Below are 57,671 nucleotides of genomic sequence, written 5' to 3' on the forward strand. Positions count from 1 at the left end.
TCATTTCAGTCCAATTACGTACAGCTAGAGTTTATGGCGCGCAACATTCCCTTTATCGTTGTGGGCGGTATCAAGTTCATTGAAAGACGTCATATCAAAGATGTATTGGCCTTTGTCAAAATACTCTATAACCCAAATGACACGATTGCTTGGCATCGTATTTTAACCTTGTTTAAAGGGGTGGGTGCAGTGACGGCGACGCGCTTAACCCAAGCCATTACTGCTGACAATAATGCGTTTGAATCTTTACTGGCCCATTGAGGGACATAGGGTCCCTCAATGGGCCATTCACGGCCTTCCGTGACCGCTTGTGCGGCAGAGGGCACGCGGTTTACAGCGCGAGGCCGGCGCCCGCGGTGAAGTCGGGGGTGCGCTTCTCGCGGTGCGACGCGAGTCCCTCCAGTACGTCGGGGCCGCCGAAGCCGAAGAACTCCAGGCCGAGCGAGGACTCGAAGATCGGCGCGGCGGTGCGGTACCAGTGGTTGAGGGAGCGCTTGGTCCAGCCGAGGGCGCTGGCCGAGCCCACGGCGAGCGACGTGGCCACGCGCAGCGCCTCCTGGTGCAGGTCCTCGTCGTCGACGCACCGGGACACCAGGCCGATCCGCTCGGCCTCCTCGCCGGTGAGCACCTCGCAGGTGAGCAGGTAGTACTTCGCCTTGGCCATGCCGCACAGCAGAGGCCAGCAGAGCGCCGCGTGGTCGCCGGCGGCGACGCCCAGCCGGGTGTGGCCGTCGACGATCTTCGCCCGGCGGCCGACGATGGAGATGTCGGCCATCATGCCGACCGCCAGCCCGGCGCCGACCGCGGGTCCGTGCATGGCCGAGATGACCGGCTTCGAGCAGTTCAGCACGCCGTACACCATGTCTCGCGCCTCCCGCATCACCCGGGCGCGGACCGCGTAGTCGCGGCTCATGTCCTCGATCGAGTCGAAGGTCCCGCCCGCCGAGAACGCCTTGCCCGCGCCCTGGACGAGCACGGCCCGCGTTTCCGGGTCGCGGTCGATCACCGGCCAGACGTCGGCGAGCTCGGTGTGCATCCGGGGCGAGACGGCGTTCAGGTTGGGCGCGTCCAGCACGAGCCGCAGCACACCGGGAACGGGGCGCTCGAAGGTGAGGGATGGGAACTCGTCGTAGCGATCGCTCATCGGGTCTCCTCGTTGCAGGGGAACGCATTGACTCAGGCCAGTCCGGTAAGACTATAATTATATAACTGATTGTGCGAGATGCGGAGAGGTGCCGGATGACGGAGACCGCCTTGGTCGGCATCCTGAGTGACGAACAGCTCCAGCTGCGCCAGGTGTTGCGGACGTTTCTCGACCGGCACAGCGCGGAACCCGACGTGCGTCGCCTGATGGCGACCGACGAGGGCTACGACGCGCGGGTGTGGCGCCGGCTGGGTGGGGAGCTCGGCCTGCCGGGGCTGGCGATCCCCGAGGAGTACGGCGGATCGGGCTTCGGCTACGCCGAGCTGGGGCTCGTCTTCGAGGAGACGGGCCGGGCCCTGCTGTGCGCGCCGTACTTCGGCACCGTCGCGCTGGCCGCCGAGGTGCTCCTGCGCGCCGGGGACGAGGCCGCGGCCAAGGACCTGTTGCCGGGGATCGCGGCGGGCGAGACCGTCGCGGCGCTGGCCCTCACCGAGCCGGGCGGGCGCTGGGACGAAGCCGGGATCACTGTCCGGGCCGAACGGGTCGCGGGCCGGTGGCTGTTGAGCGGCGTCAAGACCTACGTCCTGGACGGCCACATCGCGCACCTGCTGCTGGTCGTGGCGCGCACGGACACCGGGATCGGGCTGTTCGCCGTCGACCCGGCCGGCGAGCCCGGTCTGCGGCGGACCCCGTTGCGCACCGTCGACCAGACCCGCAAGCAGGCCCGCCTCGACTTCTCCGGCGTCCCGGCCAGGCTGATCGGCGACGCCGGGACCGCGTGGCCCGCGATCGCCCGTGCCCTGTCCACGGCCGCCGTCCTGCTCGCCGCCGAACAGCTGGGCGGCGCGTCCCGCGCACTGGAACTCGCGGTGGACTACGCGAAGATCCGCGAACAGTACGGCCGGGCGATCGGCTCCTTCCAGGCGGTCAAACACCGGCTGGCCGACATGCTGACCGACGTCGAGTGCGCCCGTTCCGCGGTGCAGGACGGTCTGCGCGCCCTGGCCGCCGACGCCGAAGACCTGCCGGTCGCCGCTTCCGTGGCGAAGGCGTGCTGCTCGGAGGTGTTCACCCGGGTCACCGCCGGGGCCATCCAGGTGCACGGCGGCATCGGGTTCACCTGGGAACACTCCGTCCAGCTGTACTTCAAGCGCGCCAAGGCGTCCGAGCTGCTGCTGGGTTCTCCGGCCGAGCACCGCGCCCGGCTCGCGGAACGGCTGGGCCTGTGACCGTTCGTCGAGAGGGGTCCCTGGTGGACTTGGACTTCGGGCCCGGCGTCACGGACTTCCGCACGGAGGTCCGGGACTGGCTGGCCGAGCATCTGGTCGGCGAGTTCGCCGCGCACCGCGGGATCGGCGGACCGGCGGACTCGGAGGCGTGGGAGGTCCGGGTGGCGTGGGACCGCGAGCTGGCGGCCGGCGGCTGGCTCGGGCTCAGCTGGCCGGTGGAGTACGGCGGGCGCGGGCTGACCCTGCTGGAGGAGATCGTCTTCAACTACGAATACGCCCGTTCCGGCGCGCCCTACCGGGCCACCACCAGCGGCCTCGACCTGTTCGGGCCGATGTTGCTGGCCATGGGCACGCCGGCGCAGAAGCAGCGGTTCCTGCCGCCCATCCTGCGCGTCGAACAGCTGTGGGGACAGGGGTTCAGCGAGCCGGGCGCGGGCTCCGACCTCGCTTCGCTGCGGTGCCGGGCCGAGCTGGACGGTGACCAGTGGGTGATCAACGGCCAGAAGGTGTGGACGACGATGGCCCACACCGCGGACTGGTTGTACGTCCTGGTGCGCACCGATCCGGACGCGAAGCGGCACCGGGGTCTGAGCATGCTGCTGGTGCCGCGTCACCAGCCGGGTGTCGACGTGCGGATCATCCGGAACCTGGCTGGGCAGGGTGAGTTCGCCGAGGTCTTTTTCAACGACGCGCGCACCGCCGCCGACCTGGTGGTCGGCGAGGTCGGCCAGGGCTGGCGGACCGCGATGGGCACCCTGGGCATCGAGCGCGGCGTCACCCTGCTGCCCCAGCAGCTGTCTTTCGAGCGCGAAGTGGAGAACCTCGTCCAGGCCGCCCGGGAAGCGGGGGACGCCGTGCCGGCGTCGACGCGCGACCGGATCGTCGAGGCGTGGATGTCGGTGCGTGTCATGCGCACGACCAACCTCCGTACCCTCGGCGAGGTCCTGGCCGGGCGCGCACCCGGACCACAGGCCGGGATCGCCAAGCTGTTCGCCTCGACCGCGCACCAGCGGATGGGGCACCTCGCCGCCGAGGTCGCCGGCCCCGCCGGGCAGCTCGTGGGCGAGGACTACGCCCTCGACGTCCGCCAGCGCACGTTCCTGCTGTCCCTTGCCGAGACGATCTACGGCGGCTCGAGCGAGATCCAGCGAAACATCATCGGCGAACAGCTGCTGGGCCTGCCGAAGGAACCACGACCATGACCGTGCGGCGCCGGTCGGTCACGGGTGGTCGTCACTATCCCTTATTCAGCTAAATAGGTTAGCCTTTTCCGCAGTGTCACGTCCAAGGAGTGATCACGGTGCACCCTGCCCGCCGCCTCACCGTCGCCGACGTCGTCCGCGAGCACCGCAGATCGTTCCCGGACGCGGTCGCGTTCGTGGACGGCGACGTCCGGCTCAGCTGGACCGAGTTCGACGAACGCACCAACCGGCTGGCCAACGCGCTGGCCGCCGGCGGCGTCGGCGCCGGTGACCGGGTGCTCTGGCTGGGCCAGAACTCCGTGCGGATCTGGGAGCTGCTCGGCGCCGCGGCCAAGCTCGGCGCGATGGTCTGCCCCGGCTACTGGCGCTGGGCCGCGCCCGAGATGGCCTTCGCGGTGCGGGACTTCGACCCGAAGGTCGTGGTCTGGCAGCACGAGGAGATCGGCGAGACGGTGGCCAAGGCGCGGGCGGAGCTGGGAGAGCCGGCCGGCGTGCGCTGGCTGCGCCACGACGGCCCGGCCGGCGAGGACGGCTACGAAGCCTTCCTCGCCGAGGGCGCCCCGGAGGATCCCGCGCTCGACGTGGACCCCGACACGGCGTTGCTGGTCATCTACACCGCGGCGATGTCCGGCACGCAGTGCGGTTCGATGCTGTCCCACCGCAACCTCCTGGCGATGGGCGCCACCGGTGCCTGGCTCGGCGACATCGACCACACCACGGCGTTCCTGAGCGCCGGCCCGATGTTCCACATCGGCAACTACCAGTTCTGGGGCGTGCCGGCGTTCCTCCAGGGCGGGAAGAACGTGATCGTCCGGCGGGTGGTCGCCGAGGAGGTGCTGCCGCTGCTGGCCGGGGAACGGTGCACGCACGGGTACCTGATGCCGCCGACGATCGTGGAGCTGGTGGAGCTGAACGCCGCCGCCGGGTACGACCTGTCCGCGTTCCGCGCGAGCGTGGCGCCCCACCTGTGGCAGGGCACCGTGCAGGTGGACGCCAGCCGCTTCACCGCCCATGGCGGCGGCGAAGGCCGGGGCTACGGCCAGACCGAGGTCACCGGGTTCGCGGTCACCGGCGGGTTCGGCGGGTCCGGTCTCGGCAACGCGGGCCGTCCGGGCCCGTTCGTGGCGGTGCGGATCGTGGCCGAGGACGGCACGGAGTGCGCGCCGGGTGTCGCGGGCGAGATCTGCGTCCGCGGCGACCTGGTGCACGTCGGCTACTGGAACCGTCCCGAGGTCAACGAGCACCGCTTCCGCGGTGGCTGGTGGCACACGACCGACCTGGGCCGGCGGGAGCCGGACGGCACGATCAGCTTCCTCGGCACCACCACACGGATGCTCAAGTCGGCCGCCGAGAACATCTTCCCCGCCGAGGTGGAGAACTGCATCGAGGGCCATCCGGCGGTCCGGGAGGCGGCCGTGATCGGCGTGCCGAACGAGCGCTGGGCCCAGGACGTCAAGGCGGTCGTCGTGCTCCACGACGGCGCTGATGTCACAGCCGGCGACATCATCGGGCACTGCCGGGAGCGCATCGCGTCGTACAAGAAGCCCAAGACCGTCGAGTTCGTCGACGCGCTGCCGCGCACCGCAGCGTACGCCAAGGACTACGCGGCGCTCGACACCCGGTTCGGCGGTGGTGGCTACCCCGGCGGGGAGACACTCGGAGCCGGGCGGTGACGGCGTCCCGGCAACCGGTCGTCGTCGGCGTCCACGCCACCGAGCAGGCGTTGTCGCTGCCGCACCGGGACGCGATGGACCTGGCTCTCGAAGCGGTCACCGGCGCGATCGCCGACGCGGGACTGGCGCCGTCCGATGTGGACGGGGCGCAGGTCGACTGGCCGGGCCCGGGTGGCGTGCCGGGCGAGGGCAGCTCGTGGGCGCGGCTGCTCGGCGACCTGCGCTGGACCAGCGACGCCATGCTGGACAACGCGGGCTCTCGCGGACTGCTCAAAGCCGCCGCCGCGGTGTCGGCCGGGCTGGCCGACACGGTCGTCGTCGGCGGCTGCCAGCTGGTCTCCCGGGGCACCGGACCGGTCGGCGCGGGCGTGCCCGTCGAGTTCGCCGACGTCTGGGGCAGCTACGTGGTGGCCCAGTTCGCGCTGGTCGCGGCCCGGCACATGCACCAGTTCGGCACCACGCCGGCCCAGCTCGCCGAGGTCGCGGCCACGATCCGGAACAACGGCTCGACGAACCCCGAGGCGATGATGTACGGGCGTGGCCCCTACACCGTCGAAGACGTCCTGGCCTCCCGGTTGGTCGCGACGCCGTTCCACCTCCTGGACTGCTGCATCGTCGGAGAGGGGGGTGGCGCGTTCGTGGTGACCACCGCCGAGCGGGCCCGCGACCTGCCGCGCACGCCTGTCGCGATCCTGGGCGGCGGGATGGAGTACCACCAAGCCGCGTACGCGAATCCCGCGCTGTATCGCGAGGTGGGCATGATCGGCCGGGACGCCGCGGCCCGCGCGTTCGGCACGGCCGGGGTCGGACCGGCCGAGGTGGACGTCTTCTCGCTGTACGACCCGAACTCCTTCGAGGTCATCCGGCAGCTGGAGGCACTGGGCGTGTGCGAAGAAGGAGAAGGCGGCCCACTGGTGGAAAGCGGTGCGATCGCCGTCGACGGCAAGTACCCGGTGAATCCGGACGGCGGCTGCCTGTCCTACGCGTGGAACGGCACGCAGCAGATGACGCTGAAGGTCGTCGAGGCGGTGCGGCAGCTGCGCGGCAGCGCCGTGCACCAGGTCGCCGGCGCCGAAGTCGCCGTGGTGGGCAACGCCGGCTCCGGCGCGCAGCACTACGAGATGTCCGTACTGGGGAGGTTGTGATGAGCCGTCCGGTACCGCGGCCGACCGCGCTCAGCCGGCCCTTCTGGGACGCCGCCGCCGAAGGCAGGCTCGTCCTCCCGCACTGCGCGGCGTGCGGACTGACGTTCTTCGCACCCGAGCCGGCGTGCCCGGGCTGCCTTTCCCGCGACTGGGTCCACGTGCCGAGCCCGGGCACCGGCACGGTCTACTCCGTCACGGTCGTCCATCGCGCACCCGGGCCCGGCTTCGAAGTTCCCTTCGCGCTGGCGGTCGTCGACCTCGACGAAGGCGTGGCGATGCTGTCCCACGTGGTCGGCTGCCCGGTGGACGACGTCGTCATCGGCCTGCGGGTGCGAGTGGACTTCCGGCCGCTGACCGGCGACGTCACCTTGCCGTACTTCGTACCCGCGTAAGGGAGTGCCATGCAGGTCTTACACGGTCTCGACGGGATCTTCGCCGCCAAGGGCGAGCTGCTGGGCAGCAGCGAATGGGTCACCGTCGACCAGGAGCGGATCGACGCGTTCGCCGGCGCGACCGGTGACCGCCAGTGGATCCACGTCGACGCGGAACGCGCCGCGGCGGGTCCGTTCGGCGCGACGATCGCCCACGGCTACCTGACCCTGTCGCTGCTGCCGGTGTTCATGGTGGGTGTCTACCGCGTCGAAGGCGTCCGGATGGCGGTGAACTACGGGCTGAACAAGGTCCGCTTCATCACGCCGGTGCGGGTCGGCTCACGGTTGCGCGGCAGCACGGAGCTCCTCGACGTCCAAGCCCTGGACGACACGTCGGCCCAGCTGCTCTTCCGCACCACCGTGGAGATCGAGGGTGCCGACCGGCCCGCCTGCGTGGCCGAGACGGTCAGCCGGCAGTACTTCTAGGAAGGCGGTCGGCGTGGCGGAGCGAGCGGGCGGTCCGGTCCGGATCCCCAAGATGGCCGAGCTGGTCGCGTTCGAGTTGCGCCGCCGGATCGTGCGCGGCGAGCTGAGCGAGGGCGACGCGCTGCCGGCCGAGGCGGAGCTGATGGTGGAGTTCGCGGTGTCGCGGCCGACCCTGCGGGAAGCGTTCCGCGTGCTGGAGTCGGAGTCGCTGATCAGCATCCGCCGTGGCGCCCGGGGCGGGGCGCGGGTGCACGTCCCGGACGGGTCGGTCGCCGCGCGCTACGCCGGGCTCATCCTCGAGCACCGGTCGGCGACCCTGCAGGACGTCTACGCCGCCCGCACGGTCATCGAGGCGCCGTGCGCCGGCCTGCTCGCGAGCCGGCGCACCGGCGGCGACCTCGACCGGCTGTGCGCGGAACTCGCCGAGGCGGAAGCGCTGATCGGCGACCCGCCGGCGTTCATCCGCGCGCACCTTCGGTTCCACGCGCTGGTGGTGGAGCTGTCGGGGAACCAGACGCTGGTCCTGCTCAACGGCATGGTCCGGCACATCATCGACCGGGCGAACTGGTCGCACGTCGACCTCGACGCGGGCAGCGAAGAGAACGTCCGGGCCAACCTCAGCGGCTTCCGCGCGCACGCCCGGCTGGTCGAGCTGGTCGCCGCCGGCGACGCGGCGGAGGCCACCCGGGTGTGGCGGTCGCACTTGGCGCGGGCCCACGAGTACCTGCTCGGGAACAAGTCGATGAAGACGGTCCTCGACCTTCTGCGTTGATGCCTATATAGTGTAATGAGATAGATGATTATCGTTCACTGACGATTGGGGTCTGCCGTGGACTTCGACCTGACCGACGAGCAACGGATGTTGCGCGAGACCGCGCGCCAGTTCGTCGCGAAGGTCTGCCCCGCCGAGCGGGCCAAGAAGTGGGACGAGGAGTCCACCGCGCCGCCGGAGCTGTTCTCCGGCATGGCCGAGCTGGGCTGGTTCTCCCTGCCCTTCCCGCTCGACGAGGGCGGCGACGGCGGCGGCCCGGTGGAGCTGATCGTGCTCGCGGAGGAGCTCGGCCGCGCCAGCTTCGACGTGGCCATGTGCTACATCGGCGTCCTCATCCCGGGAATCACGGTGTTCCGCTGGGGCACCGAGCCGCAGCGGGACTTCATCCGGGACCGGGTGATGACCGGCAAGCACCGGCTGGCGGTCGGCCTGAGCGAGCCCGACAGCGGCTCGGACGCCGCCGCGCTGCGCACGACCGCCGAGGACCGCGGCGACCACTTCGTGGTTCGCGGCCAGAAGGCGTGGTGCACCGGTGCGGGCCTGCCGGACACCACGATCGCGACGTACGTGCGGACCGGACCGCGGGAGCCGAAGCACAGCGGGATCAGCCTGCTGCTGGTCGATCCGGAGAGCCCGGGCGTCGAGGTGCGCCGTACGCCGACGCTGGCCCGGCACATCCTGGGCACCAACGAGGTCTTCTTCAGCGACGTCGTGGTGCCCAAGGAAAACCTGGTCGGGCCGGCCGGCGAGGGCTGGAAGGTGATGCTCTCCAACATCGAGCTGGAGAAGGTCATCATCACCGGCGGCTACCTCGGCGCGGCACAGGCCACTTTGGACGAGATGCTGGAGTTCGCGCGCACCCGGCAGGCGTTCGGCCGCCCGGTCGGCACCTTCCAGGCCATCGCGCACGCGATCGCCGACCTGCAGACGGAGATCGACTCGGCCCGGCTGCTCGCCTACCGGGCGGCCTGGCTGCTGGCGCAGGGCAAGCCGTGCACGCGCGAGGGCTCGATGGCCAAGCTCAAGGGGTCGGAGACCTATGTCGCCGCCGCCCGGCTGGGCATGCAGGTCTGCGCCGGCCACGGCTTCTCCACCGAAAGCGTCATGAGCTTCCGCTACCGCGAGTCCATCGTGGCGACGATCTCCGGCGGCACGAGCCAGATCCAGCGCAACGGCATCGCCCGCAGCATGGGCCTGCGCACCTACTGACGGGTGGTCTGCCGCGATCCTTCGCCGTGCCGGACGGCCGAAGGCGCGTGCCCGAAGCGCCTGCGGAACTGGCTTCGGAACGCGCCCGCATCGGCGTAACCGACCAACGTGCCCACGCGTTCCACCGGGATCGACGAGCGGCTGAGCATGATCCGCGCGGCGTCCAAGCGCAGGCGGCGGAGCACGTCGCCCGGGCTTTCGCCGAGCACGGCCCGGCAGTGGCGGCGCAACGTCCGTTCGGTCGTGCCGAGTTCCGTCGCGATCGCCGCGATGGAGTGTGGTTCGGCGTAGCGTTCGCGGGCCAGCTGGAGGAACCGTTCCACCGTCGCGTCACCTGCCGGGTCATGGCTTCCCAGCTCCTCGTCCACCCAGTCACGCTGGTTGGGCGAGCCGATCCGGCGGACCAGCTCGCGGACGAGCTGCTGCTCGCCGTCGAGGTTGGCGGCCGTGATGAGGTTCCCGGACACCAGCATCGGCAGCCCGGGCAGCAGTGAGACCGCCGGATGGCGGGTTTCGACGAGCCGTGCGGTGTGCCCGTCGGCGACGGCTTCCCGCCCGTCCAGCAATCCTGCTTCGGCGAGCGCCAGCACCGACGCGCCGGCCGCCGCGATCAGGGCGCCACCCGTGTGCTGCCGGCTGAGCCAGGGGAGTACTTTCGCCCAGTCCGGCGCAGGCGCGTCGAAGTTGGGCAGGACAACGGCTTTCGCGATGGCGCTCCCACCGGCGCGGCCGTCGGCGGCCAACCTGATCCCGCCCGCCGCGCACACGCCGTCCCCGGTCGGCGTCAGCACCCGCACCCGCAGACCGGTCACCTCGGTGCTCGACGGGTAGAACGCGTGCCCGCCGTAGACCCGGTCGCGGTAGTGGTCCGCCAGCGCCATGGCGTCGGACACCATCCCGAGGCTGCCGAGCCGGACGCCGTCGAAGGCGACGATGAAGACCTGCTGCCGCATCCCTGCCGCCTCTCACCGGCCACAGTGGCCGGAACGTCCCCGGTATCGTCCGATCCGCCCATGGTTTCCGGGATCAGGGCGGGGAAAACTGCTCGCACGTCACGCGTCCGGAACCGAGGAGGCTTCCATGGACCAGGCCAGCCGCACGCTGCTCGAGCTGGGACAGGCGCCGGAGCTCTACCGGTACACCTCGGCGGAACTTTCGCCGCTGCGGCTCGAAGCGGCTGACGCCGTGGTCGCCGAGCGCCGGCAGCAGGTGCCGATCCTCGACCGCAGGGCCCGTGCGGCCGGGATCGACCGGATCTCCCGCACGAGCGATCTCGTGCCGCTGCTGTTCCCGCACTCGACCTACAAATCCTACCCCGCGACGTTCGTCGAAAAGAAGCGCTGGAAGGATCTCGCGCGCTGGCTGACGACACTGTCCTCCGAGGACGTCACCGCCGTCGGCTTCGACGGCGTCGCCGACGAGGACGACTGGGTCGACCGGCTGCGGGACAACGGGCACTTCGTGCTCGCCACCAGCGGCACCACCGGCAAGTGCTCGTTCCTGCGGCACAGCGCCGAAGACCGCGCCCGCAAGGTGGACGCTTTCGCGCGCCAGCTCGGCTGGCCGTTCGCCCGTGCGGACGGCTCCCGCAGCTACTTCTGGCTGGGCCCGCACGTCGGCGTCAACAGCGCCACGGACGCGGCGAACCTCGGCGCCCACCTGTGGTCCACACCGGACAACGCCTTCTTCCTCACCGACGAGCGGCTGCGCCTGACCGACATCAGCCGCCTGGCGGCCATGCGCCGCCGGATGGCCGACGGCCTGGCCACGCCCGGCGAGATCGCCGCCTTCGAACGACGGCAACGGGCTCGCACCGAGGCGATGTACCCGGACATCGACGCGTTCGTCGACCGGCTGCTGGACCGGCGGAACGAGAAACTCAGCATCTCCGGCACCTGGGCGCAGCACCTGCTGGTCCGTGACCGCGCGCGGGAGCGTGGCATCCCGGATGGCGCCTTCGACCCCGAGACGATCGTCAGCGCGGGAGGCGGGATCAAGAACGTCGCGCTGCCGGACGACTACCAGGACCAGGTCGCGCGGTTCTACGGCGCGGTGATCCGCACCGGCACCTACGGCATGACCGAGATGTTCCAGCTGATGAACCGGTGCGAGAAGCAGCGTTATCACATTCCGCCGGGACTGCTGCCGCTCGTGCTCGACCAGGCCGGCGAGAAGCTGCTGAACACCGAGGACGTCACGGGTCAGGTGGTCGAAGGCCGGTTCGCGTTCGTGGACTTCGCCATCACCGGCCGCTGGAGCGGCACGATCACCAGCGATCGGGTGCGGTTCGACACCGCCGAGCACTGCCTGTGCGGCCGGCCGGGGCCGACGATCCTGGACACCATCACCCGGTACGCGACCGGCGACGACACGATCGGCTGCGCCGGCACCATCGACGGCTACATCCGGGGAGCGCTGGCCTCATGACGACGACCACTTCCGAGACACCGAACCGGGTCTGGCACGTGGCTCGCGGCGTGCCGCTCGACGGCGCCGAACGGTCCTTCGGCAGCGGGGCGAGCCGGTTCGTCACGCCCGCACTCGACCTCGACGCGCTGGTCTGGCCGCGGAGCCAACCGGGGCCGGCGTTCGACACGCCCGTCGCCGAGATCATGGACCTGCTGGTGGAACTCGGTTCTTGGCTGGGCAGGGACCCGGACGGCCTGGTGGCCGGCGCGCTCGCGGCCGCCCGGCGCACGAACCCGTTGCCGGCCGGGGTGCTCACCGAGGCCTACGCCTCGCTCGGCAGGACGTTCGACCGGCGCACGATGGAGTTCATGATCGAGCAGGAGCTCGGCGGCGCCGACGTCCTCGACGGCTGGCGCACGATCACGGCGACGCCGTCCGGGCGCACCGTCCGGGTTCGCGCGTTCCCGGCCCGGGTGGTCCACGTGCTCGCGGGCAACGCGCCCGGCGTCGGCGCGGTTTCCCTGCTGCGGGCGGCTCTCACCAAGGGCGTCAACCTGTTCAAGCTGCCGTCCAACGACCTCTACTCGACCAGTCTGCTGCTGGCCGGGCTGCACGCCGTCGCGCCGGGCCACCCGACCACCCGCTCGTGCTCCGCCGCCTACTGGCGCGGCGGCGACGCCGAGGTCGAGTCGGTGCTGTTCCGGCCCCAGTTCTTCGACAAGCTGGTGGCGTGGGGCGGCGAGGCGTCGCTGCGCAGCGCCCGCGCCTACGTGGGGCCGGGATTCGAGCTGGTTTCGTTCGACCCCAAGACCTCCGTCTCGCTGATCGGGCGGGAGGCGTTCGCTTCCGCCGCGGCGGTGGCGGAAGCCGCGGAAGCCGCCGCGAAGGACATCATGCTGATGGACCAGCAGGCCTGCGCGGCCAGCAGGTTCCAGTACGTCGAAGGCAGCGCGGAGGACGCCGACCGGTTCGCCGCCGCCTTGCTCCCGCGGCTCGGGGTCGCCCGGCGGCTCGGGTCGGCGGTGGGGAACCCGGTGCCCGCCGAGATCCGCGCCGAGGTGGAGGCGCTGCGCGATCTGGCGCCCTACGCGCGGGTGTTCGGCGGCTACGAAGGGCACGGGCTGGTGGTGCGCACCGAGGAGCCGGTCGACTTCCACCCGGAGCACAAGGTGGCCAACGTGGTGCCGGTGGACAGCCTGGAGTCCGCGCTGGCCCGGATCAACGTCGCCACGCAGAGCGTCGGCGTGCACCCCGCGTCCCGCAAGGCGTCGCTGCGGGACGCGCTCGCCGCCGCGGGCGCCCAGCGCGTCGTGACGCTCGGGGACGTGCCGATCGTCGAGGCCGGGCTGCCGCACGACGGCTTCTACCCGCTGCAGCGGCTCGTCCGCTGGGTCTCCGACGAGGGATAGTGTAATTATCTACCTATTAATGCTAGGGTGAGCCCATGTCGCACGACCTCGAAGCGGACGGCACGCGGGAGTTTCTCGCCGAGGCCCGCGGATTCCTCGACGCGAACGCCGATCGCCGGCCGGAGCCCGCCGCCTTCCGGTGGGGCGACGGCGACGACCGGGTGGCCTACTTCAGCGCCGACCCGCCGGACGTCGAACGGGCCGCGGTGGATCGTGCGCGGGCGTGGCAGCGGACCCGGTACGAACACGGGTTCGGCTGGATCACCGGCCCGCCCGAATACGGCGGACGTGGCCTGACCGCCGTTCACGACATGCTCTACGACGCGGTCGAGGCGGACTACGCCGTGCCGGACACCGGCACGCTGAGCGTCGTCGGGCTGGGGATGGTCGGCCCGACCATCCTGGCCCACGCGCAGCAGCACCTGAAGGACCGGTGGCTGCCGGCGATGTACCGCGGCGACGCCATCGCGTGCCAGCTGTTCAGCGAGCCCGGTGCGGGGTCCGACCTCGCCAGCGTGCGTACCAGCGCGGTGCGCGACGGCGGGGACTGGGTGCTCAACGGGCAGAAGGTGTGGACTTCGGTCGCGCACCTGAGCCAGCTCGGCCTCGCGCTGACCCGGACCGATCCCGACGCGCCCAAACACCGTGGCATCACCGCCTTCCTGGTCCCGATGGACGCACCCGGCGTCGAAGTCCGGCCGCTGCGGCAGATGACCGGCGGCGCCGACTTCAACGAGGTCTTCCTCACCGACGTCCGGGTGCCCGACGACCACCGGCTCGGCGCGGTCGACGGCGGGTGGACGGTCGCGCTGACCACCCTGATGAACGAGCGGGCGACCGTCGGCAACGAAGGTGTCGGCGCGGTGAGCGCGGCTCTCTCGCCGGACCGGCTCGCCGCGCTGATGCGGGCGGCCGGCCGTGATAGCGACGGCGCGCTGAGAGCCAGGCTGGCGGATTTGCTCGTCGACTTGACGGTCACCGCGCAGCTCAACGCGCGCGCCACCCGCCGGATGCGGGCCGGTGTCGCCCCCGGACCGGAGATGTCGGTGTCCAAGCTGATGTACGCGCAGAACCTGACCAAGGCCGCGCACTTCGTGTCGGACGTGCTGGGGCCGCGAGTGGTCGCGGACACCGGCGAGTGGGGGACCTTCGCCTGGACCGAGCTGCTGCTGGCCACCCCGGCGCTGCGCATCCTCGGCGGCACCGAGGAAATCATGAAGAACATCCTCGCGGAGCGGGTGCTCGGCCTGCCGAAGGAACCGGGGATCGACACGCGCTCGCCGTTTCGCGCGTTGCGCCATTCGGAACCGGGAGCCAAGTCGTGACGATGAGTTCGCAGGAAGACCTCGACGAGCTGCGCGCGACGGTGCGGGACTTCCTCGAGGCGAAGGCGGGCGGCGACGAGCCGGGAGTGTGGGCCCAGCTGACCGGCGAACTGCGACTGGCCGGTCTCGCCATTCCCGAAGAGTACGGGGGTGACGGCTTCGGGTCGGTCGAGCTGGGCGTGGTGCTGGAAGAACTGGGCCGCGCCCTGGTGAGCGTGCCGTTCTTCTCCTCGGTCGTCCTGGCCGCCCATGCGCTGCTCGCCGCCGGTGACCCGCTCGCTTGCGCGCGGTACCTGCCCGGGATCGCCGGCGGCACGACGACGGCGACCCTGGCGGTGGCCGAGGCCGACGGCTCGTGGGACCCCCGCCGCGTCGCCACCGCCGCCGCGGAGACCGCGCCGGGCCGGTGGTCGCTGTCCGGCGTGAAGTGCTTCGTGATCGACGGGGCGACCGCCGACCTGCTGCTGGTCGTGGCCCGGACGCGGGCGGGCCTGTCGCTGTTCGCGGTGGACCCGACGGCGCCGGGAGTGTGTGCCGAACCCCTGCGTGCGCTGGACCTCACGCGGGCGCAGGCCCGGGTCACCTTCGAGGCCGCACCGGCGACCCTGGTCGGTGCGGACGGCGCAGGGGAGTGCGTGTTCGGTCCGGTGCTGGACGTCGCGGCCGTGTGCCTCGCGGCGGAACAGGCCGGCGGGGCGCGAAAGGTGCTGGAGACGAGCGCCGAGTACGCCAGGACCCGCCACCAGTTCGGCCGCTCGATCGGCTCGTTCCAGGCGGTCAAGCACAAGTGCGCCGACATGCTGGTGCAGGTCGAACTGGCCGAGGCGAGCGCCCGCGAAGCCGCCCGGCTGCACGACGAGGATCCCGCGAGCCTGCCGGCCGCCGCCGCGGCCGCGCACGCCTGCTGCTCCCGCGCCTACCTGTTCGCCGCCATGGAGAACATCCAGGTGCACGGCGGGATCGGCTTCACCTGGGAGCACCCGGCCCACCTGCACTTCCGCCGCGCCAAGTCCGCCCAGCTGCTGTTCGGCGGTCCCGCGGCGTACCACGAGCGGCTGCTCGCGGCGCTCGGCGTCTGAGCCGTGGAAACCCTGCTGACCGCACTGGACGCGGGTGTCCTCACGGTGACCCTCAACCGGCCGGGCCGGCTCAACGCGATCACGCCTGCCGTCGTTCGGGAACTGCTCGCCGTCCTGGACACCGCCGACGCCGACGACGAGGTGCGGGCGATCATCGTGACCGGAGCCGGCCGTGCCTTCTGCGCGGGCGCGGATCTCGGCGACGGAGGGGGAGCGTTCGACCACCGCGAGGCGGGGGCGGGGCACCGGGACCTCGGCGGCCTGGTCGCGCTGCGGCTCTACGCCAGCGCCAAGCCGGTGATCGCGGCCGTCAACGGCCCGGCGGTCGGGGCGGGCGCCGGGCTGACCCTGCCGATGGACATCCGGCTCGCCGCCACTACGGCACGGTTCGGTTTCGTGTACGCCCGCCGCGGCATCGTGCCGGAGTCGGCGGCCGCCTGGTTCCTGCCTCGGGCCGTCGGCATGCAATGCGCCATGGAGTGGGTGGCCACCGGCCGCGTGTTCGACGCCGCCGAGGCGCTCGCCGGCGGCCTGGTCCGGTCCGTGCACGAGCCGGACGAGCTGCTGCCCGCGGCCATCGGCCTCGCGCGCGAGATCGCCGGGAACACCGCGCCGGTCTCGGTCGCGCTGTCCCGTCAGATGATGTGGCGAATGCTCGGCGAAGGACACCCGATGGCCGCGCACCGGCTCGATTCGCGGCTGATGGGTGAGCTCGGCGGCGGTCCGGACGCCGCGGAGGGCATCGAATCGTTCCTGGCCAAGCGCCCGCCGGTGTTCCCCGGCCGGGTCAGCACCGGACTTCCGCCGGGCTGGCCGTGGTGGCGGGACGAGCCGTTCCGGCCGGCCGGGGCGTGAGGGAGTTCAGGACAGGATGTCGATGAGCTCCGGCACGTCGCCGCGGGTCATGTAGTTGCTGACCTGCTTGAGGTGCTTGCGCCAGAACTCCGTCGCCTGGTCGGCGTCCCGCGCCTGGATCAGGTCCAGCAGCTTCACGTGGGCCCGCTGGACCACCTTGGCCGAGGCGAACGCGGGAACGTCCTCCTGGACGGCCGCGTAGGCGCGGTGGTGGGCGTCGATGAGGTGGAAGAGCATCCCGGCGAGCACGTCGAGCGTGTCGTTGCCCGACAGCTTCACCAGCAGCTCGTGGAACTCCGCGTCGTGTTCGGCGTAGCCCACCGCGTTGCCGATGACTTCCTCGCCCCTGCCGACGAGCTCGGTCAGCGCCTGCAGGTCCGCCGCGGTGCGCTTGCTCGCGAGGGTGCGCACGGCGGCGGTTTCCAGGAGGCTGCGTGCTTCGTAGACGTCGGCGATCGACGCCTTGCGGTACTGCAGGAGCAGACCGGCGTAGCGGGCCGCGACCCGGTTGTCGGGCACCAGCACACGGGCCCCGCCGCGCGCGCCGCGCCGAATGCTGATCAGCTGCTCCGACTCGAGGATGCGGAACGCTTCCCGCAGCGTCGGCCGGGACACGCCGTACTGCTCCATCAGCGCCGTTTCCGACGGCAGCACCTCGTCCTTCGCGACCTCCCCGAGGACGATCTGGCGCCGCAGGTCCGCGGCGATCATCTCGCCCGCCTTCGGTACGCGGACGATGCTCGTTCTGGGCGCGGCCATCACGTCCCCCTTGAGTTGATTGAGTCAACTCATAATACCGGATGGCGCTCCGCGCGCACGGTGCCGGGCGGGCGCGCGTCCCCGGCCTCGTTGACAGCCTGAGACCCGCTCTCTATCGTCTATTCAGGTAGATGATTATTCTGATACCGGCGAGAGGTGGCGACGATGGCACCGGACGCGCAGCCGCGGCACTGGTTGATCACCGGGGTGTCCGGCGGGCTGGGCCGCGCGCTCGCCGAGGCGGTGCTCGACCGCGGCGGAGTCGTCGTGGGGACGCTGCGCGACGAGCGGCAGGCCGCCGCCTTCGAGCAACTCGCCCCGGGCCGGGCGTTCGCGGTGGAACTCGACACCACCGACGGGCCCGACGTGCTCGCCGACGGGGCGGCCCGCGCCGTGCGGCTGGCCGGGCACATCGACGTCCTCGTCAACAACGCGGGCTACGGGCTGGTCGGGGCCGTCGAGGAGGTCGGCGAAGAAGAACTGCGGCACCAGATGGACACCAACTTCTTCGGCCCGCTGCGCCTGATCCGCGCGTTGCTGCCGCACCTGCGTGCCCGGGGCCGCGGCCACCTGGTCAACATCAGTTCGATCGCGGGGTTCCGCGGACAGGCCGGTCTCGGGGTGTACAACGCGTCGAAGTTCGCCCTGGAAGGGCTGTCGGAGGCCCTGATGCACGAGCTGAAGCCGCTCGGCATCGCCGTCACCGTCGTCGAACCCGGTGGCTTCCGCACCAACTGGATGGGGAAGGGCCTGCGCCGGGCCGAGCGGCGGCTGGCCGAGTACGCGTCGGTCGACGACCTCGCCGGCACGATGCGACGGTTCGACGGGTCGCAGCCGGGAGACCCGGCGCGGGGTGCCGCCGCCATCATCACGGCCGTCGAGGCGGCCGACCCGCCGTTGCGGCTGCCCCTGGGGGCCGACGCGCACCGGGCGATCCGCGGCAAGCTCGCCGAGATCGGCCGCGAACTCGACGCCTGGGAGCACGTGAGCGTCGCCACCGCGTTCGAGGCTTCGGCGGCCAGATGAGGCCGGACGTCATGGTGACCCGTCGCTTCGCGGTACCCGCGGCCGGCCGGACGCTCGAGCTGGGCGGCCGGCCGTGGCTGATGGGCGTCGTCAACGCCTCGCCCGAGTCGTTCTCGGACGGCGCGCTGGTCGGCACCGCCGACGCGCAGGTCGCCCACGCGGCGCAGCTGCTGGCCGAAGGCGCGGACCTGATCGACGTCGGCGGCGAGTCCGCGGTCACCAACCGGCCGGCGATCGCCGTCCAGGAGGAGATCGACCGGGTGGTGCCGGTGATCGCCCGGATCACCCGGGAGCTCGGTGCCCTGGTTTCGGTCGACACCTACAAGCCCGAGGTCGCCGAAGCCGCCATCGCGGCCGGCGCGGTCCTGGTCAACGACGTCAGCGGGCTGCGCGATCCGGCGCTGGCCGACGTGTGCGCCCGCACGGGCGCCGCCCTCGTGCTGATGCACACCCGGGCCGCCCCCAAGCAGCGGTTGCAGGACCCCGGCCACTACCCGGATGTCGTCCAGGACGTCCTCGGCTTCCTCGCCGACCGCATGCGGGTCGCGATGGCCAGGGGAGTGGCCGCGGCGGCCCTGATCCTCGACCCCGGCCCGGACTTCGCCAAGACCCCAAGCCAGACTATCGACGTTCTCCGGCACCTGAACGAGCTCCACGCGCTCGGCAGGCCACTCCTGATGGCGGTGTCCCGCAAGGACTTCGTCGGCGCGCTCACCGGCCGGCGCCCGAGCGAACGGCTGGCGGGAACGCTGGCCGCCGTCGGCTACTGCACGGACGCCGGCGGGCACATCCTTCGCGTGCACGAAGTCGCCGCCGTGCGCGAGTACCTGACGGTGCGCGCGGCGCTGCTCGGCGAGCTCCCGGTGGACCCCGCTCTGACACTCGCTGAATCGCTGCGCCACGAGCCCCGGACCGCAGGCTGACCCGTTGTGCCGAGGAACACGGGTTCGCTCGTCATGAGTTTGCTCCGTCATCGCGGACGTCACCGGCCGTCCAGCCCACACGTTCGCGCAGTGCGCGGTCGGTGGCAGGGCAGTGCTTCCGGAGGATCGGATCGTCGGATTGCGCCGGCCGGGATCGTCAGCCGTTCACGGCTCGAAGGCCGCCCGGCTGCCCCGACTCCCTTGACGCCGCCTGCCGATCAGGGTCGTGACCCTCAACCTGGCACGTGAGCGGGACCCGGCTGCGCGCACCAGGTGCCGGCCGCGTCGAGGCACTCGGTGAAGGCCGTGGGGTGCCACACCTTCGTCGGTCGGTTGGCCGGCGCGGGATCGAGGTTCAATGTGGTGGCCTGCGTGACGAAGCCGACCGGCACGGGCAGCCCGTGCTTGCGCCGGGTCTGGTTCCAGCGGATGATCAGACGTTGGCTGGCCTCGGTGTCACCGAGGTCGGCCGCGATGAGGGCCGCGCACAGCGGGGCGGCGAAGGTGTGCTTGAAGTCCGACCGGCCGCGGGCACTCAGCAGGATGTCATGCAGGGTGTGGCGGGCGGTCGTGGGGTCGCCGCACTGTCGTTGCGCCTCGGCCAGCAGGATCTGCAGCGGTACGAACCGCGAGGTCAACTGCGGTTGCGCAGTGCTCAGCGTGGTCAACGCCTCGTGGAGGAAGCGTCGTGCTCGGTCGGGTTCCTGGCATACCAGATAGTGGGAGGCGATCACCCGGCGTGGAGCGGCTTGCTCCGCGGCGTGGGTGACGCTGCCGGCCAGGCCGATGAGGTCGTCGATCAGCGCCGTGGCATAGGTGAGGTCACCGAGGCCGAGCAGGGCCTCGACCATCACGGTGAGCTTCGCGGCCATCGAGGAGCTGCTGAGTTCGAGCTTGCACCGGTCGTAGGCCGCACAGATTTCCAACGTTCGCGTGTAGCGGCCCCAGGTGTTCATCGTGCTGCCGGCGGAATTGAACACCATCCGGGCGTCGTCGCTGTTCGACCAATCCAGCGCAGCAGCGACCGCGGGCTCCACGTCGTCCAGCACAGAGGGGTCGAGCGCGAGCATCTTGGCGTTGAGCACGCCCGCCCGCGCCTCGAGGTGTTCACGACGCCGGTGGGTGGCCAGTTCGTCGACCACCGGGCACAACAGCGTCAGACTGCCGGGAATGTTGCCGAACATCTTGACGACGAGCCCGCGGTGGAACCGCAACAGCGCGTGGATCTCGGGGCTGGCGGCCAGGCCGGGCAGGGCCAGCATCCGCTGCAGCCACGCGCGTCCCTCGGTGAGATAACCCTTGTTCACCAGCCAGAACTCGAATGACTTGGCGACGATCTCGGCCGCGTCGAGTCCATGGCCGGTATCGAGACCGAACTGCAGGCATTGGCGCAGGTTCGCCGCGTCCAGCTCCATGGCCTCCCACCTCAGCTCGCGATCGGAGTAGCGGGGCAGCCGGTCGATGTCCCTGGTGAGCGCGAGCCACCGGTCGAGGTGTCGGCGCATCGTGGTTTTGAACTCTCCAAGGCCGACGAGCCGGGATCCGGCGAACGTCCGAATCACGTTGAGCAGCCGGTACCGTCGGATCCCGGCCACGTCGTAAGGCTGCACGAGCGAGCGATCGACAAGCGCGGCGAGTTTCGCCGCGACCGTGCCGGACCGCAGCGGCGCGAACCCACACACCTCTCCGGCGTCCGCGGCGGTGAACCCGGCTGCGAACACCGACATCCGGACGAAGAGGCGCTGCTGATCGGGCGGCAGCAGCCGGAAGGACCAGTCGAGGGTCGCGTCCAGGGTCGTGTGCCGCGAGTCACCACTCGACGATGTGCGAAACAGCAGCGTCAAGTCGCGGCCGACTCGCTCGACGAGTTCGTGCAGCGGGAAGGCGCGAGCCCGGGCAGCAACGAGTTCGAGCGCCAACGGCAGCCCGTCGAGCCTGCGGCACAGTTCCGCAACGTGGTCGACGTCCGCGCCGGTGATGGTGATCGATGGCGCGGCGCGGTGGACACGTTCGGCGAAAAGCTCAACCGACGGGACGCCCAGCACAGCCCCCTCCGGTTCACCGGGTGCCGGAACGGGCAGCGGCTCCAGAGCGAACACGGCCTCGCCCGGCACGCCGAGCGGCTGCCGGGAAGTCGTCAGCACGACCAGATCGGGGCAACTACTCAACATCCAGGTCACCAAGTCCGCGACGTCGCCGACGAGGTGCTCACAGCTGTCGAGCACCAGCAGCCGCGGTCCGGCCGCGAGCGCCTGCTCGACAGTCGCGTACGCGCCGTCGAGGTCGTCCCCACCATCGCCGGCGCGGAGCAGTGCGGCCAGGGCGTGCACGACCTGTTCGACCGACCTGACCGTGGCAAGGGCCAACGCGAGGCCGGCCGTCCGCCTCCGACATGCTGATTCGTACGCGACATTCACCGCCAGGGCCGTCTTGCCGCAACCTCCGGCCCCGGTCACCGTAACCAGACGTTCGCGGTCGAGAAGTGCGGCCAACCGGGCCGAGTCGCCCACGCGCCCGACCAGCCGGGTGAGGTGCGGGCGCAGACCGACCCAGCCCTGCTCGACAGGGGACGGCGGTGACACCCTGCCGTCGGCCACTTCCCCGTCGATCGAGCGCTTCACAACCAGGTCTCGCGTGCTTCGCAGTGCAGGGAACTCCACGGTCTGTGGCGTTGGTGGGGTTGCGGCAAGGACCCGCGCATGGACGTCCGCGGCAACCTCGGCCAGCGAGCTGCCGGGGCGCGTCGCGGCATGGCGGGCGGTGATCGACAAGGCCGGCGGGAAGCCGCCGCACAACTCGACCAGCTCGTCGACTGCATCGGGCTCGGCAGCCACCCGATCGGCGCCCAAGCGTGCAGACAGCAGGGCGCAGGCCTCGGCGCGGGACAGGACGTCCAGCTGCAGGTGGCGGGCGCTGTGCCGGTCGATTAAGGAGGCGAGCCTGGTGCGGCTGGTGACCAGCACGGTGCACGTCGGACCACCAGGCAGCAGCGGGATCACCTGGTCGGCGGTGGCGGCGTTGTCCAGCACCACCAGCATCCCCCGCCCCGCGACCAGGCTCCGGTACAGCGCTGCTCTGGCGTCCAGGTCGGCAGGAATGCGGTCCGGGGCGACACCCAGGGCGGTGAGAAAGCCGAACAGCGCCGTGTCGGGCGCGACGGGCCGCTCAGTGGGGTTGAACCCGTGCAGGTCCACGAACAATTGCCCGTCCGCGAACCGGTCCAAATGGCGGTGCGCCCACGCCAGGGCCAGCCAAGTCTTGCCGATCCCTCCGGCCCCGCCGATCGCCGCGATCAGCACCGTGCCGGACGTTTCGGCCAGTGTCTCGTCCAGCAGCGTCAGTTCGGCGGTGCGGCCCGTGAACACTGGGGGCGCAGGCAGTTGCCGCGGCACGTCAGGCGCGGAAATATGAGCAAGAGTAGGATCCGTGTTCAGGATTCGCCGGTGCAGGTCGCGCAGTTCCCGACTCGGATCGGCACCCACCTCGTCGGCCAAGCGTGCGCGGATGCTGTCGAATCGCAGGAGTGCCTCGGCTTGGCAGCCGTTGCGGTACAAGGCGAGCATCAACTGCCTGGCGACCCGTTCGTCCAGCGGATGCGCATCCGCTCGCTCGGCCAGCTCGGCGCACAAGGCCGCGTGTCTACCCTGCTCGAGCGCCAGGTCCACGCGGTCGAGGTCGGCGGCGAACCGCTCCCGTGTCAGACTTTCACGGACAGCGGCGATCCATGGCGTGTCCAGCCCGTCGAACACCTCGCCCTGCCACAGGCTGGCTGCCTCCTCCAGCAGCACCAGCGCCCGCGCCCCGCTCCGCCCGCGTGCCCGCTTCACCAGCAGGCGGAACCGATGCAGGTCCACTGCCTCCGGATCCACCTGCAGGACGTATCCGCCGCCCTGCCGCACGATGGCGACTTCGCCCGCCAGCACACGCCGCAGCCGTGACACGTAGTTGCTCGCCACCTGCCGTGCCTTGTAGGGCAACCGCTCCGCCCACACCCGATCCAGTAGTTGCTCCACCGTGACGACCCGGTTCGCCTCCACCAGCAGCACCGCCAGCACACACCGCTGCCGCGCGTGACCAACCTCCACCAACCGATTGTCGACCCGCAACTCGACCGGCCCGAGCCCCCGCAGCTCTACCGCCACGATGCCCACCTCCCCGCACCCCTTACTACTCCGCCTCCACCCGTCTTGCGACCGCTGACCAGGCGATTGCCAGAACGCGGTGTGGTCATGACGAACCGGTAGCCCACCGTCTGCACTGCAGCGGGCCAACAGTCGGACCGGGTCAGCTGCATCACGTCGATGAATCAGAAAGAGGGAATCGTGGTAATGGCCGAGGGAAAGGCGGGGAAAACTACAGCAGTGCGGTCAGTTGACATTGCTACATAACATCATTAATTGATCTGGATCAGGGGAAATTAATGCGTACAGGTCTGCGCAAATTTTGTCTTGGTATCGCGGGAGCCATGTTGGCCAGCTTCGCCGTCGCTACCGCCTCGCCCGCCGTCGCTACTGCCTCGCCCGCCGTCGCCGCGGTGACCTGCGGGCCGTCCGCGCCGGACTACGACCCTGGCTCCGCCCAAGCAGTCAATCAGGTGTCGGGCTACAGCGGGCCGGCGATGCGGACCGGGCCCGGCGGCAATTGCCAGCTCCTCACCCGGGTACCCTGGGGCAATTGGGTCACTCTCAACTGCTACCGCTTCGGCGACACGGTCAATGGTGTCTCAACGTGGTCCGCCGCGCATTATGGAGGGTATTTCGGCTGGGTTTCCGACTACTACCTTTCCGGCAGGGGCAGTAATTACGCATGCTAGGCGTAGATCGGTGAGCCGTGACCTTCTCGATCAGGTCGAGGGTGCCGTTCCTGCACCCTCGACCTGAGAGCGTGTTTGAGATCTTGATCAGCGTGCCGGCACGGCGCAGGTTCTCTTCCTTCACACGGCCGACCGCCCGCGATCGACAACACCGCCGCCACGACCTGGGTGACGACCACCGACCACGTGAGGAGCACGAACCAGCCCGCCCCGCCGGCTCGGCCAGGATCATGCCGGTCGGCCCGCTGCCGATGAGCTTCCCGGTCCCGACCAGCACGCTCAGGAACGCGGCCCAGGTCGTCGGCCTCGGCCGCGGCCCGCCTCGTCCACCGACGCGTCCAGCCCGATCATGACGCTCCTCCGGCTCCGCCCCACACCCTCTGTATCGGGCGGGTGAGGACGTCGCAACACCCGATCAGCGGCAGAAGAGGGCAATTCCTGGGTGTCCTCGGACCCACGTTCGCCGCTACCAAAATCACGTGCGTTGTGCCCGGCCGCGGTGGTGGCGGGAATGCGCTCGTTCACCGCTATCGCCCGCGGGGTGGCCGATGTGCCCACCGAGTTGCCGACCGGTCTGCGTGCCAAGGTCGGCGCGGCGGGCCAAACTGGGTTTTACGTCGTGGCAACCGCTTGGTAATTCTGGTCGTCGACTCTGACTGAAATGAGTGTCGCGACGCGGACACATTGCCCCTACTGCTCGCTGCAGTGCGGTATCCGGCTCACCTCACAGCTCAGTGGCACGCTTGAGCTCGCCGGGCGCGAGGACTTCCCGGTCAACCGCGGTGGGCTCTGCATCAAGGGCGCGCACGCCGCGGAGCTGATCAATCATCCCGAGCGGCTCACCACCCCACTGGCTCGTGAGCGGCGGGGACAGCCGCTGCGGCCCGTGACCTGGGATGACGCGCTCGACCGCGTCACCAAAGCCATCACCCGCGCCCAGGACGTGCACGGCCGGGACGCCGTTGGCTGTTTCGGCGGGGGCGGGTTGACGAACGAGAAGGCCTATCAGTTCGGCAAGTTCGCCCGGGTCGCGCTGCGCACGGCGATGATCGACTACAACGGCCGGTTCTGCATGAGTTCGGCGGCGGCAGCGGCCAACCGGTCCTTCGGAATCGACCGCGGCTTGCCGTTCCCGTTGTCGGACGTGGCCGACGCCGAGGTGGTGCTACTCGTCGGCAGCAATCCGGCCGACACGATGCCGCCCGCGATGCAGTGGTTCGCGGCGGCCCGTGATCGCGGGGCGCGCCACGTGGTGGTCGACCCGCGTGAGACGTCGACGGCGAAGCTGGCGCGGCGGCACCTGCGGTCGGTGCCGGGCACCGACCTCGCGCTGGCCAACGGGATGCTCCACATCGCGATCCGCGACGGGCTGGTCGACCAGGCCTACATCGCGGCCCGCACCACCGGCTGGGACGCCGTGCGCCGGGCGGTACGGGCGGACTGGCCCGACCGCACCGAGCGGATCACGGGCGTCTCGATCTCCGACATGACAGCCACGGTGCACGACCTTGCCACTGCCCGTGCGGCCATGATCCTGACCGCACGGGGTGCCGAGCAGCACGCCGACGGCACCGCCACCGCCACGGCCTGGATCAACCTCGCGCTGGCACTCGGGTTGCCCGGGCGCGGGCGGGGGTCCGGGTGGGCCACCGTCACCGGCCAGGGCAACGGGCAGGGCGGGCGCGAGCACGGGCAGAAGGCCGACCAGCTGCCGGGCTATCGCAAGCTCGCCGACCCGGCCGACCGCGCGTTCGTCGCCGACGTGTGGGGCGTCGACCCGGACGAGCTGCCCCGCCCAGGCGTTTCGGCCTACGAGATGCTCGATCGCCTCGGCACCGACGGGGGTGTGCGGGTGCTGCTTCTCGCCGCGTCCAACCCGGTGGTGTCGGCACCCAACGGCGCACACGTCGCGGAATGCTTCGGCGCGCTCGACTTCCTCGTCGTCACCGACTTTTTCCTGTCCGAGTCCGCCCGCTGTGCCGACGTCGTGTTGCCTACCACGCAGTTCGCCGAAGAGGACGGCACGCTGACCAATCTCGAGGGCCGGGTCGTCCGGCGACGCCGCGCGGTGGCTCCTCCCGCCGGGGTGCGCACGGAGCTGGAGATCTGGCACGAGCTCGCCTCCCGGCTGGGGCGCGGCTCGGGTTCACGGGGTGAGCACTTCCCGACCGACCCGCGGGTGGTCTACGACGAGCTGCGCCGGGCCAGCGCGGGCGGGATCGCCGACTACAACGGCATCACCTGGGAGCGCCTCGACGCGGGCGAAGAGCTGTTTTGGCCGTGTCCCGACGAGGCCCACCCGGGATCGCCGCGGCTGTTCGCCGAACGCTTCCCGACACCGGATGGGCGCGCCCGCTTCGTCGCCGTGACCCACCGCGGCGCCACCGAGCGGCCCGACAAGCGGTTTCCCTATCTGCTCACCACCGGCCGCTCCCGCAGCCACTACCAGTCCGGCGTCCAGACGCGCCGCAACGCCGCGCTGCTGGAGGCCGAGCCTGTCGCATACGCGGAGCTGCATCCACGGCTCGCGGGCGAGATCGGGGTCGCTGACGGCGAGGCCGTCCGCCTCACCACCCGGCGCGGCAGCGTGGTCGTCACGGCCCGCTACACCGACGGGATCCGTCCCGACACCGTGTTCGTGCCGTTCCACTGGGCCCGCGTCAACGACCTGACCAGCGCCCGGCTCGACCCGACGTCGCGGATGCCGGAGTTCAAGTCCTGCGCGGTGGCCGTCGCCGCCGTCCGGGCCCGCCGTCCCGTCCACCACCCTGATCCCCGACCCGAGGAGCTGCACCGATGATCAGCAAGCCGGTTTTCCTGCAGGGTATCTACGCCTTCGAAGGGGCGGGCACGGGAAAGCCGGTGCCGCTGCATGCCGATCTCACCTACACGGTGCCCGGGGGTGTCACGACCCAGCCGCTGTATTTCCGCGGCGGCAACGACACCGACGAGCTGGTGACGGTCGTGCTGGTCCGCGAGGGCACGCCGATGCGCTACTTCCCGATCGGTGCCCGCGCGAGCACTCACGTCGCACTCGCCGTGGTCGAAGACATCGACGACGGCACGACGTTGGAGCTGCAGCTCGCCGCGCGGGAAGGGCTCACCGGCACGGTGGTCGTCGACCTCGGGCTGGTGGAGGTCTGACCTCGCTCCACGACGGATCACGGCAGCCCGTTCGGAGGGATCAAGATGAAGATGCTCGACCTGGTGGTGATCGGCAACGGTATGGCCGGGGCCCGTGCGGTGGAGGAGATCCTTGCCCGCGCTGGCGGGGACCGGTTCCGGATCACGATGTTCGGCGACGAACCCTACGGCAACTACAACCGGATCATGCTCTCCCACGTGCTGGCCGGGGAGGGAGCCGATGAAATCTACCTCAACCCCCTGCAGTGGTACCAGGACAACGACATCACCCTGCACGCCGGTGTCCGGGTCGTGCGGGTGGACCGGTTCGCGCGCAAGGTCCTGGCCGATGACGGCACGGTGCTGGCCTACGACAAGCTGATCATCGCGACCGGCAGCCGCACGTTCTTCCCGCCGATGGACGGCATGTGGGTCGATGACCGCACCCTCACGCCCGGGGTGTTCGGTTTCCGCACGATGGACGACACCACGGCGATGGTCGACTACGCCCGGGATCGGCACAGCGCGGTCGTGATCGGCGGCGGCCTGCTCGGGCTGGAGGCGGCCTACGGGCTGCAGCAGCACGGCCTGGACGTGCACGTGGTGCAGGGCGGCCCGATTCTGATGAACCAGCAGCTCGACGAGGAGGCCGGCGCGATCCTGCGCCGCGTTCTGGAGCGCAAGCTCGGTATCACGGTGCACACCGGCCGGCGCCCCACCGCGATCCGCAGTACCGGGTCGGTGGCCGGCGTGGTGCTCGGCGACGGCACCACGATCGACACCGACATGGTCGTGGTCACCGCTGGGATCCGGCCCAACATCGGCCTGGGTGTCGTGTCCGGGCTGACCGTGGAGCGCGCGATCGTGGTCGACGACCAGATGCGCAGCGTCGACGACGGTGACATCTATGTCGTCGGCGAGTGTGCTCAGCACCGCGGGCAGGTTTACGGGCTGGTCGCACCGCTGTGGGAGCAGGCGGCCGTCCTGGCGGATCACCTCACCGGCGCCGACCCGCAGGCCGCTTACCACGGCTCGCGCAACGCCACCAAGCTCAAGGTCGCCGGCGTCGATGTCGCGTCGATGGGGATCATGCGTCCCGAGCATGACGACGACGAGTTCGTCCGGTTCTCCGAACCCACACGCGGCGTCTACAAGTCGGTGGTGGTGCGCGCCGGCAGGCTCGTGGGCGCCACCCTGCTCGGGGACGTCGAGAAGGTCGCGTTCCTGACGCAGAGCTTCGACCGCGGCCTGCCGCTGCCCGCGGAACGCGTGGAGCTGCTGTTCTCCCTCGCCGGGCCGACCGAGGCCGAGGGCGCCGCCGAGATGGACGACACCGTCGTTGCCTGCAACTGCAATGGCGTCTCCAAGGGCGCGCTCACCGCGTGTGTCGCGGGCGGCACCACGAGCGTCAGCGGTGTGATGGCCGCGACCCGGGCGGGCAAGGGCTGCGGGTCGTGCAAACCGCTCGTCGCGCAGATCGTCGAGTGGGCCGTGAAGCAGGGCGGCGGCGAGGTCAGCGTCGCGGAGAGCGAGGCCTGGTACGTGCCCTCGATCCCGCTCGGCAAGCCCGCGTTGATCGAGGCGATCCGTGCACAGGGTCTTCGCTCGGTGTCGCAGGTCTTCTCCGCACTCGCCCCAGACGGCGAGCACGCTCCGTCGAAGATGCCGCTGGCGTCGCTGCTCAAGGTGGTGTGGGCGGGGGAGTTCGTGGAGGAGAAGGACGCCCGGTTCATCAACGACCGGGTGCACGCCAACATCCAGCGCGACGGCACGTTCTCCGTGGTCCCGCGGATGGCCGGCGGCGTCACGACGTCCGACGAGCTGCGCCGCATCGCCGACGTGGCCGACAAGTTCGCCATCCCGCTGATCAAGGTGACCGGCGGGCAGCGGATCGACCTGCTCGGCGTGCGCAAGGAGGACCTGCCCGCCGTTTGGGCCGACCTCGGCATGCCATCGGGGTACGCCTACGGCAAGTCGATGCGCACGGTGAAGACGTGCGTGGGCACCGACTTCTGCCGGTTCGGTCTCGGCGACTCCACCCAGCTCGGTATCGAGATCGAGGAGCGCTTCTCGGGCCTGGAGAGCCCCGCGAAGATGAAGCTGGCGGTCTCGGGCTGCCCGCGCAACTGCGCCGAGTCGTTGGTCAAGGACATCGGGATCGTCGCGGTGGGCGAGGACCGCTGGGAGGTGTACGTCGGCGGTGCGGCCGGTGCGTCGGTTCGCAAGGGCGACCTGCTGGCCACCGTCGCGGGCCGGGCCGAGGCGATCCGGCTCACCGGTGTGTTCATGCAGTACTACCGCGAGAACGCCACCTGGCTCGAGCGCACCTACGACTTCGTGCCGCGGGTGGGCCTCGACGAGCTGAAAGCGCTGCTGGTGGACGACCGTGACGGGATCGTCGCGGGCCTGCAGGAGCGAATGCAGACCGCCGTCGACGCCTACGTCGATCCATGGACGGAAGGCCGCGCACCGGCCACAACCGGCCAGTTCGGCGATGCGCTGCCACTCATCCCGCTGCCTCAGGTGCCGGTGCGCGACGGGTCGTCGTCCCCGGCCGGCACGAAGCCCACCGGGGCGATGGCGTGACGGCGTCGCAGGGGAGTTCCCCACACCGGCTGGGCCCGGTCGACGCCATCCCGCCCGGGGAAGGGCGCGCGTACGCGGTCGGGGGACAGCAGGTGGCCGTCTTCCGCCTGCGCGACGGCGACCTGCGCGCCACTCAGGCCCGCTGCCCCCATGGCGGCGGCCCGCTCGCCGACGGCCAGTTCGACTCGTCGGCAATCGTGTGTCCGCTCCACGCGCGCGCTTTCTCCTTCACCGACGGCCGGTGCGCCGAGGGCGAGACGATCACCCTCCACGCCGTCCGTGAGGAGGACGGCGCGGTGGTGGTCGATATCTGAAGACCCGCGGCTCCGGCGCGCAACTCACGTGCGCAGCCGGCGCCGGCGGCCGGCGCCGTCCGAGCTACTGGCGCACGACTCCGACCTGCCGGGCGAGCTGGTCGGGATCGATGCCGAGCCACATGTGGCTGATGCTGTTCCCCAGGCCGCAATGCCACGCGACGCCGCCTCTAGCTCTGAGGGGTCAGGCGGCCGCCTTCGCCTGGATGACGTCCTTGTCCTTCAGCACGACGGGATCGGGGATGGCGTCGGGCAGTTCGTCCTCCAGCAGCCGGGCCGGCGACGAGCTTGCTCGCGGTCAGCTCGGGCCAGCCCAATGCGGTCAGCCGGCGACCTTCCGGGCCACTCCGCCGTAGAGCTGTGTGTTGGTGCTCGGGTCGTCCGAGATGTCACCCGGGCCGCCCGGTCGCCACAGCGCGCAGCCGACCAGGCCCGGGTCGATCAGCTCGAAGTCGCCGAACATCTTTTCGACCTCGCGGTAGGTGCGAGTTGTCGCCTGGTCGTGGCCCCTGGCCAGGTTGAACGTGCCCACCGCGCTGTTGATCCGGTCGCTGTCCTGGTCGCTGACCAGGTGGGAGATCGCGAGGTAGCTGCCGGCCGGGACGCGGCGGCGGTACTCGGCGAGCAGCGTGTGCGGGTCGCTGGCGTCCGGGATCCAGTGCAGCATGGCCACCATCAGCAGGCCGATCGGTTCGCCGAAGTCCAGCCGGTGCATCTCCGGGGCGGCGAAGATGCCTTCCGGATCCGTGAAGTCGGCGTGCGCGATCGTGGCGTGTTCGCTGGTGCGCAGGAGCATCTTGCTGTGCGCGACGGCGATCGGGTCGCGGTCCACGTAGACGACCCGGCAGCGCGGGTCGATCTCCCCGGCGATCTGGTGGACGTTGCCCACCGTGGGGATCCCCGAGCCGATGTCGAGGAACTGCCGGATGCCCAGGTCCATCAACGTGCGCACGACCCGGCCGAGGAACGTGCGGTTGAGCCGGGCGACGTCCCGGATGCCGGGCATGATCTTTTCGGCCTGTTCCGCGGCCTCCCGGTCGGCTTGGAAATTGTGCGCGCCGCCCAGCAGGTAGTCGTAGGTCCGGGAACTGCTGGGTTTCGTCGTGTCGATACCCGGGGGAACCCATTCCGCTGCCCGACGTTGTGTCTCGGCGAGCTCGAGCTGGACGAGGCCGGCCTCGTCCAGTGCGGTGGCTTCACCGAGCCGGTCGCCGAGCTCGCTGTGCAGGCCTCGAGCACGCGCCAGCGTCTTGGCGGCATCATGGAAGCTGCCCAGCAGGCGCTGGAGACGCCCCAGGTCCAGCAAGGTCGCGGCTTCAGCGGTGACGTCGCCGGCCGCCTGTTCCGCGCTGAGCACGGCCTGGTGGATGCGCTGGTCATCGAGCCAGTGTCCGTGTTGTTCGAGGAACGGGTGCAGCGCGATCGCCAGCGCGGCTGCCCGCCGTATCCGGCCGTCGGTGGCAGCGGAGATGATGCAGGCTCCGATGGTGGTCCGCTCCGCGCTCAGCCAGGCGATCGCCTCGCTTTCGGTCGCGAACTGCCGTGCTGGATTCGGCTCCCGGACGATCAGTTCGAGCCGAGGCGTGGCGCTGTGCACGAACCGGTGCGCCGCGCGAACGGTGTCGATGTAGTGGTCGAGGAGGCGTTCGAAGGCTCCCTCGTCCGCGCCCGGGTCGGTGAGCGTCCGGCTGTAGGCGCGGGTCAGGTCGTGCAGGCGATAACGCCCAGGGGCCGGTTCGTCCAACAGGTGGTTGAGGTACAGCACGTAGAGGTGCTCGCGAGTGGTCTCGACGTCGGTGCCGTCCAGCGCCGCGGCCGCTTCCGCGTCGATGTTGCTACCCGGAAACAGGCTCAACCGCCGGAAAAGCCGCTGCTGGTGCGGGTTGAGGTCGCGGTAGGAGAGGTCGAACGCGGCGGCCACGCTCCGGTTGTCGGCTCGCAGGGTCTTCAAGCGGTTCTGGGAGCGGGCGAGGTCGTCGGCCAGCTGCCGGGCCGTCCAGCCGGGGTGGCTGCGTAGCCGGCCCGCTGTGAGCGAGATGGCCAGCGGCAGGTATTCGCACAGTCTCATCAGCTCGTTGACCGCGTCAGGTTCGTGCTGCCCGGACGTGTAGCGGTCGAACATCGCGGCGGCGTCTTCGGTCGAGAGCGTGGTCAGGGAGACGCGGCCGGCGTCGGCGATCGATTCGTGCCGTCGTCGGCTGGTGATCAGCACCAAGCTGCCGGTACCGCCGGGCAGCAGCGGTCGGATCTGCTCATCTTCGACCGCGTCGTCAAGCAGCAGCAAGATACGCTTACCGGCCATCTTCTCCCGCCACAGCCGGGCGCGGTCATCGACGTCGGAGGGAATGGCCAAGGTCGGGACACCCCGCAGAAGCAGCAGCGAGGCGAGCGCGTCGGTGGGAGCCACGGCGGGTTGGCCGGCGCTGTGGCCGTGCAGCTCCAGGAAGATCTGGCCATCCGGGAAGTGGCGCGCCAGCTGGTAGGCAGCGTGCACCGCGAAGGTCGTCTTTCCGACTCCAGGCATACCGTCGACCACGTGAATCGCGGTGCCCAGTGTGTTCTGCTCCGCGGCGGCCGCAACGGCCGCGGTCAGGAGGTGGAGCTCGTCGACGCGCCCGGTGAAGACCGGCACGTCCCTCGGCAGGGTGCTGCATGCGTTACCGGGATCTCCGACTCCGGCCGCGGCCGGCTGCCGCGCTGACCGGACGGTGGAGGTGAGTGAACTGGCCGCGGCGCCTGGCGGGTAAGGATGGTCGGGCAGGCTGATCCAGCCGGTCGTGGCGGTTTCTTTGACGTTGACCTGCACCGACCGGAAGGTCCCGATGTCCGCGACGGTGCTGCTGCGGACAACCTCGTCGAAGAACCACGCTGAGGTGATCAACGCCAGCGTGCCAGATGACTCAGCCAGCGCTGCCTTCAGCGGCGGTGCGTCGAGCAGGCGAAATGTCCGGTTGATCGCGGGTCCGGTCACGCCCTGGTCGTCGTAGGCGATTTCTCCGGCGTGCAGGGCCACTCGCACCCGGATACGTTCCTGTGGCTGATGAGTTTCGTTGTGCCGGCGCAGCTCCCGTGCCAGGGCGGCAGGCAGAGTCTCCACCAGCGGACCTTTCGAGACCTGCGCTGGGATCAGGACGAATGTGCCGTCACCGGTGTTTCGTGGCGGCAGTCGAACCACGGCACGCGGGCCTCGTCGAAGGCTCGCCGCAGCGCGTGGTCAAGGCCGTCGCGAATCGTCAGCCGGTGCGGCGTCGTCCGGTCCGGATCCCCGTAGCTCTCGATGTCGACCGCCAAGATCGAGCGATGAACGAGTTGCCGTGAATGGTTCATTTCGCCCCCAGTTTCGCCACTGATTCAGGAGCCGAGAGAAGTCTCCGATGTCGAAACGGTCGAGGATCCAGGTCGCCGCTGCCGAACCTTCGTACCAAACCCAGCCGTCGCGCAGTTCGTCGATCAGCGCGCTCGACACCGCCGAGGACAATGACCACCGCGCCGCCGACAGCGTGCGAGCGACGCGCCATGTCTGCCCCCTTGAGGATCGCGGTCAGGCTGCGCATGCCACGACCGACCCGGCGGGGTCGTGCCGGACCGTAGCTCATGCGCTAAATCTGCATAACGGATCTCAGGGGTCCTGCGTTACTACGCATCCATTCACGTATCAGTCCGGAGTGCGGCGGATGACGACGAAGGACAAGCCCAGGCCGCCTGCGGCGAGCACGGCTCCGGCCAGGCCGAGCCACGGCAGTTTCCCGGCGGCCACCATCCCGCCGCCGAGCATCGCGCCGATGGCCCCGGCGAGGTTGAACCCGCTCACGTTGACCGTCACCGACAGCATCGGCGCTTCCCCCGCGTGCCGCAGGATGATCCGTTGCAGCGGGGCGATGGTGGCGGTGCACAGCAACCCCAGGGCGAGGACGGAGGCCACCGCCCCCGCCGCCGAGCGGGCTGACCACGGCATCGTGCCCAGCACCACCACCAGGCAGCCGAACACGATCCGCAGGGTCGCCGCGGGCGCCAGGTCGGCACAGCGCCCGGCCAGCAGGTTGCCCAGCACGCTGCCCGCGCCGTAGACGAGCAGCAGGACCGAGACGGTGGTGGCGCCGAACCCGGTCACCTCCATCAGCAGGGGCGCGATGTAGGTGAACACGGTCCCGACCCCGGCCAAGCCGACCACGGTGGTGGCGATGGCGATCACGATCTGCTTGCTGGACAACAGTTTGAGCTCCGCGGCCAGAGTGGATCCGCCCGCGGGGCGCTTCGGCATGACCGCCGCCAGCAGGGCGCCGCCGGCGAGGGCGACCCCGGCCAGCGCGAAGAACGGGGCCCGCCAGCCGAACTGCTGACCGGTGAGCGCGCCGAGCGGCACACCCAGCACGGTGGCGACGGTGAACCCGGAGACCACCGTGGCGATCGCGCGCCCGGCCCGCTCCGGCGGCACCAGCGACGTCACCGTCACGAGAGACAACGCGAACAGCGTCGCCTGTGCCATCGCGGCGATCACCCGGCCGGTCAGCAGGAGCCCGAACGCCGACGTCGTCGCGCACAGCACGGTCCCGGCGGCGAAAAGGCCGACCAGGCCGAGGGTGAGCCCCTTGCGTGGCAGGCGGGCCGTCGCGACGGTGACGAGCGGGCCGCCGATGACCACACCGAGCGCGTACGCCGTCACGGCACCGCCCGCCCCGGCCGTCGACACCCCGAACGCCACCGCCAGTTGCGGCAGCAGCCCCGCGACGAGCAGTTCCGCCGTGCTGACCGCGAAGACACACAGGAGGAACCCGGTCATGATCAAGGTGAGCCGCGTGCGTTCGCCGGTCTGCGCCGACGCGGCGTGGTTCGCGGTTCCGGTGGTCACGTGGCCTCCGAGCGTCTACTATGGACAGAATGGATCAGAATCCCGAAGCCACTGGGATGATCTCCGAGCCGACGAACTCCAGCGGGGACAACGTCCAGAACTCCGGCACCCCGCAGATCGCCGTCTGCACCCCGAGTTCGGCGAGGTGCTTGAGTTCGGTGAGAGTTTCGTCGGCGGATTTCGTCAGTTCGAAGTGGTAGTTGGCGGTCTTCTCGATGGTGTCGTAGTCGGTGCCCTCGGTTTCGCAGTGCGCTCGCAGCACGTCGAGTTTGCGTGAGAACTCGGGCGTGACGAACATGTTGCACGCCTGGGCATACCGCGCGACGAGCCGCAGCGTCTTCTTCTCGCCTTCGCCACCGACCATGATCGGCGGATGCGGCCGGGACAGCGGCTGCGGGCTGTTCATCGGCCGTTCCAGCCGGACATGCCTGCCCTGGAACGGACTGTCGTCGTCGCTCCACATCCGCAGGCACACCTGCAGCGTGTCTTCGAGCTGTTCGAAGCGCTCGCGCAGCGACGGGAACGGGATGCCCAGGCCGCGTGCCTCCTCCTCGTTCCAGCCCGCCCCGAGGCCCAGCATGGTCCGGCCACCGGAAAGGACGTCCAAGGTGGTCGCGATCTTCGCGATTACCCCCGGATGGCGGTATGCAGCGGCGCTCACCACGGTCAGCAACGTGACGCGCTCGGTGTGCGCCGCCAGAAAACCGAGGGTCGTGTAGGCCTCCAGCATGTCGTTTTCGACCGGGCCGATCTGCGGGATCTGGAACAGGTGGTCCATCACCGACACCAGGTCGAATCCGCTCTCCTCGGCGGTTTTCGCGATCCGTCCCAACTTCTTCCCGAGCTCCGCGGGGCCACCGGGCCACGTGAAATCCGGTATCTGCAAGCCGATTCTCATAGCGCACCTCCGATGGCGAATGGTGGCAGCCGCCGGACGCCCTGGATAGGGGTCGTGGCGCCCCCTTGGTCGGTTCTTGGCCGAGGTTTGATCAGGCGCTGCCAGAGTCGATCTCGACACCACTGAACGGCGAAAGGCGAATCCATGGCCGCGACCACCGCTTTCCTGCCGACCTGGGTGCGGCGACCGCGGGTGACCAGCGGCCCGCGGCTGGTGCACGTGAACACGCACTCGACGTTCGGCGGTGTCGCCGAACTCCTGGGCGGCCTGATCCGCGCGCAGCAGAGCCGTGGGCACGCGGTCGGCTGGGCCACCATCACCGGCGACGCCGACTTTTTCCTGCTGGCCAAGCAATTGCACTACCTGACGCACGGAAAGGGCGACCCTGCCGTGCTGCGCGATCCGGCGCGGGCCGAGTTGTACGCCGCCGTGCTGCTCCCGCAGGCGGAGGCGATCGCCGCGACCCTGCGCCCCGGCGACGTGGTGGTGCTGCACGATTCGCACACTCTCGGCATGGCCGGGGTGCTCTCCCGCGCCGGGGCACGGGTGGTGTGGCACTCCCACGTGGGCGCCGATGTGGACCCCGACGCGGTACTCGCGCGGGTCTGGCCGTTCTTCGCCGGCGACTTCTCCTCGGTGGACGCGGTGATCACCACCCGGGCGGACTTCGCACCACCGGCCGGGTTGTTTTCCGGCACCCGGCACGTCATCGCGCCGGCGATCGATCCCATGTCGGCGAAGAACCGGCCGATGAGCACCGAAGAAGTGGCCGCCTGCCTCGCCGAAATCGGACTCTCCGGCCTGGAACCCGAAGGGGGCGGCCGCGGAGCAGCGGTCGAACACACCGCGCCGCTGCCCGAGGACGCCACCCTGGTCCTGCAGGTATCGCGCTGGGACCCGCTCAAGGACATGCTCGGCGCGTTGCGCGGCTTCGCGCGGGTCACCGGTCTCCCTCAGGCGCATCTCGCGCTCGCCGGCCCGGACCCGCGCGAGGTCGGCGACGACCCGGAGGGCCTGACCGTGCTCGACGAGGTCCGTGCCGCTCTCGCCGCGCTGCCGGCCGAGATCCGCGGCCGGGTGCACCTGGTGCTGCTGTCCATGCGGGACCTCGAGCGCAACGCCTGGCTCGTGAACGCCTTGCAACGGCGGGCGGACGTGGTGCTGCAGAAGAGCCTCGAAGAAGGTTTCGGGCTCACCGTCACCGAAGCCATGGCCAAGCGCCGAGCCGTCGTCGCGGCCGCGGTGGGCGGGCTGCGGCTCCAGGTCGAACACGAAAACACCGGCCTGCTCGTCGATCCCGCCGACGACACCGACGTGGCGGCCGCGCTGACCCGCCTGCTCGCCGATCCCGGGCTGCGACGGGAACTCGGCGACCGGGCAGCGGCCTCCGTCGCCGAGCGCTACCTGATGCCGCGGCTCGCCGACGACTACGACACAGCTACCGGCCTCGTCCCGGGGAACCCTTGACCCGCACCACATCCGGCAGAGTCACTGAATGAGGAGAACCGATGAGTAATTCCCGTACCACCGCCTTCACCCGCCGCACGCGCATCGCGGCGACCGCCGCGTGCGTCGTCGTGGCGCTCGGCGTGGCGGTGTCGCCCGCTTCGGCGGAGACCACGCATCACCACCACCACGGCCTCGTGGGCGCATGGCAGCTCACCGGGACCGACGACGGCAACCCGGTAAACCCGAAGATCGTCTTCCACCCCGACCACACGCTGGACTTCACCCCGCCCGACAACTCCTTCGACGGCACGGGGCACTGGCAGGAGAAGCGCGACGGCAGCTTCACCTTCGACCAGGGCCACCCGATCAACGACGCGGCGGGCCGGCCCGAGAGCTACATCCACGCCGACATCACCGGTCAGCGGACCGGGGACACCATGACCGCCGGCGGCCACGCCGAACTCTACGACCTCGACGGCAACCAGCTCGCCGCCTACGTCATCCTCTTCGACGGCGTACGGCTGCCGCGCTAGCGAACACTCGGACTACGGAGCGAGCTTCTCATGTCCCTGCACGGAAAAACAGCGATCGTGACGGCGGCGTCCCGGGGGATCGGGCGGGCCGTCGCGGTGCGACTCGGCGCGGACGGCGCCCGGGTCGCGGTGAACTACCGGGAAAACGAAGCGGCGGCGAAGGAGGTCGTCGACGTCATTAGCGCGCGGGGCGGCGAAGCGGTCGCGATCCAGGCGGACATGAGCGTCGCCGCGGACGTCGTGAAGTTGTTCACCGAGTCCGACCGGCACTTCGGCGCGCCGGACATCCTGGTCAACAACGCCGGCCTCACCGTCATCGGATCGACGGCGGAGATCGACGAAGACCTGGTGGACGCGGCGATCGCGCTGAACATCAAGGGCACCTTCCTCGCCATGCGGTATGCCGCGCGGACGTTGCGCGACGGTGGGCGGGTCGTCAACATCTCCACCGGCTACGTGCGGGCGCCGAACCCGTACGTGGGTGTCTACGTGGGCACGAAGGCCGCCGTCGACCAGATGGGGAAGTCGCTGGCCAAGGAGCTCGGCCCGCGCGGGATCACGGTGAACTCGGTCGCGCCCGGGCTCACCGAGACCGAGGGCGTGGCGGCGGAGGTGATGGCGCAAGCCGAAACCTACATCGGCATGACGGCGTTGGGCCGCCTCGGGCGTCCCGACGACATCGCCGACGTCGTGGCGTTCCTCGCCGGCGACGGCGCGCGCTGGGTCACCGGGCAGGTGTTGTCGGCGACCGGCGGACTCGCCTAGCCGTCCGCGCTTCTCCGTTCCGAACGGGCATGGGCACACGATTTCGTGTGCCCATGCCCGTTTTTGCGTGCCAGGTGTTCACCGCCGGACCAATATGTTTGGTCTTCTCCATCATCGCCCCTTCTTGGCTCGTTCTTGGCCGGTCTTTGATCGACTGGTGCGACGATGGACTTTCAAGCGAACCGTGGCGACCGAAACTCGGTACGCGGCTCTGGGGAGGGCGTTCGCGCGAAGACTTCAACGACTCTGTGCCAGCGAAAGCCATCGACGTCGATCGGCTGGAGCGCGTCACGCGTGCGTGGCGGCGCGGGCCCGGCACCCGTGCGCGTTCGGGTGTCGGAAATCCGAAGTGCGGCACGCCAAGACAATTCGGCAGGCGAGATACTCGCGGCCGCGAAAGGACGTCCGGAATGAGCAGACGACAGGAACCGAATTCCGATGAGCGTGCCCCGATCGCGATTATCGGCATGGGGTGCAGACTGCCCGGTGGGATAAACTCCCCGGAACAGTTGTGGCCGTTCCTGCTCGACGGCGGCGACGCCATCGGCACCGTGCCGGACGGGCGATGGGATCACCACGCCGAAACCGGACCGCGCAGCGCCGCCGCCCTGCGCGTGGTCACCAGCCAGGGCGGGTTCCTCGACGACGCCTCGGCGTTCGACGCCGACTTCTTCGGGATCAGCCCGCGTGAGGCCGAATTGATGGACCCGCAGCAGCGAATGATGCTCGAAGTCGCGTGGGAAGCCTTGGAACACGCGGGGATCGCGCCCCTCTCACTGTCCGGTTCGGACACTTCGGTGTACGTCGGAGTCGGTTCGGACGACTACGGCAGGCAGATGCTCGAAGACCTTCCCGGAATCGAGGCGTGGACCGGGATCGGCGCCAGCATGTGCGCGGTGGCGAACCGGGTGTCCTATGTGCTCGATCTGCGCGGGCCGAGCATGTCCGTCGACACCGCCTGCTCGTCCTCGCTGGTCGCGCTTCATCTTGCCTGCCAGGGGCTGCGTGACGGGGAGAGCCCGCTGGCCCTCGTCGGCGGCGTCAACCTGATGGCCGGACCGGGCCTGTCCATGGTGCTGGACGCCGCGGGCGCGATCTCCCCGGACGGGCGCTCGAAGTCCTTCGACGCCGCCGCCGACGGGTACGGCCGGGGCGAGGGCCTGGGGGTACTGGTCCTGAAACCGTTGGCAGCGGCACAAGACGACGGTGACCGGGTGCTCGCGGTGATCCGCGGCAGCGCGGTCAGCCAGGACGGCCGCACCCAGGGCATCATGGCGCCCAGCGGCGCGGCCCAGGAGGCCGTGGTGCGCCGCGCGCTGCGCCAGGGGGCGATCGATCCGGCCACCGTCGGCTACGTCGAGGCCCACGGCACCGGGACCCGCATGGGCGACCCGGTCGAGGTCGCCGCGCTGAGCCGGGTGTTCGGCGAGGGCCGGGAGCCGGGGAAGCCCTGCCTGATCGGCTCGATCAAGGCCAACATCGGCCACCTGGAGGCCGGTGCGGGGGTGGCCGGAGTGATCAAGGCCGTCCTCACCCTGCGGCACGGCGAGATCCCGCCGAACGCCCAGCTGATCGAGCCCAACCCGGACATCCCGTGGGCGGAGAACGGGCTGGAGCCCGTGCGGGAGCGCACGCCGTGGCCCGAGGGCGCCGCGGTGCGCCGGGCGGGTGTGTCGGGGTTCGGCTACGGCGGCACGGTCGGGCACGTCGTGCTCGAACAGGCCCCCGAACCGCTCGCGGCGGTTCCGGACCAGGGTGCGGGTGACTCCGAGAAGCCCCGTTTGTTCGTTCTGTCCGGTTCATCCGAGCACTCGCTGGGCGCCAACGCCGCGGAGCTCGCCGGCTGGCTTGGTGGCGCCAGGACGGCGAGCCAGGAAGCCGTCGCCGGCACGCTGTTCCACCGCCGTTCGCACCTGACGTGGCGCGCTGGGGTCATCGCGTCGAACCGTGCCGAGCTCGTCGGTGGACTCGAGCGGCTCGCCGCCGGGCAGCCGGACCGGGCGGTGTCCACCGCGCGGGTGCTCACCGCTCCCGGTGGCGGCGCGGTGTGGGTGTTCTCCGGCCACGGGTCGCAGTGGTCCGGTATGGGCCGCGACCTGCTGGCCGCCGAACCGGTCTTCGCCGGCATGCTGGCCACCCTGGCGCCGGTGTTCGCCGCGGAGATCGGCTTCACCCCGGCGGACGTGCTGCGCTCCGGCGACCTCGACGGTGCCGAGGTGATCCAGCCGATGATCTTCGCGGTACAGCTGGGCCTGATGGCGGTCCTGCGGTCGAAGGGGCTGGAACCGGCGGCGGTGATCGGCCATTCGGTCGGGGAGATCGCCGCCGCCGTCGCGGCCGGGGTGCTCGGCCCGCTCGACGGCGCGCGCCTGGTGTGCCGCCGGTCCCGGCTTCTGGCGCGGGTGGCCGGCGCGGGCGCGATGTTCCTGGTGGACCTCCCGTTCGCCGAAACCGCCGACCGGCTCGCCGGAACCCCCGGGGTGGGCGCGGCCATCGCGTCGTCCCCACTGTCCACCGTGGTCTCCGGCGACCGGGAAGCGACGCTGGAGATCGCCGACCGCTGGCGCGGCGAAGGACGCATGGTGCGCCGGGTCGACTCCGACGTCGCCTTCCACAGCCCGCAGATGGACCCGCTGCTCGACGAGCTGGCTCAGGCGGCGGCGGACCTGGGCGTCGGCGAGCCGGTGATCCCGCTCTACAGCACGGCGTCGCCCGACGCCCGGTCCGGAGAAGCACGTGACGGCCGTTATTGGGCGGCGAACCTGCGCAACCCGGTGCTGCTCGACAACGCCGTGAGGGCGGCTGTGGAGGACGGCCACCGGATCTTCCTGGAGATCTCCGCGCATCCGGTGGTCACGCACTCGATCTCGGAGACCCTCGCCGACCACGACGACGTGTTCGTCTCGCCACTGCTGCGCCGTGATCAGCCGGAAGTGGCGACCCTGCTGGGCAACCTCGCCGCGCTGCACTGCCACGGTGCGGACATCGGGGACGCGGGCCTGTCCCGGGACGAGCCCCCGGTGGACCTTCCCCGCAACCGCTGGCACCACCGGAGGTTCTGGCGCGAGCAGTCCGCTCCCGAAGGCGGTTCGGCCGGGCGCCACGACATCGACTCGCACACGCTGCTCGGCGGCCCGATCTCGGTGGCCGGGGCGGCGTCGGTGCGGATCTGGCAGACCCACCTCACCCGCGACTCCCGGCCCTACCCGGGCTCGCACCCCATCCACGGCGTCGAGGTGATCCCGGCCGCGGTGCTCCTGGAGACCTTCATGGCCGCCGGTGCCCGGCGCGTGCTGGCCGGGGTCGACCTGAAGATCCCGATGGCGGTCCCCGCCGCGGACGCGGGCCACCGCGAGGTCCAGGTCGTGCGCCAAGGCGACCTCATCCGCCTCGCGTCGCGCGGGCAGGAGGAGGACGGGCACTGGCTCACCCACGCCGAGGCGTCGGTTCCGCCCGCCGCCGAGCGGCCCTCGGCCACGCTCGACCTGCGTGAACTCGCCGCGCGCTGCGGCTCGGCACTGGAGCCGACGGCGGTCAACAACCTGCTCACCGCCGTCGGGGTCGCGGCGGTCGGGTTCGACTGGCGGATCGACACCATCCTGCGCGGTGCGAACGAGATGCTCCTCTACGTCCTGCCGAAGCCTCTCGCGGCGGACGCGCAAGCCTCGGCTTGGTGGGCTTCGCTGTGGGACGCGGTGCTTTCCGCGGTCCCGCTGGTCCTTTCGGGACCGGAGATCCTGCGCATGCCGGCGCGGCTCGACCAGGTGGTGGCCGAAGGCACCCCGGTCTCCCGGGTGGCGGTCCACATCAGACGGTCCGCGAGCGACCCGGGAGGGACGGTCGACGTCGACGTCACCGACGAGTCCGGCCGAGTGCTGGGCACGGTCTCCGGCCTGCGGTTCGCCACCGTCGAAGGCGACTCCGGAGCGCCGGTCCGCCCCGGCAGGCTGGTGCACCGGCTCGCCTGGACCCCGGCGCTGCCCGGCCGTGCCGGACACGCTCGGCTGCGCGCGATCGCCTTGGTGGCCAAGGATTCCGAGAACAGCGCCGCCCTCGTGCACACCTTGCGACGTCAAGCGGCCACGGCTCGGCTGCGGTGCCTGTGGGTGAACGACCCTGACGACCTCACGGCCCTGCTCGGCGAGCTGGGACCGGACGACGCCGTCCTGGTGCTGCCGGGGGAGTCCGCGGACCCTGGAACCGCCGCGGGGGAGGATGCCTGGAGGCTCGCTCGCACCGCGCAGGTGCTCGCCGACGGCGCCGGTGCGCTCGCACCACGCCTGTGGGCCGTGACCGCCGGAGCCCATGAAGCCCGGGAGCGGCGCGACCTCGCCCAGGCCACGATGTGGGGTCTCGCCCGGGTGCTCGCCGGCGAACACCCCGAGCTGTGGGCCGGCCTCGCCGACCTGCCCGCCCAGCCCACAGTCGAAGACCTCGACGTGTTGACGGACCTGTTGCGCGCACGCCCCGCCGAGCCGGACTTCTTCGCGATCCGCGCGGGCGAGCTGCTCGCGGCCCGGTTCGCCGCGGTCGACGGTGAGCTCGCGGACGAACTGCCACCGTGCCGGCCCGAGGGCACCTACCTGATCACCGGCGGCCTCGGTTCGCTCGGCGCCGAGGTGGCCACCTGGCTGGCGGGCCGCGGCGCACGGCGCATCCTTTTGGCCGGGCGCAACGGAATTCCGCATCGGCGCGACTGGGACGGGGTCACGGACCCTGGCGCGCGTGCTCGCATCGACGCCGTGCGCGCGCTGGAAGCGCTCGGTGTCACCGTCCACGTGCGCGCGGTCGATGTCGCGGATCCGGAGCAGGCCCGGCGCGAACTGGACACCGCCGCGCTCGGCCTGCCGCCGATCGCCGGTGTGGTGCACGCCGCGGGGGTGCTGGACAACCGCATGCTCACCGACCTCGACGAGGACTCGCTGCGTACGGTCCTGCACCCCAAGGTGCGCGGCGCGCTGGTGCTCGACGAACTGTTCCCGCCCGGCAGTGTGGACTTCTTCGTGCTGTTCTCCTCCGTGGGGCAGCACCTCGGACTCACCGGGCAGGCCAGCTACGGCGCGTCGAACTCGTTCCTCGACGCGCTGGCTCGGCACCGGCACGCCGCCGGCGACACCGGCGCGCTCAGCCTCGCCTGGACGTCCTGGCGCGGGCAGGGGATGGCGGTCAACGCGACGGTCGACGCCGAACTGGCCGATCGGGGGGTCGGCGACCTCGCGGTGGCGGACGCGTTCCGGGCCTGGGAGTTCGCGACCGCGCTGGGTGACCCCCAGGTCGCGGTCTTCCCGGTGACCACCCGTGACGGGCAGGTGCTGCCGATCCTGCGCGACCTCGACGCCCAGGAGGTCGGACAGTCCGATATGGCCGAACTCGACGACCTCGAAGCGTTGCACAACCTGGATTCCGGGGAGCTCGTCGCGTTTCTCACCGAGGTGACCTGCGCCCAGGTCGGTGCCGAACTCCGGATGGCCGAAGCGGACCTCGACCGGCACCGCCCGCTGGCCGATTTCGGCATCGACTCGGTGATGGCGCTGACCATCCGGCGCAGGCTCGAGAAATGCCTGCACGTGAACCTTCCCGCGGCCGTGCTCTGGACGCACCCGACCATCGCGGCGGTCTCCGAGTACCTCGCCGAACTGCTGGGCGCGGTCGTCCCCGCCCAGCAGCCGGTCGCCCCGGACCCCGTGCTGGCCGGGGTCGCCGGCTAGCCGTCTCGCTGTTCACCCCACCGTCCCATCCACACCACTTCCGGGAGGAAACGCATGACGCGAACCGGTGTCGCGGCTTGGCCAGAGCATCTCGCTCAGCTGTACCGCGCACGAGGGTATTGGCGGGATCGCACCCTCGGCTCGTTGCCCCGGCAGTGGGCACACCGCCACGGTGACCGGCCCGCGCTGCTCGACGGCGACGTGACCCTCACCTACCGCGAACTCGCGGAGAAGGTCGACGTACTGGCCGTGCACCTGATCGCGCTCGGGCTGCGCGGCGGCGACAACATCCTGGTACAGCTGCCGAACTGCCACGAGCTGGTCCTGCTGGTGCTGGCCTGCGGCCGGATCGGGGTGGCGCCGGTCCTGATGCTGCCGGCCCACCGGGAGCACGAGATGGTCGCCATCGGCAGGCACACCGAGGTGGCCGCGATCGTCACGGCGGACGCGGTGCGCGGCTTCGACCACCGGGCGCTGGCCTGCCGGGTGGCGGCCGAGGTGCCCAGCGCCGGGCCGGTGCTCGTGGTCGGCGGGGGCGCGCACCGGCGCGACACGTCCACTGTGGACTTCGACATGCTGCTCGGCGGCGCGTGCGACGAGGCCGATCGCGCGCGGCTCGCCGCCGCCACGCCCGATCCCGGTGAGGTGGCGCTGTTCCTGCTCTCCGGTGGGACGACCGGGGTGCCGAAGGTGATCAGCCGCACCCACAACGACTACGAGTACAACTCCCGGCGCAGCGCCGAAGTGTGCGGGTTCGGCCCGGACACGGTGTACCTCGTGGTGCTGCCCGCGGCGCACAACTTCACCCTCGGCAGCCCGGGGATCATCGGCACGCTGATGGCGGGCGGCCGGGTCGTGCTGCTGCCGTCGCCTTCGGTCGCGCCCGCCTTCGAGGCCATCGCCGAGCACGGCGTCACCCACACCGCCGCGGTCCCCGCCGTCGTGCGGCGCTGGGCCGAGGCGGCGGAGGAGCTGACCCCGCGGCTGAAGAGCCTGCGCGTCCTGCAGGTCGGGGGCTCGCTCTTCGCGCCGGAACTCGCCATCCGGGCGCGGAAAGCGCTGGGGTGCAGGGTACAGCAGGTGTTCGGCATGGCCGAGGGGCTGCTCAACTACACCCGGCTCGACGAGGACGACGACCTCGCCGCGCGCACCCAGGGCAGGCCGATCAGCCCGGACGACGAGATCCGCGTCGTCGACACCGACGGCGCCGAAGTACCGCACGGCCAGGAAGGCGAGCTGCTGACGCGCGGTCCTTACACCCCGCGCGGGTACTTCGCCGCCCCCGAGCACAACGAGCGCTCGTTCGCCCCCGGCGGCTGGTACCGCACCGGCGACCTGGTGCGGCTGGACCCCAGCGGCAACCTCGTCGTCGTCGGCCGGGCCAAGGACGTCATCAACCGGGGCGGGGAGAAGATCGCCGCGGCGGAGCTCGAACAGCTCATCGCCACTCTGCCCACGGTCGCCGAAGTCGCCGCGATCCCTTACCCCGACAACGAACTGGGCGAACGCATCTGTGTCTACGTGCTGCCCCGCCCCGGTCACCTTCCGACCCTGTCCGACATCGAAGAACTCTTCGCCGAACGCGGCGTCGCCGACTACAAGGTGCCGGAGCGCCTGCGTGTCGTCGACGTCCTGCCCTACACCGAGGTCGGCAAGGTCGACAAGAAAGCGTTGTGCGCCAAGGAAGCCGCGACGGCGACCGACGTCCGGCCGGCCGGCTGAACCTTCCCGCGGCGACATCCGCGCGGCAGTCCTGGAGGAATGATCATGCTCAACCAGCTCGTCGCCTCGCCCTTCGAGGACGACATAGAACGTCCGCCCTCGGTCACCTGGACGGTGCAGTGCCACAAACCGGTGCGCTACGACGTGGTCGTGATGCCCAACCTGCTCGACCCGGCCAACCCCGCGCTGGCCGAAGCCGGCATGCACACCAGCACCGACCGTTCCGCGACACCACGCCGGTTCGTGGTGGTCGACGCGAACGTCGACAGCATCTACGGCGACAAACTGCGGGCGTACTTCACCCAGCGTGGCATCGTCCATCACCTGTGCGTGCTGCGCGCGTGCGAATCGACGAAGAACCTCGATTCGGTCCGCCGGATCTTCGGTGAGCTCGACGCGTTCGGCATCGACCGGCGGCGGGAGCCGATCATCGCCGTCGGTGGCGGTGTGCTGCTCGACATGGTCGGGCTCGCCAGCAGCCTCTACCGGCGCAAGACGCCGTACGTCCGGGTGCCGACGACCCTGATCGGACTGGTCGACGCCGGGATCGGGGCGAAGACCGGGGTCAACTTCGGTGAGCACAAAAACCGCGTCGGGACCTACGAGCCACCGGTGGCCGCGTTGCTCGACCGGTCGTTCATCGTCACGCAGAGCAGCCGGGAGCTGAGCAACGGGCTCGCCGAGATTCTCAAGATCGCGCTGGTCAAGGACAGTGTGCTGTTCGACCTGCTGGAGTCGTACGGCACCCGGCTGCTCGACGAACGCCTGCAGGGCCTGACCCCCGCCGGCGAGTCGGCCGCGCGGGAGATCCTGCGCCGGGCGGTGCAGGGCATGCTGGAGGAGCTGCAGCCCAACCTGTGGGAACAGGAGCTGGAGCGGCTCGTCGACTACGGCCACTCCTTCAGCCCGGCGCTCGAGATGGCGGCGCTGCCGAGCCTTCTGCACGGTGAGGCCGTGACCGTGGACATGGCCCTGACCACGCTCATCTCGTTCAACCGCGGCCTCGTCACCGCCGCGGAGCGCGACCGGGTGCTGGCGGTGATGCGGGAGCTGCGGCTGCCGATCTGGCATCCGGCCTGCGAACCCGGCCTGCTCGGCCGCGCGCTGGCCGAAACCACCAGGCACCGCAACGGGTTGCAACGACTCCCGCTGCCGTCGGGGATCGGCTCGGCGAAGTTCGTCAACGATCTCGGGCTGGACGAAGTGACCGACGCGGCGCTCGCCCTCGCCGGCTACGCCGGGAAGGTGGGCGCCCGATGAGCGGGGGACTGCTGCTCGCCTCCACCGAGCGCCCGGCGACGGTCTACGGCGTGCACGGCGCCGCCGGGCGCACGAACTGGACCTGCTTCGCCCGCCGCCCGGGCCTGCGCGGCACCTGGGAAGCCATCGAGTGGGCCTCGGTGCCGCCCGGTGGGGTCAGCGGCGAACACCGGCACACCCGCACCGAGGAGATCTACTTCCTGATCTCCGGCGAAGCGGACTTCGTGCTGGACGGCAAGGCACACCGGATGACCCCGGGCTGGCTGGGCCTGACCCGGGTGGGCAGCAGGCACGCGCTGCACAACATCGGCACCGAGCGGGTCGACTGGCTGGTCATCGAGATGTTCAGCCCGGCGACCGCGCGGGTGCTCGGCGAGCGTGTTCCGTTGGGAGAAGGAGAAACAGTGGACAGTGGAAAAGCCAGTACCGTGGTGAACCTGGGGGAGCGGGGGGAGTTCGACCCGCGCACGGTCTTCGACGGGCCGCTGGCGTCGATCAGGATCCAGCGGCTCGCGCCCGGCACCTCGCTCGGCGTCGTCTCCGACACCTGCGAGCACACCTTGTTCGTGCTGTCCGGCTCCGGGACCTGCGTCACCGACGACCAGCGGGTCGCGGTCGGCGAGGGCAGCTCGGTCACCCTGCCACTCGAAGGGGCGATGCGGATCGAAGCCGGCGACGCGGGGCTGGAACTGTTCCACGCCACCATGGACGTGCCGGGGGCGATCGCGTGATCGTGACCGATGCCGCGGTCGGCACCGGCGGTGCGCTGCTCGACGCCCGGGGAGGCGTGACCAGTTGGGTCTGCCTCGCCCGGCGCGGGATGCTGCACAGCGAGTGCGACGCCGTGGACCATCTCCGGCTGGAGCCCGGCACCAGGCTGGCCGACGGCGGGCGCTCCGCGATCGGCGAGGCCTGGTTCGTGGTGCGCGGCGCCGGGGTGCTCGACGACGGCCGCCGCCTGCGCGAACGCGACCTGTTCGTGCACGGCCCAGGGCGGGTGCCCGTGCTGACCGCGCTCACCGGGCTGGAACTGATCATCATCTCCGTGCTGCCGGACGCCGTCGCCTGGCAGCTCCCGAGCCGGATCCCGTGTATGCGTGAGACCCCCTCCGCCGACACCGTCCGCTGCTGAGAAAGGCCGACAAACCCATGCGCTACGACGATTTGTACATCTCCGGAGCGGGTTCCTGGTACCCGGAGTCCATCAGCGTGGACGACGCCGTCGCGGACGGCCGGTACTCCGCGGCCGTGCGAAGCCGCACCGGCCAGCGACGCGTGACCATCGCCGGCCCCGACGACGCGAGCCCGGACATGGCGGTGCGGGCCGGGATTTCGGCGCTCGGCCGGGCGGGGTGCGACCCCGCCGAGGTGGGCCTGCTGCTGCACGCGGTCGCCACCTACAACGGCATGGACGGCTGGAACTGCGCGTCCTACCTGCAGCACAGGATCCTGGCCGGGCACGGGGTGTCGTTCGAACTCCGCCAGCTGTCCAACGGCGCTGTCGGCGCGATCGAGCTCGCCGCCGCCTATCTGCGAGCGGGCGGCGGCGCCGGATCGGCCCTGATCACCACCGCGGACCAGTTCCCCCTGCCGGCGTGGAACCGCTGGGAAGCCAGCCCCGGCCTGGTTTTCGGCGACGGCGCGAGCGCGCTGCTGCTGTCCCGGGACGCCGGCTTCGCGCGGGTCGTGTCGTCGGTCAGCATCAGCGATCCGGAACTGGAAGGGATGCAGCGCGGCACGCGGCCGTTCCGCCCGTTCGCCGACCCGGACTTCCTGCCGTCGAGCGTCGTCGAGCGGACCAAGGAGTTCGCCGCCACGATCAGCATCGAAGAGGCGGTCGGCCGGATGGCCGTCGGGCTCAACCGCGCGGTGACCGAGGCGGTCAAGGAGGCGGGGACCAGCGTCGAGGACGTCGCCCATGTCGTGCTGCCGAACTTCGGCCGGGAGCTGCTGCACGACGAGTGCCTGGTACCGATCGGCGTGGACATCGAGCGCACGACCTGGCGGTGGGGGAACACCGTCGGGCACGTCGGCGCCGCCGACCAGTTCGGCGGGCTCGACCACCTCGCGACGCAAGGCCTGCTGAAGCCCGGCGAACGGGTGATGCTGGTCGGTGTCGGCGGCGGCTTCAACTGGACGTGCGTCGTGCTGGAGATCCTCACCGAACCGGGCTGGGCGTACCCGGCGGAGAACAGCGAGGCGCCGGCATGAACCGGGACACCGGCATCCCGACCGTCCGCAACGTCGACCACGTCGCCTACACCGTGCCTGACCTGGACCGGGCGATCACGTTCTTCGCCGACGTCTTCGACGCCCGGCTGCTCTACCGGCAGGGTCCCGTCGGCGATCCCGGCGGGGACTTCATGCGCACGCAGCTCGGGGTGCACCCGGAGGCATCGTGTTACGTGGCCCTGCTGCGGTTCGGCGCCGAGGCCAACGTCGAGCTCTTCGAGTACCGCGCTCCGGGGCAGCGGACGGTACCGCCGGCCAACCACGATGTCGGCGGGCACCACTTGGCCGTCGCGGTGGTCGATCTGGACCGTGCGGCGAAGTGGCTGTCGGGCCGGTCGGACGTGGTCCTGCTCGGCGAGCCGTGCGAGGGCGCCCCCGGTTCCGGTGTGCGCCGGTGGATCTACCTGCGCACCGCGTGGGGGATGTACCTCGAGCTCGTCGAACCGGCCCCGCCCTGGGACAGCCCCGCCCAGCGGTTCCGGGCTCGCCCGGCGCCCTCGGCCCCGGGCGGCGGGCTGCCCGGCTTCCTCGGTCTGGACCACGTCGGCTACACCGTGCCGGATCTGGCCCAGGCGGTCGGCTTCTTCACCGGTCCCCTCGGCGGAACCCTGGTCCACCACGTGGAACTGCCTTTCGACCGGGAGGCCGGCGAGACACAATGGGGGGTACCCGGGCCGGGGGTCCTGCACTCGACGACGATCCGGCTCGGCCCGGTCACGAACGTCGAGCTGCAGTTCTTCGAAGTCGCCGGCCGTCGTACCGTGCTGCCGGAGAACAGCGACGTCGGCGGCCATCACCTGGCGTTCTTCGTCGACGACGTGGAGGCCGCGGTGGCCGCGCTGCACACCGTCGCGGGGGTACGGGTACTGGGAACACCGCAGGTCGTCGACGAGGGCGGCCCGATCGACGGGGACCGCTGGACGTATTTCCGCGCGCCGTGGGGCATGCAGCTGGAGGTGCTGAACCTCCCGCCCGGCCTGCCGTACGAGCGGCAGACCACCGATCGCCGGTTCGGCCCGGCCCGGTCGTGGGGCACCACGCTCGCCGCCGTGGTGGAAAGGGCGCTCGCGGTGGCCGCGGACTAGGTGTTTCCGCAAGTGAGTCCACTGGGCGGGATTCGACGGGTGGACGCACCGGCGATCAACCATGATTAAGCGCGTCACGGCGAACTTCCGCAATCCGGCGGTCGGCACCCTGCGATTGGCGGGCAACACCAACATCGCCGCCGCGCTCCGAATGACCGCACGCGACTTCACTCGACCACTCACGCTCTTGGGAATCCATGCCTGACCAGCCGCGGCGGTGATCAGCAGGATCGAGATCCGGGCGGCAGGGATCGGGGAAGATGCGGCAGCAGGCACGGTTCTCTCACATGATCATGGGGCGTGGACAACACCTGATCTACGAGGGCCGTGCCTGTCTTTCAGTCAGCCTGACCTGCGCCTACCCGACTTTGCCGCGGCCGTGCGTCCGCCCCGGCCACTTGCCTTGACGGGACTCGCTCGCTCGTTCAATTCGTCGGATCTATGCTAGTGTTGCTCGAATCGCATGGTCACGACTACTGGGGGTCACCATGGCCGATAGGGGGTTTTTACCGCCCACTGACGGCGACGAAACGGCCGCTATTCTCTATTTCCGCGTACTCGGGCCATTCCGGGTCGAATCCCGGGGAAGGGTGGTGACCCCCCGGGCGCCGATGTTGGGAAGAACCCTGATAACGCTGCTCTTTCATGCGAATAGCGTGATCACTGTCGGCGAGCTGGTCGGGGAACTGTGGTCCGATCCGCCCAAGCTGGCGAAGAAAACGGTCCAGACTTATGTTTACCAATTGCGCAAGCATCTCGGCGCGATTAATCCAGATACCGGCCGGGAGCTGATCGAAACGCATCAGACCGGTTACTGTGTGCGTTTGGCCCCCAGTCAGCTGGATCGCTGGCAATTCGAGCGTCTCGTCGCGAAGGGGGAGCAAGCGCGCGCCGTCGGAGAGCACCAGCCGGCCGCGGAGGCTTTCGGCCAGGCGCTCGACCTTTGGCGCGGCCTGCCGGTGGGCGATCTCGAATTCGGGCCACACCTCACCGCGGAACTGTCGCTGCTCGAAGACCGGAGGATCGAAGCGCTGGAACGGCGGATCGAGGCGGATCTGGCCCTGGGCCGGCACCGCGCCCTGGTCAGCGAACTCAAGGGGATCACCGCGCGCTACCCGACCCGGGAGACGTTCTGCGCCCAGTTGATGGTGGCCGCCCAGCGTTCCGGCCTTCGCGCGGACGCGCTCGACGCGTTCCAGCGGCTGCGGCGGGCCATGGTGCGCGAGCTCGGCCTGGAGCCGTCACGCAGCCTCGCGCAGATCCAGCGGGAAGTCCTCGAATGCGTGCCGATGACGGAGACCGCGCCCGCTCCTGCTCCCGCCCCGGCACCTGTCCCGTCGACGCGCTCCCCGGCCCAGCTGCCGCTCGACACGGCGGATTTTGTCGGCAGGAAAGAAGAATTGGATCTGTTGCATGGACTGTGCGGCGCGGATCCCAGCCGCACGTCCGCCAATGTGGTGCTGGTGACGGGCGGTCCCGGGGTCGGCAAGACCACGCTGGCCGTTCACTTGGCACACCGTCTCCGCGCGGATTTCCCCGGTGGGCAGCTTTTCGCGTCCCTGCACGACGGCCAGGGACGTCCGGTCCCGGTGGCGGAGGTGCTCACCGGCTTCCTGCGCGCGCTCGGCGCGCCGACCGAGGAGCTGCCGACCGGACTGGCGGAGCTCGGCGCGTTGTTCCGCACGTGGACGGCCGGCCGCAAACTGCTGTTCGTGCTCGACGACGCCGGCTCCACCCCGGACCTGCGGCATCTGCTGCCGGGGGCACCGGCCTGCTCGGTGCTGGTCACCGCGCCGGGAAGGATCCCGAGTTTGCCCGTGCGCGAGACGGTCGAACTCGAACCGATGTCGATGGACGAAGGTCTGCGCCTGCTGACCGAAACCGTGGGAGCGGACCGGATCGGGAGGGACGAGGCCGCCGCGCGCGAGGTCGTCAAGCTGTGCGACAGGCTGCCGCTGGCGATCCATGTCGCGGGGGAGAAACTGGTGGCACGCCGGGCGTGGGGCGTGCGCAAGCTCGCGACCCGGCTCGCCGACCCCAACCGGCGTCTGCTGGAACTCTCGGTCGGATCGATGTCGGTCGCCGAGCGTTTCGAAACAGCGCTCTCACGGTTGGGCCGCGACGAACAGCACGCCCTGAGTGCGCTGTGCCGGCTCGGTGCCGGCTGGTTCGACCTCCGGGCCGCGGCGAAAGTCCTGGGGAACGAACCGCTCGCCATCGAGGGGCTGGTGGAATCGCTCGTCACGGCCAACCTGTTGCTGGTCACCGGCGTGGGGCACGGCGGCGGTGCGTCGTTCCGCTTCCCGGACCTCGTCCGGCTGCACTGCCTGTCGCACGCGGTGGTGACGGAGCTCGAGACAGGCGCGTCCGGCCAGCATCAGCAACTCGGATGATCCTTTAAGGACAGTCCGGGTCGGTTGTGCTGAAGGGACGCTTGCCCGTCCTTGAGCGAGCCTTGGTCGGGGTGCGACAGGATCATCTTGCCGGGACCGCACAACGAATGCGGCCGGCGATCTGACTTCGTCGAATCCCGTGAGGACGTGTGACACCATGGCATCGTTGAACCGACGGGGCTTCCTCTCCGCCGCCGCGGCGACGGGCGGGCTCGCCGCGACCCAGCTCGTCCCGGGCACGGCCTTCGCGGGCGAGGCCCTCACCCAGCCGGTGCGGCCCGCGGCCGATCCCGGCGCGCTGGGCGCCGCGACGGTGTACCCGGGCGACCCGCGCTACGCTGACCTCGTGCGCGGCGGGAACTTGCGCTTCGTAGGCAAGCCCGACTACGTCCGCGTGGTCACCTCCGTGGATCAGGTGGTCGACGCCGTGCAGCAGGCCGTCCGAACGGGACGGAAGGTCGCCGTGCGCAGCGGCGGGCACTGCTACGAGAACTTCGTCGCCGACCCGGCGGTGGGCGTGGTCATCGACATGTCCGAACTGAACGGCGTCCACTTCGACCCGGGCCGGCGCGCGTTCGCTGTGGAGGCGGGTGCCACCCTCGGTGACACCTACCGTCGGCTGTTCAAGGGTTGGGGAGTGACCATTCCCGCCGGCAACTGCCCGACGGTCGGCGCGGGCGGGCACATCCTCGGCGGCGGTTACGGCACGTTGTCGCGTCAGTTCGGGCTTGTGGTCGACCATCTCTACGCGGTCGAGGTCGTGGTCGTCGACCCTGACGGCCGCGCACGGCTCGTGGTGGCCACCCGCGAACCCGGTGACCCGAACCGGGAGCTGTGGTGGGCACACGCCGGTGGTGGCGGCGGGAACTTCGGTGTGGTCACGAAATACTGGCTGCGGTCCCCAGGTGCGACCGGCGCCGACCCTGCCGGGCTGCTGCCCAAGCCGCCGTCCTCGCTGATCGTCAGTTCGGCGCAATGGTCGTGGGGCGACCTGGACGAGCCGGCGTTCACGCGGATCGTGAAGAACTTCAGCCAGTGGTACGAGCGCAACAGCGCGCCGGACTCCGTCTACACCCACCTGACCAGTCAGCTCAAGCTGCTGCACCGTTCGGCGGGCTCGGTGGGCATCACCACGCAGATCGACAACACCCTGCCCAACGCGGAAAAACTGCTGAACGACTACTATTCCGCGCTGACCGATGGCATCGAGGCAAAGCTCACGATCACCGAGCAGCGTGTCCTGCCGTGGTGGCACGCGAGCCTGTGGAACGGTTTCAACGGCGGCGACAGCCCGCTCACCCAGCGGTACAAGGCGAAATCCGGTTACCTGCGGAAGTGCTACTCCGATGAGCGGATCCACCGCCTGTACCAGGGCCTGAACGACATGACGTACAAGAACCCGGCCACCCTGGCGATGCTGGTCGGCTACGGCGGCCGCATCAACGCGGTGGGCGCGGCCGACACGGCGGTCTCCACGCGCAGCAGCGTGCTGAAGTTCCAGTACGCGACCTTCTGGCTCAACGAGGCCGACGACGCGACGAACATCGACTGGCTCCGGCGCTTCTACCGCGACGTGCATTCGGACACCGGCGGCGTCCCGGTCGTCGACGAGCAGACCGACGGCGCCTTCATCAACTACGTCGACGTCGATCTCGCGGATCCGAAGTGGAACACCTCAGGCGTTCCCTGGTCCACGCTGTACTACGGCGACAACTACCCCCGGCTGCAGAAGGTCAAGCAGCGCTGGGACTCCCGCAACGTCTTCAACCACGCGATGTCCGTACGCTTGCCCTGACCCGCCAAGACTCGGTCGGCAGCGACGACTACCCGAGATCGACTCCGACGCGCCGGCCGGCCGGCGCGTCACCGTCACCGGAGGCAGCGTCGAGGTGACCACGCTGGGGTTCACCACCGGCTGACGCCGAGGTCGCGGACCACGGCCGCCGGCGCGTGGACCATCTCGTTGTCGGCGTCGCTGCGCCACACCAGGCCCCAGCGCAGGCCCGGCCAGTCGTGGATCGGCACGTACACGATGTCGGGCCGGGCGTGGTAGCGGGCCACGTGCCAGTTGGAGAAGGACCTGTATGGCGACCACTTCGGCCGCCACGGCGGCTACGGCTTCGGCATGGCGGTCCGCACCCACCGGCGCGACCTGGCCTCGCCGGGCCAGTTCGGCTGGGACGGCGGCCTCGGCACGACCGCGTACGCCGACCCGGCGGAGGACCTGGTCGGCATCCTGCTGACGCAGACGGCGATGGACTCGGCGGACACCCCGCGGCTGCACCAGGACTTTTGGACCGCCGCCTACCAGTCCCTGGACGCCTGAGCCGGGCCTGGCGCCCTCACCCGGGGGCGCCAGGCCCGGCCGCCGTGTCGTCCGCACCGGCCGGCCGAGGGGGACGGCTGCGGCTCCACCGCCATCCCGCCTAAGGTGAACAGGTCGATCACCGGGCGAGCGGAGGACTTCGCATGGAAGGCATCAACCCCGTGGTCCCGCCCAGCGGCACCGGCTGCGCGGACTGCGACACCGCGAACCCGCCGGGCTGGTGGTTCCACCTGCGCCGCTGCGCCGAATGCGGGCACATCGGATGCTGCGACTCCTCGCCCGCCCAGCACGCCAGCGGCCACGCCGCCGCCACGGGACACCGGCTGGCGCGCAGCTTCGAACCCGGCGAAGAGTGGTTCTGGGACTACCGCGACGAGGTGCTGTACGAATCCGGCCCCGCGCTCGCCGCTCCCGAACACCGGCCGCTCAGCCAGGCCGTGCCGGGTCCGGCCGGGCGGGTGCCCGAGGACTGGACGCAGCACCTGCACCAGTAGCCCTGTGTGTCGTACGACCTCGGCCTTACCCGCCTCAACGACGCCGGCTGACCGCTGCCCGCGTCACAGTCGCCGGAACCGGGTCTCCAGCAGGGCGAACGCCGCGATTCCCGCCGTCGGCGTCAGCGCACGAGTTGGCCGGACGTGCCGCGGCTGCTGATGGACCACCACGACTTGTCCCGCGCGATGATCGAGGTCGCTCACGGCGCGCGACGCCACCTCGTCGTCCCCGGATCACGGCTGCCCGGTACCCCAGTCCTTGTAGAAGATTTCGGTTCCGTCGTTCGTCGTGATCACCGGCTGTCCGGCCACCAGCGTTGCATGTCCTGAGGAGTGGTCCCGCGCAGGCCGAGATGTCGACGAGGTTGTGCGCGGCGAGCGGTGCGGCGTAGTTCGCCCGTGCCACCGAGTGCCTCCATGCGCAAAGAACGATGAGCACGGCACAGAGATAGCCTGCGGGGCCGTACCGCTGATGAGGGCGGCCGGGTGACACCCGGTCCTGAGCCGTCGGCAACCCGGAGAACGCGCGGCCCTCGGTACCGTGCGGAATGGGCTGTTCAATCGTTCGGTTGAAAGCAGCTTCCATCTCCAGCGCGCCTGATCGGGCCGTCCGTACGACGCGGTGCCCGGCTCGATCGCACGACAATGACGGTGGCCCACAGCGCCTGGGCATCGCACGTTCCCCAGTAGAGAGGTTTCTTCGACGTGGCCGACTTCCTGAGCAGACGAAGTGTCCTTGCCGCCGGGGCGGGCGCCGCGATCGGCATCGGCTTGGGGGCCACCGCGGCGTCGGCCTCGCCCGCGTCACCATCAGGCGGCGGCCCCGAGGAGACCCGGACGCTCGACGAGCTCTACCAGGCCGCGCTGGCGGAGGGCGGCAAGCTCGTCATCTACGCCGGTGGCGACACCCCGACCCAGCAGGACGCGACCAAGGCGGCCTTCAAGGCCCGCTTCCCGGGCATCGCCCTGACGCTGATCGTCGACTACAGCAAGTACCACGACGTGCGGGTCGACAACCAGTTCGCCACCGGCACCCTCGTCCCGGACGTCGTGCAGCTGCAGACCGTGCAGGACTTCGTGCGCTGGAACGAGCAGGGCCGGCTGTTGCGCTACAAGCCCGCCGGGTTCTCGAAGGTCCACGACGCGTTCAAGGATCGCCAGGGTGCCTGGGTCGCGGTTTCGGCGCTCGCTTTCAGTTTCATGTACGGGACGTCGGCGGTCGGGTCGGCAGTACCGCGCACCCCGCTCGACCTCGTCGACCCGAAGTGGCAGGGGAAGATCGCGTCGTCGTACCCGCACGACGACGACGCCGTCCTCTACCTCTACACGCGCTACGTCCAGGCCTACGGCTGGGACTGGGCGGCGAAGCTGGCCACCCAGGGCGTGCGGTTCGCGCGCGGCAGCAACTCGCCGGGTGAGGCGGTGCTGGCCGGGCAGGCCGCGATCGGCATCGGCGGCGCGGGCTCGCTGACCTCGCCCGCGTCGGCGCCCGTGCGGTTCGTGGTCGCCGACGGGCACCCGTTCATGGCCTGGGGCCAGCGGGCCGCGATCTTCAAGCAGGCCAAGAACCCGACCGCCGCCAAGCTCTACCTGAACTGGCAGCTGTCGCTCACGCAGCAGCAGGCGTCCTTCAACGGCTGGTCGGTCCGCACGGACGTCGTGCCGCCGGCCGGGCTGAAGCCGATCTGGGAGTACCCGAACGCCGACCTGGGCGGATTCCCCCGGTTCATGGCCGACCGCGCCGAGGTGGAGCGGTGGAAGCAGACCTTCGCGCTGTACTTCGGCGAGGTCAAGGGCGACCCCACGCCCGGGTGGCCCGGACTGCGCCCGGGCGCCTGACGTGAGCCACAACTTGACGTGAGCCACACCGGCATCGGCTAAGCTCCCTGGATGGCATTGTCCTAATTGGATTATCCGTCCAGGGGGTTCGCCGTGTCCGGCCATTCGACATCTTCGGCACGCGGAAGCCGGCTCCTGTGGCAGGTGCCACACCTCGTGTTCTTCGTCGTCGTCGGTGCCGCGGTGGTCCGGCTGGTCAGCCTGAACATTCCCCTGTGCTGGGAAATCGTCACGGTCAGTTCGGTGCTGGCCGTGGTGTACGCGGC

The 57,671-nt window shown here is 70.5% G+C and carries 48 protein-coding genes and 1 pseudogene (1 of these 49 running past the window's edge); 38 read left to right on the forward strand and 11 right to left on the reverse strand.

Annotation, left to right across the window (positions count from 1 at the left end):
• Window positions 1-261, forward strand: a 261-nt coding sequence (locus AB0M82_RS35030; protein ID WP_364731382.1) for a 3'-5' exonuclease, incomplete at its 5' end; no start/stop codon positions are given.
• A gap of 70 nt (window positions 262-331) precedes the next feature.
• Here the strand turns inward: AB0M82_RS35030 and AB0M82_RS35035 are convergent.
• Window positions 332-1,144: an enoyl-CoA hydratase/isomerase family protein gene (locus AB0M82_RS35035; RefSeq protein WP_364731385.1), complete on the reverse strand. Its 813-nt coding sequence runs from the start codon at window positions 1,142-1,144 to the stop codon at window positions 332-334.
• 95 nt (window positions 1,145-1,239) lie between these two features.
• Here AB0M82_RS35035 and AB0M82_RS35040 point away from each other — a divergent pair, with 95 nt between their 5' ends.
• From AB0M82_RS35040 to AB0M82_RS35075, 8 genes are all read left to right on the forward strand, one after another.
• A complete protein-coding gene (locus tag AB0M82_RS35040) occupies window positions 1,240-2,373 on the forward strand; it encodes an acyl-CoA dehydrogenase family protein (RefSeq protein WP_364731388.1) in 1,134 nt (377 codons plus the stop codon).
• A gap of 23 nt (window positions 2,374-2,396) precedes the next feature.
• Entirely contained in the window at window positions 2,397-3,575 is a 1,179-nt protein-coding gene (locus AB0M82_RS35045; RefSeq protein WP_364731391.1) for an acyl-CoA dehydrogenase family protein, read from the forward strand.
• Between the two features lie 98 nt (window positions 3,576-3,673).
• Window positions 3,674-5,248 carry an AMP-binding protein gene (locus AB0M82_RS35050; protein WP_364731393.1) on the forward strand — a complete coding sequence of 525 codons (1,575 nt, stop codon included), beginning with the start codon at window positions 3,674-3,676 and terminating at the stop codon, window positions 5,246-5,248.
• A complete protein-coding gene (locus tag AB0M82_RS35055; protein ID WP_364731396.1) occupies window positions 5,245-6,393 on the forward strand; it encodes a thiolase family protein in 1,149 nt (382 codons plus the stop codon). Before AB0M82_RS35050 ends, AB0M82_RS35055 begins: the two co-directional genes overlap by 4 nt.
• Window positions 6,393-6,785, forward strand: coding sequence for an OB-fold domain-containing protein (locus tag AB0M82_RS35060; protein WP_364731399.1), 393 nt, complete (start codon window positions 6,393-6,395; stop codon window positions 6,783-6,785). Before AB0M82_RS35055 ends, AB0M82_RS35060 begins: the two co-directional genes overlap by 1 nt.
• 9 nt (window positions 6,786-6,794) lie before the next feature.
• A complete protein-coding gene (locus AB0M82_RS35065; RefSeq protein WP_364731402.1) occupies window positions 6,795-7,250 on the forward strand; it encodes a MaoC family dehydratase in 456 nt (151 codons plus the stop codon).
• A gap of 13 nt (window positions 7,251-7,263) precedes the next feature.
• Complete coding sequence (locus AB0M82_RS35070) at window positions 7,264-8,022, forward strand: FCD domain-containing protein (RefSeq protein ID WP_364731405.1); 759 nt, start codon at window positions 7,264-7,266, stop codon at window positions 8,020-8,022.
• A gap of 57 nt (window positions 8,023-8,079) precedes the next feature.
• Window positions 8,080-9,231: an acyl-CoA dehydrogenase family protein gene (locus AB0M82_RS35075; protein WP_364731408.1), complete on the forward strand. Its 1,152-nt coding sequence runs from the start codon at window positions 8,080-8,082 to the stop codon at window positions 9,229-9,231.
• On the opposite strand, the gene AB0M82_RS35080 is transcribed toward AB0M82_RS35075, so the two are convergent.
• Window positions 9,225-10,184 carry a helix-turn-helix domain-containing protein gene (locus AB0M82_RS35080; RefSeq protein ID WP_364731411.1) on the reverse strand — a complete coding sequence of 320 codons (960 nt, stop codon included), beginning with the start codon at window positions 10,182-10,184 and terminating at the stop codon, window positions 9,225-9,227. The genes AB0M82_RS35075 and AB0M82_RS35080 overlap by 7 nt on opposite strands.
• A 127-nt stretch (window positions 10,185-10,311) precedes the next feature.
• On the opposite strand from AB0M82_RS35080, the gene AB0M82_RS35085 reads away from it, so the two are divergent.
• Genes AB0M82_RS35085 through AB0M82_RS35105 form a run of 5 tightly spaced genes read left to right on the forward strand, consistent with a single transcriptional unit; the run spans window position 10,312 to window position 16,308 of the window.
• A complete protein-coding gene (locus AB0M82_RS35085; protein ID WP_364731414.1) occupies window positions 10,312-11,658 on the forward strand; it encodes a hypothetical protein in 1,347 nt (448 codons plus the stop codon).
• Window positions 11,655-13,049, forward strand: coding sequence for an acyl-CoA reductase (locus tag AB0M82_RS35090; protein WP_364731417.1), 1,395 nt, complete (start codon window positions 11,655-11,657; stop codon window positions 13,047-13,049). Before AB0M82_RS35085 ends, AB0M82_RS35090 begins: the two co-directional genes overlap by 4 nt.
• A 35-nt stretch (window positions 13,050-13,084) precedes the next feature.
• Window positions 13,085-14,374, forward strand: a complete 1,290-nt coding sequence (locus tag AB0M82_RS35095) for an acyl-CoA dehydrogenase family protein (protein WP_364731420.1) — start codon at window positions 13,085-13,087, stop codon at window positions 14,372-14,374.
• A gap of 2 nt (window positions 14,375-14,376) precedes the next feature.
• The gene (locus tag AB0M82_RS35100; RefSeq protein ID WP_364731539.1) at window positions 14,377-15,453 is read left to right on the forward strand and encodes an acyl-CoA dehydrogenase family protein; all 1,077 of its coding nucleotides are present in this window, start codon (window positions 14,377-14,379) and stop codon (window positions 15,451-15,453) included.
• A gap of 3 nt (window positions 15,454-15,456) precedes the next feature.
• Window positions 15,457-16,308, forward strand: coding sequence for an enoyl-CoA hydratase-related protein (locus tag AB0M82_RS35105; RefSeq protein ID WP_364731422.1), 852 nt, complete (start codon window positions 15,457-15,459; stop codon window positions 16,306-16,308).
• A 6-nt stretch (window positions 16,309-16,314) separates the two neighbouring features.
• Here AB0M82_RS35105 and AB0M82_RS35110 read toward each other — a convergent pair whose 3' ends face one another.
• Window positions 16,315-17,067, reverse strand: coding sequence for an FCD domain-containing protein (locus AB0M82_RS35110; RefSeq protein WP_364731425.1), 753 nt, complete (start codon window positions 17,065-17,067; stop codon window positions 16,315-16,317).
• A 165-nt stretch (window positions 17,068-17,232) separates the two neighbouring features.
• On the opposite strand from AB0M82_RS35110, the gene AB0M82_RS35115 reads away from it, so the two are divergent.
• Together AB0M82_RS35115 and folP are read left to right on the forward strand one after the other, a co-directional pair.
• Window positions 17,233-18,093, forward strand: coding sequence for an oxidoreductase (locus AB0M82_RS35115; RefSeq protein ID WP_364731428.1), 861 nt, complete (start codon window positions 17,233-17,235; stop codon window positions 18,091-18,093).
• 11 nt (window positions 18,094-18,104) lie between these two features.
• Window positions 18,105-19,016 carry a dihydropteroate synthase gene (gene folP, locus AB0M82_RS35120; protein ID WP_364731431.1) on the forward strand — a complete coding sequence of 304 codons (912 nt, stop codon included), beginning with the start codon at window positions 18,105-18,107 and terminating at the stop codon, window positions 19,014-19,016.
• 233 nt (window positions 19,017-19,249) lie between these two features.
• Here the strand turns inward: folP and AB0M82_RS35125 are convergent, their stop codons facing one another.
• A complete protein-coding gene (locus AB0M82_RS35125; protein ID WP_364731434.1) occupies window positions 19,250-23,158 on the reverse strand; it encodes a BTAD domain-containing putative transcriptional regulator in 3,909 nt (1,302 codons plus the stop codon).
• Between the two features lie 323 nt (window positions 23,159-23,481).
• Here AB0M82_RS35125 and AB0M82_RS35130 point away from each other — a divergent pair, with 323 nt between their 5' ends.
• The 5 genes from AB0M82_RS35130 (at window position 23,482) to AB0M82_RS35150 (ending at window position 29,852) form a co-directional block, all read left to right on the forward strand.
• On the forward strand, window positions 23,482-23,829 hold the full coding sequence (locus AB0M82_RS35130; protein WP_364731436.1) for a hypothetical protein: 348 nt from the start codon (window positions 23,482-23,484) through the stop codon (window positions 23,827-23,829).
• A gap of 661 nt (window positions 23,830-24,490) precedes the next feature.
• Window positions 24,491-26,629: a molybdopterin oxidoreductase family protein gene (locus AB0M82_RS35135; protein WP_364731439.1), complete on the forward strand. Its 2,139-nt coding sequence runs from the start codon at window positions 24,491-24,493 to the stop codon at window positions 26,627-26,629.
• Complete coding sequence (locus AB0M82_RS35140) at window positions 26,626-26,973, forward strand: molybdopterin oxidoreductase (protein ID WP_364731441.1); 348 nt, start codon at window positions 26,626-26,628, stop codon at window positions 26,971-26,973. Before AB0M82_RS35135 ends, AB0M82_RS35140 begins: the two co-directional genes overlap by 4 nt.
• Window positions 26,974-27,018: 45 nt before the next feature.
• A complete protein-coding gene (gene nirB, locus AB0M82_RS35145) occupies window positions 27,019-29,538 on the forward strand; it encodes a nitrite reductase large subunit NirB (RefSeq protein ID WP_364731443.1) in 2,520 nt (839 codons plus the stop codon).
• On the forward strand, window positions 29,535-29,852 hold the full coding sequence (locus tag AB0M82_RS35150; protein ID WP_364731445.1) for a Rieske (2Fe-2S) protein: 318 nt from the start codon (window positions 29,535-29,537) through the stop codon (window positions 29,850-29,852). Before nirB ends, AB0M82_RS35150 begins: the two co-directional genes overlap by 4 nt.
• Window positions 29,853-30,174: 322 nt before the next feature.
• Here the strand turns inward: AB0M82_RS35150 and AB0M82_RS35155 are convergent, their stop codons facing one another.
• The 5 genes and pseudogenes from AB0M82_RS35155 to AB0M82_RS35175 all read right to left on the reverse strand — a co-directional run bounded on the left by AB0M82_RS35155 (window position 30,175) and on the right by AB0M82_RS35175 (window position 35,599).
• Window positions 30,175-31,038 (reverse strand): SAM-dependent methyltransferase, encoded by an 864-nt coding sequence (locus tag AB0M82_RS35155; RefSeq protein ID WP_364731541.1) that lies wholly within the window; start codon window positions 31,036-31,038, stop codon window positions 30,175-30,177.
• Between the two features lie 765 nt (window positions 31,039-31,803).
• Window positions 31,804-32,376: pseudogene (locus tag AB0M82_RS35160) on the reverse strand (NB-ARC domain-containing protein); the annotation flags it as partial.
• A 602-nt stretch (window positions 32,377-32,978) separates the two neighbouring features.
• A complete protein-coding gene (locus tag AB0M82_RS35165) occupies window positions 32,979-33,143 on the reverse strand; it encodes a hypothetical protein (protein WP_364731447.1) in 165 nt (54 codons plus the stop codon).
• Between the two features lie 364 nt (window positions 33,144-33,507).
• A complete protein-coding gene (locus tag AB0M82_RS35170; protein WP_364731449.1) occupies window positions 33,508-34,701 on the reverse strand; it encodes an MFS transporter in 1,194 nt (397 codons plus the stop codon).
• A gap of 34 nt (window positions 34,702-34,735) precedes the next feature.
• Window positions 34,736-35,599 (reverse strand): LLM class F420-dependent oxidoreductase, encoded by an 864-nt coding sequence (locus tag AB0M82_RS35175; RefSeq protein WP_364731451.1) that lies wholly within the window; start codon window positions 35,597-35,599, stop codon window positions 34,736-34,738.
• A 144-nt stretch (window positions 35,600-35,743) separates the two neighbouring features.
• Here AB0M82_RS35175 and AB0M82_RS35180 point away from each other — a divergent pair, with 144 nt between their 5' ends.
• The 13 genes from AB0M82_RS35180 to AB0M82_RS35240 all read left to right on the forward strand — a co-directional run bounded on the left by AB0M82_RS35180 (window position 35,744) and on the right by AB0M82_RS35240 (window position 54,541).
• Window positions 35,744-37,066 (forward strand): glycosyltransferase, encoded by a 1,323-nt coding sequence (locus AB0M82_RS35180; protein ID WP_364731453.1) that lies wholly within the window; start codon window positions 35,744-35,746, stop codon window positions 37,064-37,066.
• A gap of 41 nt (window positions 37,067-37,107) precedes the next feature.
• On the forward strand, window positions 37,108-37,581 hold the full coding sequence (locus tag AB0M82_RS35185) for a hypothetical protein (protein ID WP_364731456.1): 474 nt from the start codon (window positions 37,108-37,110) through the stop codon (window positions 37,579-37,581).
• A 30-nt stretch (window positions 37,582-37,611) separates the two neighbouring features.
• Complete coding sequence (locus AB0M82_RS35190; RefSeq protein ID WP_364731458.1) at window positions 37,612-38,346, forward strand: SDR family oxidoreductase; 735 nt, start codon at window positions 37,612-37,614, stop codon at window positions 38,344-38,346.
• 410 nt (window positions 38,347-38,756) lie between these two features.
• Window positions 38,757-44,054: a type I polyketide synthase gene (locus AB0M82_RS35195; RefSeq protein WP_364731461.1), complete on the forward strand. Its 5,298-nt coding sequence runs from the start codon at window positions 38,757-38,759 to the stop codon at window positions 44,052-44,054.
• Between the two features lie 144 nt (window positions 44,055-44,198).
• A complete protein-coding gene (locus AB0M82_RS35200) occupies window positions 44,199-45,776 on the forward strand; it encodes an AMP-binding protein (protein WP_364731464.1) in 1,578 nt (525 codons plus the stop codon).
• A gap of 45 nt (window positions 45,777-45,821) precedes the next feature.
• Window positions 45,822-47,036, forward strand: coding sequence for a sedoheptulose 7-phosphate cyclase (locus tag AB0M82_RS35205; RefSeq protein WP_364731466.1), 1,215 nt, complete (start codon window positions 45,822-45,824; stop codon window positions 47,034-47,036).
• On the forward strand, window positions 47,033-47,767 hold the full coding sequence (locus AB0M82_RS35210; RefSeq protein WP_364731469.1) for a cupin domain-containing protein: 735 nt from the start codon (window positions 47,033-47,035) through the stop codon (window positions 47,765-47,767). The genes AB0M82_RS35205 and AB0M82_RS35210 overlap by 4 nt, the downstream gene beginning before the upstream one ends.
• The gene (locus AB0M82_RS35215) at window positions 47,764-48,168 is read left to right on the forward strand and encodes a cupin domain-containing protein (protein WP_364731471.1); all 405 of its coding nucleotides are present in this window, start codon (window positions 47,764-47,766) and stop codon (window positions 48,166-48,168) included. Before AB0M82_RS35210 ends, AB0M82_RS35215 begins: the two co-directional genes overlap by 4 nt.
• A 17-nt stretch (window positions 48,169-48,185) precedes the next feature.
• Window positions 48,186-49,247 carry a ketoacyl-ACP synthase III family protein gene (locus AB0M82_RS35220; RefSeq protein ID WP_364731474.1) on the forward strand — a complete coding sequence of 354 codons (1,062 nt, stop codon included), beginning with the start codon at window positions 48,186-48,188 and terminating at the stop codon, window positions 49,245-49,247.
• Window positions 49,244-50,353 carry a VOC family protein gene (locus AB0M82_RS35225; protein WP_364731477.1) on the forward strand — a complete coding sequence of 370 codons (1,110 nt, stop codon included), beginning with the start codon at window positions 49,244-49,246 and terminating at the stop codon, window positions 50,351-50,353. The genes AB0M82_RS35220 and AB0M82_RS35225 overlap by 4 nt, the downstream gene beginning before the upstream one ends.
• A 61-nt stretch (window positions 50,354-50,414) precedes the next feature.
• Window positions 50,415-50,558, forward strand: coding sequence for a hypothetical protein (locus AB0M82_RS35230; RefSeq protein ID WP_364731479.1), 144 nt, complete (start codon window positions 50,415-50,417; stop codon window positions 50,556-50,558).
• A gap of 406 nt (window positions 50,559-50,964) precedes the next feature.
• Window positions 50,965-52,746: a BTAD domain-containing putative transcriptional regulator gene (locus AB0M82_RS35235; RefSeq protein ID WP_364731544.1), complete on the forward strand. Its 1,782-nt coding sequence runs from the start codon at window positions 50,965-50,967 to the stop codon at window positions 52,744-52,746.
• Window positions 52,747-52,903: 157 nt separating this feature from the next.
• On the forward strand, window positions 52,904-54,541 hold the full coding sequence (locus tag AB0M82_RS35240) for an FAD-binding oxidoreductase (RefSeq protein ID WP_364731482.1): 1,638 nt from the start codon (window positions 52,904-52,906) through the stop codon (window positions 54,539-54,541).
• A 110-nt stretch (window positions 54,542-54,651) separates the two neighbouring features.
• On the opposite strand, the gene AB0M82_RS35245 is transcribed toward AB0M82_RS35240, so the two are convergent.
• The gene (locus AB0M82_RS35245; RefSeq protein ID WP_364731485.1) at window positions 54,652-54,807 is read right to left on the reverse strand and encodes a hypothetical protein; all 156 of its coding nucleotides are present in this window, start codon (window positions 54,805-54,807) and stop codon (window positions 54,652-54,654) included.
• 7 nt (window positions 54,808-54,814) lie between these two features.
• Here AB0M82_RS35245 and AB0M82_RS35250 point away from each other — a divergent pair, with 7 nt between their 5' ends.
• Both AB0M82_RS35250 and AB0M82_RS35255 read left to right on the forward strand, forming a co-directional pair.
• Window positions 54,815-55,072, forward strand: coding sequence for a hypothetical protein (locus tag AB0M82_RS35250; protein WP_364731487.1), 258 nt, complete (start codon window positions 54,815-54,817; stop codon window positions 55,070-55,072).
• A 143-nt stretch (window positions 55,073-55,215) separates the two neighbouring features.
• Window positions 55,216-55,566 carry a UBP-type zinc finger domain-containing protein gene (locus AB0M82_RS35255; RefSeq protein WP_364731488.1) on the forward strand — a complete coding sequence of 117 codons (351 nt, stop codon included), beginning with the start codon at window positions 55,216-55,218 and terminating at the stop codon, window positions 55,564-55,566.
• A 63-nt stretch (window positions 55,567-55,629) separates the two neighbouring features.
• Here AB0M82_RS35255 and AB0M82_RS35260 read toward each other — a convergent pair whose 3' ends face one another.
• A complete protein-coding gene (locus AB0M82_RS35260; RefSeq protein WP_364731490.1) occupies window positions 55,630-55,770 on the reverse strand; it encodes a hypothetical protein in 141 nt (46 codons plus the stop codon).
• Window positions 55,771-56,271: 501 nt separating this feature from the next.
• On the opposite strand from AB0M82_RS35260, the gene AB0M82_RS35265 reads away from it, so the two are divergent.
• Together AB0M82_RS35265 and AB0M82_RS35270 are read left to right on the forward strand one after the other, a co-directional pair.
• The gene (locus AB0M82_RS35265) at window positions 56,272-57,405 is read left to right on the forward strand and encodes an ABC transporter substrate-binding protein (RefSeq protein WP_364731492.1); all 1,134 of its coding nucleotides are present in this window, start codon (window positions 56,272-56,274) and stop codon (window positions 57,403-57,405) included.
• Window positions 57,406-57,549: 144 nt separating this feature from the next.
• On the forward strand, window positions 57,550-57,671 hold the start of the coding sequence (locus AB0M82_RS35270; protein ID WP_364731495.1) for a sensor histidine kinase. It continues 994 nt past the right edge of the window; the window shows 122 of its 1,116 coding nt (coding positions 1-122); it begins with the start codon at window positions 57,550-57,552; its stop codon lies off the right edge, out of view.

It is taken from the genome of Amycolatopsis sp. NPDC051128, assembly GCF_040682715.1.
Taxonomy (GTDB): Bacteria; Actinomycetota; Actinomycetes; order Mycobacteriales; family Pseudonocardiaceae; genus Amycolatopsis.

Excerpts from the sequence above, each read along its gene's own strand:
- AB0M82_RS35035 (WP_364731385.1), bottom strand. The coding sequence starts at position 1,144 with ATGAGCGATCGCTACGACGAGTTCCCATCCCTCACCTTCGAGCGCCCC.
- AB0M82_RS35040 (WP_364731388.1), top strand. The coding sequence starts at position 1,240 with ATGACGGAGACCGCCTTGGTCGGCATCCTGAGTGACGAACAGCTCCAG.
- AB0M82_RS35060 (WP_364731399.1), top strand. The coding sequence starts at position 6,393 with ATGAGCCGTCCGGTACCGCGGCCGACCGCGCTCAGCCGGCCCTTCTGG.
- AB0M82_RS35065 (WP_364731402.1), top strand. The coding sequence starts at position 6,795 with ATGCAGGTCTTACACGGTCTCGACGGGATCTTCGCCGCCAAGGGCGAG.
- AB0M82_RS35080 (WP_364731411.1), bottom strand. The coding sequence starts at position 10,184 with ATGCGGCAGCAGGTCTTCATCGTCGCCTTCGACGGCGTCCGGCTCGGC.
- AB0M82_RS35085 (WP_364731414.1), top strand. The coding sequence starts at position 10,312 with ATGGACCAGGCCAGCCGCACGCTGCTCGAGCTGGGACAGGCGCCGGAG.
- AB0M82_RS35090 (WP_364731417.1), top strand. The coding sequence starts at position 11,655 with ATGACGACGACCACTTCCGAGACACCGAACCGGGTCTGGCACGTGGCT.
- AB0M82_RS35095 (WP_364731420.1), top strand. The coding sequence starts at position 13,085 with ATGTCGCACGACCTCGAAGCGGACGGCACGCGGGAGTTTCTCGCCGAG.
- AB0M82_RS35100 (WP_364731539.1), top strand. The coding sequence starts at position 14,377 with ATGAGTTCGCAGGAAGACCTCGACGAGCTGCGCGCGACGGTGCGGGAC.
- AB0M82_RS35110 (WP_364731425.1), bottom strand. The coding sequence starts at position 17,067 with ATGGCCGCGCCCAGAACGAGCATCGTCCGCGTACCGAAGGCGGGCGAG.
- AB0M82_RS35115 (WP_364731428.1), top strand. The coding sequence starts at position 17,233 with ATGGCACCGGACGCGCAGCCGCGGCACTGGTTGATCACCGGGGTGTCC.
- folP (WP_364731431.1), top strand. The coding sequence starts at position 18,105 with ATGGTGACCCGTCGCTTCGCGGTACCCGCGGCCGGCCGGACGCTCGAG.
- AB0M82_RS35130 (WP_364731436.1), top strand. The coding sequence starts at position 23,482 with ATGTTGGCCAGCTTCGCCGTCGCTACCGCCTCGCCCGCCGTCGCTACT.
- AB0M82_RS35135 (WP_364731439.1), top strand. The coding sequence starts at position 24,491 with ATGAGTGTCGCGACGCGGACACATTGCCCCTACTGCTCGCTGCAGTGC.
- AB0M82_RS35140 (WP_364731441.1), top strand. The coding sequence starts at position 26,626 with ATGATCAGCAAGCCGGTTTTCCTGCAGGGTATCTACGCCTTCGAAGGG.
- nirB (WP_364731443.1), top strand. The coding sequence starts at position 27,019 with ATGAAGATGCTCGACCTGGTGGTGATCGGCAACGGTATGGCCGGGGCC.
- AB0M82_RS35175 (WP_364731451.1), bottom strand. The coding sequence starts at position 35,599 with ATGAGAATCGGCTTGCAGATACCGGATTTCACGTGGCCCGGTGGCCCC.
- AB0M82_RS35180 (WP_364731453.1), top strand. The coding sequence starts at position 35,744 with ATGGCCGCGACCACCGCTTTCCTGCCGACCTGGGTGCGGCGACCGCGG.
- AB0M82_RS35185 (WP_364731456.1), top strand. The coding sequence starts at position 37,108 with ATGAGTAATTCCCGTACCACCGCCTTCACCCGCCGCACGCGCATCGCG.
- AB0M82_RS35190 (WP_364731458.1), top strand. The coding sequence starts at position 37,612 with ATGTCCCTGCACGGAAAAACAGCGATCGTGACGGCGGCGTCCCGGGGG.
- AB0M82_RS35195 (WP_364731461.1), top strand. The coding sequence starts at position 38,757 with ATGAGCAGACGACAGGAACCGAATTCCGATGAGCGTGCCCCGATCGCG.
- AB0M82_RS35205 (WP_364731466.1), top strand. The coding sequence starts at position 45,822 with ATGCTCAACCAGCTCGTCGCCTCGCCCTTCGAGGACGACATAGAACGT.
- AB0M82_RS35210 (WP_364731469.1), top strand. The coding sequence starts at position 47,033 with ATGAGCGGGGGACTGCTGCTCGCCTCCACCGAGCGCCCGGCGACGGTC.
- AB0M82_RS35220 (WP_364731474.1), top strand. The coding sequence starts at position 48,186 with ATGCGCTACGACGATTTGTACATCTCCGGAGCGGGTTCCTGGTACCCG.
- AB0M82_RS35225 (WP_364731477.1), top strand. The coding sequence starts at position 49,244 with ATGAACCGGGACACCGGCATCCCGACCGTCCGCAACGTCGACCACGTC.
- AB0M82_RS35230 (WP_364731479.1), top strand. The coding sequence starts at position 50,415 with ATGATTAAGCGCGTCACGGCGAACTTCCGCAATCCGGCGGTCGGCACC.
- AB0M82_RS35235 (WP_364731544.1), top strand. The coding sequence starts at position 50,965 with ATGTTGGGAAGAACCCTGATAACGCTGCTCTTTCATGCGAATAGCGTG.
- AB0M82_RS35240 (WP_364731482.1), top strand. The coding sequence starts at position 52,904 with ATGGCATCGTTGAACCGACGGGGCTTCCTCTCCGCCGCCGCGGCGACG.
- AB0M82_RS35255 (WP_364731488.1), top strand. The coding sequence starts at position 55,216 with ATGGAAGGCATCAACCCCGTGGTCCCGCCCAGCGGCACCGGCTGCGCG.